Origin of the sequence: Roseovarius sp., assembly GCF_040219995.1 — a bacterium.
Lineage (GTDB): Bacteria > Pseudomonadota > Alphaproteobacteria > Rhodobacterales > Rhodobacteraceae > Roseovarius.
In genome coordinates this window covers 1-55,323 of the sequence record NZ_JAVJUC010000013.1, presented here as the reverse complement: position 1 = coordinate 55,323, position 55,323 = coordinate 1, and the positions used below count along the sequence as shown (strand labels likewise).

63 protein-coding genes and 1 pseudogene (1 of these 64 only partly in view) are annotated in these 55,323 nt (G+C 64.7%); 23 read left to right on the top strand and 41 right to left on the bottom strand.

The window, feature by feature from the left end:
• Positions 1-1,212: the 5' portion of an acetate--CoA ligase gene (gene acs / locus RID11_RS03745; RefSeq protein ID WP_350136095.1), read on the bottom strand. Its footprint begins 729 nt before the window's first position; 1,212 of the gene's 1,941 nt are visible here — the first part of the coding sequence; it begins with the start codon at positions 1,210-1,212; its stop codon lies off the left edge, out of view.
• A gap of 414 nt (positions 1,213-1,626) precedes the next feature.
• Between acs and uvrB the strand changes: the two genes are divergently transcribed.
• The 3 genes from uvrB to RID11_RS03730 all read left to right on the top strand — a co-directional run bounded on the left by uvrB (position 1,627) and on the right by RID11_RS03730 (position 4,789).
• The gene (gene uvrB, locus RID11_RS03740) at positions 1,627-3,825 is read left to right on the top strand and encodes an excinuclease ABC subunit UvrB (protein WP_350136094.1); all 2,199 of its coding nucleotides are present in this window, start codon (positions 1,627-1,629) and stop codon (positions 3,823-3,825) included.
• A gap of 3 nt (positions 3,826-3,828) precedes the next feature.
• Positions 3,829-4,377, top strand: coding sequence for a hypothetical protein (locus RID11_RS03735; protein ID WP_350136093.1), 549 nt, complete (start codon positions 3,829-3,831; stop codon positions 4,375-4,377).
• Positions 4,378-4,570: 193 nt separating this feature from the next.
• The gene (locus RID11_RS03730; protein ID WP_350136092.1) at positions 4,571-4,789 is read left to right on the top strand and encodes an aspartate aminotransferase; all 219 of its coding nucleotides are present in this window, start codon (positions 4,571-4,573) and stop codon (positions 4,787-4,789) included.
• A 3-nt stretch (positions 4,790-4,792) separates the two neighbouring features.
• Here RID11_RS03730 and RID11_RS03725 read toward each other — a convergent pair whose 3' ends face one another.
• The 5 genes from RID11_RS03725 to RID11_RS03705 all read right to left on the bottom strand — a co-directional run bounded on the left by RID11_RS03725 (position 4,793) and on the right by RID11_RS03705 (position 7,270).
• Positions 4,793-5,119: a VanZ family protein gene (locus RID11_RS03725; RefSeq protein ID WP_350136091.1), complete on the bottom strand. Its 327-nt coding sequence runs from the start codon at positions 5,117-5,119 to the stop codon at positions 4,793-4,795.
• A 42-nt stretch (positions 5,120-5,161) separates the two neighbouring features.
• The gene (locus RID11_RS03720; protein WP_350136090.1) at positions 5,162-5,395 is read right to left on the bottom strand and encodes a TFIIB-type zinc ribbon-containing protein; all 234 of its coding nucleotides are present in this window, start codon (positions 5,393-5,395) and stop codon (positions 5,162-5,164) included.
• Between the two features lie 88 nt (positions 5,396-5,483).
• Positions 5,484-5,891, bottom strand: a complete 408-nt coding sequence (locus tag RID11_RS03715) for a universal stress protein (protein WP_350136089.1) — start codon at positions 5,889-5,891, stop codon at positions 5,484-5,486.
• Positions 5,892-5,996: 105 nt separating this feature from the next.
• Positions 5,997-6,797 (bottom strand): hypothetical protein, encoded by an 801-nt coding sequence (locus RID11_RS03710; protein ID WP_350136088.1) that lies wholly within the window; start codon positions 6,795-6,797, stop codon positions 5,997-5,999.
• Positions 6,798-6,865: 68 nt separating this feature from the next.
• Positions 6,866-7,270: a DUF2515 family protein gene (locus RID11_RS03705; protein WP_502949335.1), complete on the bottom strand. Its 405-nt coding sequence runs from the start codon at positions 7,268-7,270 to the stop codon at positions 6,866-6,868.
• Positions 7,271-7,610: 340 nt separating this feature from the next.
• Here RID11_RS03705 and RID11_RS03700 point away from each other — a divergent pair, with 340 nt between their 5' ends.
• Together RID11_RS03700 and RID11_RS03695 are read left to right on the top strand one after the other, a co-directional pair.
• On the top strand, positions 7,611-8,198 hold the full coding sequence (locus RID11_RS03700; RefSeq protein WP_350136086.1) for a cytochrome P460 family protein: 588 nt from the start codon (positions 7,611-7,613) through the stop codon (positions 8,196-8,198).
• Positions 8,199-8,288: 90 nt separating this feature from the next.
• Positions 8,289-8,996, top strand: coding sequence for a CDP-alcohol phosphatidyltransferase family protein (locus tag RID11_RS03695; RefSeq protein WP_350136085.1), 708 nt, complete (start codon positions 8,289-8,291; stop codon positions 8,994-8,996).
• A gap of 48 nt (positions 8,997-9,044) precedes the next feature.
• Here the strand turns inward: RID11_RS03695 and bfr are convergent, their stop codons facing one another.
• The 4 genes from bfr to RID11_RS03675 are packed head-to-tail and all read right to left on the bottom strand — an operon-like array spanning position 9,045 to position 10,422.
• Positions 9,045-9,530 (bottom strand): bacterioferritin, encoded by a 486-nt coding sequence (gene bfr, locus RID11_RS03690; protein ID WP_350136084.1) that lies wholly within the window; start codon positions 9,528-9,530, stop codon positions 9,045-9,047.
• The gene (locus RID11_RS03685) at positions 9,478-9,771 is read right to left on the bottom strand and encodes a (2Fe-2S)-binding protein (RefSeq protein ID WP_350136083.1); all 294 of its coding nucleotides are present in this window, start codon (positions 9,769-9,771) and stop codon (positions 9,478-9,480) included. The genes bfr and RID11_RS03685 overlap by 53 nt, the downstream gene beginning before the upstream one ends.
• 19 nt (positions 9,772-9,790) lie before the next feature.
• Positions 9,791-10,261, bottom strand: a complete 471-nt coding sequence (locus RID11_RS03680; RefSeq protein ID WP_350136082.1) for a hypothetical protein — start codon at positions 10,259-10,261, stop codon at positions 9,791-9,793.
• Positions 10,258-10,422: a hemin uptake protein HemP gene (locus RID11_RS03675; protein ID WP_350136081.1), complete on the bottom strand. Its 165-nt coding sequence runs from the start codon at positions 10,420-10,422 to the stop codon at positions 10,258-10,260. Before RID11_RS03675 ends, RID11_RS03680 begins: the two co-directional genes overlap by 4 nt.
• Before the next feature lie 255 nt (positions 10,423-10,677).
• Between RID11_RS03675 and RID11_RS03670 the strand changes: the two genes are divergently transcribed.
• The 3 genes from RID11_RS03670 (at position 10,678) to RID11_RS03660 (ending at position 12,315) form a co-directional block, all read left to right on the top strand.
• Positions 10,678-11,154: an NUDIX hydrolase gene (locus RID11_RS03670; protein ID WP_350136080.1), complete on the top strand. Its 477-nt coding sequence runs from the start codon at positions 10,678-10,680 to the stop codon at positions 11,152-11,154.
• Positions 11,155-11,225: 71 nt separating this feature from the next.
• Positions 11,226-11,648 (top strand): DUF1178 family protein, encoded by a 423-nt coding sequence (locus tag RID11_RS03665; protein ID WP_350136079.1) that lies wholly within the window; start codon positions 11,226-11,228, stop codon positions 11,646-11,648.
• Positions 11,649-11,667: 19 nt separating this feature from the next.
• Entirely contained in the window at positions 11,668-12,315 is a 648-nt protein-coding gene (locus tag RID11_RS03660) for an SDR family NAD(P)-dependent oxidoreductase (protein ID WP_350136078.1), read from the top strand.
• 26 nt (positions 12,316-12,341) lie between these two features.
• Here the strand turns inward: RID11_RS03660 and RID11_RS03655 are convergent, their stop codons facing one another.
• The 24 genes from RID11_RS03655 to RID11_RS03540 form a co-directional block, all read right to left on the bottom strand.
• Positions 12,342-12,716, bottom strand: coding sequence for a hypothetical protein (locus RID11_RS03655; RefSeq protein WP_350136077.1), 375 nt, complete (start codon positions 12,714-12,716; stop codon positions 12,342-12,344).
• Positions 12,717-12,744: 28 nt separating this feature from the next.
• Positions 12,745-13,752 carry an endonuclease/exonuclease/phosphatase family protein gene (locus RID11_RS03650; RefSeq protein WP_350136076.1) on the bottom strand — a complete coding sequence of 336 codons (1,008 nt, stop codon included), beginning with the start codon at positions 13,750-13,752 and terminating at the stop codon, positions 12,745-12,747.
• Positions 13,733-14,431 (bottom strand): TerB family tellurite resistance protein, encoded by a 699-nt coding sequence (locus RID11_RS03645; RefSeq protein WP_350136075.1) that lies wholly within the window; start codon positions 14,429-14,431, stop codon positions 13,733-13,735. The genes RID11_RS03650 and RID11_RS03645 overlap by 20 nt, the downstream gene beginning before the upstream one ends.
• Before the next feature lie 45 nt (positions 14,432-14,476).
• Complete coding sequence (locus RID11_RS03640; protein WP_350136074.1) at positions 14,477-14,956, bottom strand: GNAT family N-acetyltransferase; 480 nt, start codon at positions 14,954-14,956, stop codon at positions 14,477-14,479.
• The gene (locus RID11_RS03635) at positions 14,953-15,558 is read right to left on the bottom strand and encodes a VOC family protein (RefSeq protein WP_350136073.1); all 606 of its coding nucleotides are present in this window, start codon (positions 15,556-15,558) and stop codon (positions 14,953-14,955) included. The genes RID11_RS03640 and RID11_RS03635 overlap by 4 nt, the downstream gene beginning before the upstream one ends.
• 69 nt (positions 15,559-15,627) lie before the next feature.
• Positions 15,628-16,770 (bottom strand): hydrogenase formation protein HypD, encoded by a 1,143-nt coding sequence (gene hypD / locus RID11_RS03630; protein ID WP_350136072.1) that lies wholly within the window; start codon positions 16,768-16,770, stop codon positions 15,628-15,630.
• On the bottom strand, positions 16,767-17,057 hold the full coding sequence (hypC, locus tag RID11_RS03625) for a HypC/HybG/HupF family hydrogenase formation chaperone (protein ID WP_350136071.1): 291 nt from the start codon (positions 17,055-17,057) through the stop codon (positions 16,767-16,769). Before hypC ends, hypD begins: the two co-directional genes overlap by 4 nt.
• 3 nt (positions 17,058-17,060) lie before the next feature.
• Positions 17,061-18,533: a sigma-54-dependent transcriptional regulator gene (locus tag RID11_RS03620; protein ID WP_350136070.1), complete on the bottom strand. Its 1,473-nt coding sequence runs from the start codon at positions 18,531-18,533 to the stop codon at positions 17,061-17,063.
• A gap of 3 nt (positions 18,534-18,536) precedes the next feature.
• Positions 18,537-19,358: a hydrogenase nickel incorporation protein HypB gene (gene hypB, locus RID11_RS03615; protein ID WP_350136069.1), complete on the bottom strand. Its 822-nt coding sequence runs from the start codon at positions 19,356-19,358 to the stop codon at positions 18,537-18,539.
• The gene (gene hypA / locus RID11_RS03610; protein ID WP_350136068.1) at positions 19,358-19,699 is read right to left on the bottom strand and encodes a hydrogenase maturation nickel metallochaperone HypA; all 342 of its coding nucleotides are present in this window, start codon (positions 19,697-19,699) and stop codon (positions 19,358-19,360) included. The genes hypB and hypA overlap by 1 nt, the downstream gene beginning before the upstream one ends.
• Entirely contained in the window at positions 19,692-20,549 is an 858-nt protein-coding gene (locus tag RID11_RS03605; protein ID WP_350136067.1) for a hydrogenase expression/formation protein HupK, read from the bottom strand. The genes hypA and RID11_RS03605 overlap by 8 nt, the downstream gene beginning before the upstream one ends.
• 4 nt (positions 20,550-20,553) lie before the next feature.
• Entirely contained in the window at positions 20,554-21,330 is a 777-nt protein-coding gene (gene hybE / locus RID11_RS03600) for a [NiFe]-hydrogenase assembly chaperone HybE (protein WP_350136066.1), read from the bottom strand.
• Positions 21,327-22,160: a hydrogenase expression/formation protein gene (locus tag RID11_RS03595; RefSeq protein WP_350136065.1), complete on the bottom strand. Its 834-nt coding sequence runs from the start codon at positions 22,158-22,160 to the stop codon at positions 21,327-21,329. Before RID11_RS03595 ends, hybE begins: the two co-directional genes overlap by 4 nt.
• A gap of 11 nt (positions 22,161-22,171) precedes the next feature.
• On the bottom strand, positions 22,172-22,552 hold the full coding sequence (locus RID11_RS03590; RefSeq protein ID WP_350136064.1) for a thioredoxin domain-containing protein: 381 nt from the start codon (positions 22,550-22,552) through the stop codon (positions 22,172-22,174).
• Positions 22,553-22,566: 14 nt separating this feature from the next.
• The gene (locus tag RID11_RS03585; RefSeq protein WP_350136063.1) at positions 22,567-22,887 is read right to left on the bottom strand and encodes a HypC/HybG/HupF family hydrogenase formation chaperone; all 321 of its coding nucleotides are present in this window, start codon (positions 22,885-22,887) and stop codon (positions 22,567-22,569) included.
• Between the two features lie 3 nt (positions 22,888-22,890).
• Complete coding sequence (locus RID11_RS03580) at positions 22,891-23,499, bottom strand: HyaD/HybD family hydrogenase maturation endopeptidase (protein WP_350136062.1); 609 nt, start codon at positions 23,497-23,499, stop codon at positions 22,891-22,893.
• Between the two features lie 260 nt (positions 23,500-23,759).
• Complete coding sequence (gene cybH / locus RID11_RS03575) at positions 23,760-24,497, bottom strand: Ni/Fe-hydrogenase, b-type cytochrome subunit (protein WP_350136061.1); 738 nt, start codon at positions 24,495-24,497, stop codon at positions 23,760-23,762.
• Between the two features lie 13 nt (positions 24,498-24,510).
• A complete protein-coding gene (locus RID11_RS03570; protein WP_350136060.1) occupies positions 24,511-24,702 on the bottom strand; it encodes a hypothetical protein in 192 nt (63 codons plus the stop codon).
• A gap of 19 nt (positions 24,703-24,721) precedes the next feature.
• Complete coding sequence (locus RID11_RS03565) at positions 24,722-26,512, bottom strand: nickel-dependent hydrogenase large subunit (RefSeq protein WP_350136059.1); 1,791 nt, start codon at positions 26,510-26,512, stop codon at positions 24,722-24,724.
• 5 nt (positions 26,513-26,517) lie between these two features.
• Positions 26,518-27,624, bottom strand: a complete 1,107-nt coding sequence (locus RID11_RS03560) for a hydrogenase small subunit (protein ID WP_350136058.1) — start codon at positions 27,622-27,624, stop codon at positions 26,518-26,520.
• Between the two features lie 211 nt (positions 27,625-27,835).
• Positions 27,836-30,049: a carbamoyltransferase HypF gene (gene hypF, locus RID11_RS03555; protein WP_350136057.1), complete on the bottom strand. Its 2,214-nt coding sequence runs from the start codon at positions 30,047-30,049 to the stop codon at positions 27,836-27,838.
• 81 nt (positions 30,050-30,130) lie between these two features.
• On the bottom strand, positions 30,131-31,561 hold the full coding sequence (locus tag RID11_RS03550; protein WP_350136056.1) for a nickel-dependent hydrogenase large subunit: 1,431 nt from the start codon (positions 31,559-31,561) through the stop codon (positions 30,131-30,133).
• Positions 31,558-32,550, bottom strand: coding sequence for an NADH-quinone oxidoreductase subunit B family protein (locus RID11_RS03545; protein WP_350136055.1), 993 nt, complete (start codon positions 32,548-32,550; stop codon positions 31,558-31,560). Before RID11_RS03545 ends, RID11_RS03550 begins: the two co-directional genes overlap by 4 nt.
• Positions 32,547-33,860, bottom strand: coding sequence for a PAS domain-containing sensor histidine kinase (locus tag RID11_RS03540; protein ID WP_350136054.1), 1,314 nt, complete (start codon positions 33,858-33,860; stop codon positions 32,547-32,549). The genes RID11_RS03545 and RID11_RS03540 overlap by 4 nt, the downstream gene beginning before the upstream one ends.
• 422 nt (positions 33,861-34,282) lie before the next feature.
• On the opposite strand from RID11_RS03540, the gene urtA reads away from it, so the two are divergent.
• From urtA to RID11_RS03465, 15 genes and pseudogenes are all read left to right on the top strand, one after another.
• A complete protein-coding gene (gene urtA / locus RID11_RS03535) occupies positions 34,283-35,563 on the top strand; it encodes an urea ABC transporter substrate-binding protein (protein ID WP_350136053.1) in 1,281 nt (426 codons plus the stop codon).
• Positions 35,564-35,635: 72 nt separating this feature from the next.
• On the top strand, positions 35,636-37,609 hold the full coding sequence (gene urtB / locus RID11_RS03530) for an urea ABC transporter permease subunit UrtB (RefSeq protein ID WP_350136052.1): 1,974 nt from the start codon (positions 35,636-35,638) through the stop codon (positions 37,607-37,609).
• Between the two features lie 3 nt (positions 37,610-37,612).
• Positions 37,613-38,797 (top strand): urea ABC transporter permease subunit UrtC, encoded by a 1,185-nt coding sequence (gene urtC / locus RID11_RS03525; RefSeq protein WP_350136051.1) that lies wholly within the window; start codon positions 37,613-37,615, stop codon positions 38,795-38,797.
• Positions 38,794-39,534, top strand: a pseudogene (gene urtD, locus RID11_RS03520) (urea ABC transporter ATP-binding protein UrtD). The gene urtC and the pseudogene urtD overlap by 4 nt, the downstream one beginning before the upstream one ends.
• A gap of 3 nt (positions 39,535-39,537) precedes the next feature.
• The gene (gene urtE / locus RID11_RS03515; protein WP_350136050.1) at positions 39,538-40,233 is read left to right on the top strand and encodes an urea ABC transporter ATP-binding subunit UrtE; all 696 of its coding nucleotides are present in this window, start codon (positions 39,538-39,540) and stop codon (positions 40,231-40,233) included.
• 129 nt (positions 40,234-40,362) lie between these two features.
• Complete coding sequence (locus RID11_RS03510; protein ID WP_350136049.1) at positions 40,363-41,181, top strand: urease accessory protein UreD; 819 nt, start codon at positions 40,363-40,365, stop codon at positions 41,179-41,181.
• 10 nt (positions 41,182-41,191) lie between these two features.
• Complete coding sequence (locus RID11_RS03505; RefSeq protein WP_350136048.1) at positions 41,192-41,494, top strand: urease subunit gamma; 303 nt, start codon at positions 41,192-41,194, stop codon at positions 41,492-41,494.
• Positions 41,495-41,507: 13 nt separating this feature from the next.
• Entirely contained in the window at positions 41,508-42,074 is a 567-nt protein-coding gene (locus tag RID11_RS03500) for a HupE/UreJ family protein (RefSeq protein WP_350136047.1), read from the top strand.
• Between the two features lie 10 nt (positions 42,075-42,084).
• Positions 42,085-42,390: an urease subunit beta gene (locus RID11_RS03495; protein WP_350136046.1), complete on the top strand. Its 306-nt coding sequence runs from the start codon at positions 42,085-42,087 to the stop codon at positions 42,388-42,390.
• A gap of 265 nt (positions 42,391-42,655) precedes the next feature.
• A complete protein-coding gene (gene ureC / locus RID11_RS03490; protein ID WP_350136045.1) occupies positions 42,656-44,365 on the top strand; it encodes an urease subunit alpha in 1,710 nt (569 codons plus the stop codon).
• Between the two features lie 10 nt (positions 44,366-44,375).
• Positions 44,376-44,873, top strand: coding sequence for an urease accessory protein UreE (locus tag RID11_RS03485; RefSeq protein WP_350136044.1), 498 nt, complete (start codon positions 44,376-44,378; stop codon positions 44,871-44,873).
• Entirely contained in the window at positions 44,873-45,505 is a 633-nt protein-coding gene (locus tag RID11_RS03480; RefSeq protein WP_350136043.1) for an urease accessory protein UreF, read from the top strand. The genes RID11_RS03485 and RID11_RS03480 overlap by 1 nt, the downstream gene beginning before the upstream one ends.
• Positions 45,502-46,131, top strand: a complete 630-nt coding sequence (gene ureG, locus RID11_RS03475; protein WP_350136042.1) for an urease accessory protein UreG — start codon at positions 45,502-45,504, stop codon at positions 46,129-46,131. The genes RID11_RS03480 and ureG overlap by 4 nt, the downstream gene beginning before the upstream one ends.
• A gap of 84 nt (positions 46,132-46,215) precedes the next feature.
• The gene (locus RID11_RS03470; RefSeq protein WP_350136041.1) at positions 46,216-47,130 is read left to right on the top strand and encodes an MBL fold metallo-hydrolase; all 915 of its coding nucleotides are present in this window, start codon (positions 46,216-46,218) and stop codon (positions 47,128-47,130) included.
• 4 nt (positions 47,131-47,134) lie between these two features.
• Positions 47,135-48,079 (top strand): MBL fold metallo-hydrolase, encoded by a 945-nt coding sequence (locus RID11_RS03465; protein ID WP_350136040.1) that lies wholly within the window; start codon positions 47,135-47,137, stop codon positions 48,077-48,079.
• A 47-nt stretch (positions 48,080-48,126) separates the two neighbouring features.
• Here the strand turns inward: RID11_RS03465 and serS are convergent, their stop codons facing one another.
• From serS to soxC, 7 genes are all read right to left on the bottom strand, one after another.
• Entirely contained in the window at positions 48,127-49,419 is a 1,293-nt protein-coding gene (gene serS, locus RID11_RS03460; RefSeq protein ID WP_350136039.1) for a serine--tRNA ligase, read from the bottom strand.
• A 151-nt stretch (positions 49,420-49,570) separates the two neighbouring features.
• Positions 49,571-50,635, bottom strand: coding sequence for a YeeE/YedE family protein (locus RID11_RS03455; RefSeq protein WP_350136038.1), 1,065 nt, complete (start codon positions 50,633-50,635; stop codon positions 49,571-49,573).
• Between the two features lie 117 nt (positions 50,636-50,752).
• Positions 50,753-51,181: a DUF302 domain-containing protein gene (locus tag RID11_RS03450; RefSeq protein WP_350136037.1), complete on the bottom strand. Its 429-nt coding sequence runs from the start codon at positions 51,179-51,181 to the stop codon at positions 50,753-50,755.
• A 39-nt stretch (positions 51,182-51,220) separates the two neighbouring features.
• The gene (locus tag RID11_RS03445) at positions 51,221-52,489 is read right to left on the bottom strand and encodes an FCSD flavin-binding domain-containing protein (protein ID WP_350136036.1); all 1,269 of its coding nucleotides are present in this window, start codon (positions 52,487-52,489) and stop codon (positions 51,221-51,223) included.
• A gap of 28 nt (positions 52,490-52,517) precedes the next feature.
• A complete protein-coding gene (locus RID11_RS03440) occupies positions 52,518-53,219 on the bottom strand; it encodes a c-type cytochrome (RefSeq protein ID WP_350136035.1) in 702 nt (233 codons plus the stop codon).
• A gap of 4 nt (positions 53,220-53,223) precedes the next feature.
• Positions 53,224-54,276: a c-type cytochrome gene (locus RID11_RS03435; RefSeq protein WP_350136034.1), complete on the bottom strand. Its 1,053-nt coding sequence runs from the start codon at positions 54,274-54,276 to the stop codon at positions 53,224-53,226.
• Positions 54,260-55,323, bottom strand: a 1,064-nt coding sequence (gene soxC / locus RID11_RS03430) for a sulfite dehydrogenase (RefSeq protein WP_350136033.1), incomplete at its 5' end; no start/stop codon positions are given. The genes soxC and RID11_RS03435, both read right to left, overlap by 17 nt.

Here is a 55,323-nt window from a genome sequence, read left to right as displayed (position 1 = left end):
GCAACGGCCCTTGCCCACGTTCTCGTTATACCAGTTCCAGGCCTCAGGGTTGATCGGCTCACCGACCGACCCCAGCAGGCGCAGGCTGCTGAGGTCCGACCCCTCAACCGGCGCGGTGCCCTTGCCCATCAGCGCGCGGATGGCGGTGGGGGCGGTGTAGAACTGCGTGACCTTGTGGCGCTCGCAGACCTGCCAGAACCGGCCCGCATCGGGGTAGGTCGGCACGCCCTCGAACATCACGGTTGTCGCGCCATTGGCCAGCGGCCCGTAGACGATATAGCTGTGCCCGGTGACCCAGCCCACATCGGCGGTGCACCAGTAGATATCGCCCTCGTGATAATCGAAAATATACTCATGCGTCATCGACGCATAGGTCAGATAGCCGCCGGTTGTATGCACCACACCCTTGGGCATGCCGGTGGAGCCGGAGGTGTAGAGAATGAACAGCGGGTCTTCGGCGTTCATTTCCTCAGGGGCGCACTCGGCACTGACCTTCTCGGCCTCTTCATGCCACCAGAAATCAAGGCCCGCGCGCCACGCCACCTGATCGCCGGTGCGCTGCACCACGAGGCATTTCACATCATCCGTGTCATGCAGCAGCGCCTGATTGACGTTGTCCTTGAGCTTGGTCTTGCGCCCGCCGCGCGGCGCGTGATCGGCGGTGATGACAACCTTGGCGTCACACCCATTGATCCGCGCGCCCAGCGAATCGGGCGAAAAGCCTGCGAAAACGATGGAGTGAATGGCACCGATCCGGGCACAGGCCAGCATCGCATAGGCGGCCTCGGGGATCATCGGCAGGTAGATCACCACGCGGTCGCCCTTCTCGACACCCAGAGACTTGAGGACATTGGCCATCTTGCCGACCTGCGCGTGCAACTCAGCATAGGTGATATGCAGCGCCTCGTCGGTCGGCTCGTCCGGTTCCCAGATGATCGCGGTCTGATCGCCGCGTGTCGCCAGATGCCGGTCGACGCAATTGGCCGCAACGTTCAGCGTGCCATCCTCGAACCACTTGATCGACACGTCGTCATAGGCGAACGAGGTGTTCTTTACCTTGGTGTAGGGCTTGATCCAATCGAGCCGCTTGCCGTGCTCGCCCCAGAACCCCTGCGGATCCTGAATTGACTGCGCGTACATGCGGGCATACTCATCCGCGTCGATGTGATGACCGCGCGCACTCGCACCTGCAGCATTAATGACATCATCCATGGCTATAATTCCTCCATCCCTGACACCATATGACAGCCGGTCATGCGGTGTTGTGCTCCATGGAATACTATACCCAGAAATGCGTAAAAAATTAACAGTTCAGCCATAAACATGACAAATTGTGTGAAAATCTCTAACTTTTTCTCTGAATTTTTTGTAAATTCCTTTACTATTTGACTTTCCCTGAGGTTTTTCGCACCCGGCGTCGCAATTTATGCGCGTGACGTCCGTTGCGCTGCCGCATTACGGCAACAAAAGCCCGCCACCCGCGCGACTGCGGCACTCTGCCGCAAGGCGTTGAAGTGACGTGGCGTCACAACGCCAACCAACGATTCGCGCCGCAGGGCACCGGGCAGAGGATTGGGCTTGCACCCGCCGCGAGACACGCCATCTTTGGCACAAAGGAGACCCGCGATGCCCTATGCCCATTCCGACAGCTCCGAAGCGGTCCTTGCCCACCCCGCGCCGGACGTGAAAACCAGGCAAAAGCTGGAAGGCGGCAAACGCTTTACCATGGCGACCACGTTCGAACCCGCAGGCGACCAGCCCACCGCCATCGCGGAGCTGAGCGAGGGCGTGCGCGAGGGCGAGCGCGATCAGGTGCTCTTGGGCGCGACCGGCACCGGCAAGACCTTCACCATGGCCAAGATCATCGAGGAGACCCAGCGCCCCGCGATCATCCTCGCCCCCAACAAGACGCTGGCGGCCCAGCTCTACGGCGAGTTCAAGGGATTTTTCCCCGACAATGCGGTGGAATACTTCGTCAGCTACTACGACTATTACCAGCCCGAGGCCTATGTGCCGCGCTCGGACACCTATATCGAGAAGGAATCCCAGATCAACGAACAGATCGACCGGATGCGCCACTCGGCCACCCGCGCCCTTCTGGAACGCGACGACGTGATCATCGTGGCCTCGGTGTCGTGCATCTACGGCATCGGTTCGGTCGAGACCTACGGCGCGATGACGCAAGACCTGAAAACCGGCGAGAGCTATGACCAGCGCAAGATCATGGCCGATCTGGTGGCGCAGCAATACAAGCGCAACGATCAGGCCTTCCAGCGCGGCAGCTTTCGGGTACGCGGCGACAGCCTCGAAATCTTTCCCGCCCACCTCGAGGATCGCGCCTGGCGGCTCAGCTTCTTTGGCGAGGAGTTGGAGAGCATCACCGAATTCGACCCGCTCACCGGCGAAAAGACCGACACGTTCGACCAGATCCGCGTCTACGCCAACAGCCACTACGTGACCCCCAAGCCGACGATGCAGCAGGCCATCATCGGCATCAAGAAAGAGCTGCGCACCCGCCTCGACCAGCTGGTCGGCGACGGTAAGCTCCTGGAGGCGCAGCGGCTGGAACAGCGCACCCAGTTCGATCTGGAGATGCTGGAGGCCACCGGGGTGTGCAACGGCATCGAGAACTATTCACGCTACCTCACCGGCCGCGCCCCCGGCGAGCCGCCCCCCACCCTCTTTGAATTCATCCCGGACAGCGCCATCGTCTTCGCCGACGAGAGCCACGTCTCGGTCCCGCAGATCGGCGGCATGTATAAAGGCGACTACCGGCGCAAGTTCACCCTGGCCGAACACGGCTTTCGCCTGCCCTCCTGCATGGACAACCGCCCCCTCAAGTTCGAGGAATGGGACGCGATGCGCCCGCAATCGGTCTTCGTCTCCGCCACCCCCGCCAAATGGGAGATCGAGCAGACCGGCGGCGTCTTTACCGAACAGGTGATCCGCCCCACCGGGCTCTTGGATCCGCAGGTCGAGATCCGCCCCGTCGAGACACAGGTCGATGACCTGCTCGACGAGGTGCGCCGGGTCAGCGAGGCAGGCTATCGCACGCTCTGCACCACGCTGACCAAGCGCATGGCCGAGGACCTGACCGAATACCTGCACGAACAGGGCATCCGCGTGCGCTACATGCATTCCGACATCGACACGATCGAGCGCATCGAGATCCTGCGCGACCTGCGCCTTGGCGCCTTCGACGTGCTCATTGGCATCAACCTCCTGCGCGAGGGGCTGGATATCCCCGAATGCGGGCTGGTGGCCATTCTGGACGCCGACAAGGAGGGCTTTCTGCGCTCGGAAACCTCGCTCATTCAGACCATCGGCCGCGCCGCGCGCAACGCCGACGGGCGCGTAATCATGTATGCCGACCGCATCACCGGCTCGATGCAGCGCGCGATGGACGAAACCGACCGCCGCCGCGCCAAGCAGATCGCCTATAACGAGGAACACGGCATCACCCCCGCCACGATCCGCAAGAATGTCGATGACATCCTGCAGGGGCTCTACAAGGGCGACGTGGACATGAACCGCGTCACCGCCAAGGTCGACAAGCCGATGGCCGGGGCCAACCTGCAAGCGGTGCTGGAAGGGCTGCGCACCGACATGCGCAAGGCCGCCGAGAATTTGGAATTCGAAGAGGCCGCCCGCCTGCGCGACGAGGTCAAGCGGCTGGAAGCGGTGGATCTGGCCGTGGCGGACGATCCTCTGGCGCGGCAGCAGGCCGTTGAGAAGGCAAGCGACGCCGCCGTCGGCTCGCGCGGGCGGTCAACGGCGGGGAGGCCGGGGCAGCGCGGGGGGAATGTGAAGCGGCGGGGGCGGTGAGTCATGGATAGCTTCGAAGGACTTATAAGACTTCTTCTAGAACAAGACGGTTATTGGACCCGACAATCCCACAAGGTGAATTTATCCAAAGAAGAGAAAGTTCAAATTGGTAAACCAAGTATTCCTAGGCCAGAGATAGACGTTATTGGCTATAAGCAATCCTCGAACTCGATCATTGCAATGGAAGTCAAGTCTTACCTGGATTCGCCCGGAGTGCCTTGCTCATCACTTCAAGAAACCCACTTAATTCCAACAGGGAAATACAAACTGTTTACGTGTGAAAATTACAGAAGAATTGTTTTTTCAAGACTTAAGATTGATTTAATCGAAAGAGGATTGGCTGATCAACGTACTGAGATCAAACTCGGACTAGCTGCCGGACGAGTGATGAAAGACCGCCAAATAGCCTTGGAACAAATCTGCAGTGACAAAGGATGGGTCGTTTGGACCCCTAGAACTATTGCCAAGAAAACTAGGGCATTATCGAAGTTGGGTTATGAAAACGACTCTTATGTTGTTACCGCCAAACTCCTTGCACGTAATAAGGAATAAGGTGCTCTCGGGCAGATGCCGCCCCGCCATGTCCTGCGTCGTCGCGATTCTGGCTGGCATCGCTACTCACCCCTTAACCTCCCCTTAACCAACCGTCCCGCATCCTCACGTCATGCAAAACCGCAACTCTCCCCTCACGCCCGAGGTCTGGCTGCATGACCTCTTCACCTCGAAGGCTGTCCAACAAGGCACCGTGATCCGGCGCAAGGCGCGTGACATTGAGCGCTTCGCGGGGATGGACCTGTTCCTGCGTGAAATCCACCGGCGCGGCTATCAGGCGATTGAAAACTCCAGCCAGATCATCATCTTCTGCAACCGCGCGCCGGTGCGCTGGCTCACGCCGCCCCCGATTTCTTCAAAAGAAATCGGACCGAAATCTTTTCAAGATTTCGGCGCACGGCAGTCCCAGTAAACCTCACGCCAGCCGTCGCCTGCGCCCGAGCCGCGCGGCCCCCCACGCGCCAAGGAACGCGCCCAGACCATCGGCCAGCAGATCCGCCCATTCGGCGCTGCGCCCCGTGAAAGGCTGCACGATCTCGATCATGCCGCCATAGGCCAGAACAACAAGCGCCACCGCGCGCCAATGCCGGGGATAGGCAAAGGCCAGCGGCGCGGCCAGCGCGCCAAAGGCCAGAAAATGCGCCAGCTTGTCCAAACCGGGAACACCTCCCTGGACTGACGACGGGGTCAGGGTCAGCACGGCGATGATCAGGGCAAGGGCAAGCGTCAGGTACCGGGTCATGCCAGCGCCATACGCCGACCATCCGCCCCGATCAAGCGATGATCAGAAGTCGAACAGATCTTCGAGGAAGCCACCCCGCTTCTTGCGCGGTTTGCCGCCGGAATAGCCACGATCATCACCGCGCGGCGGCGGGGTCGCCTCCGACGCCGACCGGTCGATGATCTTGTCAAGCTCGCCCCGGTCCAGCCAGACCCCCCTGCATTGCGGGCAATAGTCGATTTCCACCCCGGCACGTTCGGCGATCACAAGCGCGGTTCCATCGATCGGGCATTGCATGGGCGGTCTCCTGTCGGCTGTTGAATCCTCGGGGTTCAGGTGGGGTCGCGCGCGCGCCACCGCAAGGGCGCGCGCGATCTGCCGCAGCTCAGCGGATCACATGCACCGCGCAGGTCGCATGACGCACCACCTTGGCCGCGGTGGAGCCCAGCAGCAGGTCCTGCATGCCCGGACGATGGCTCGCGATCACGATGCAATCGGGCCCCTGCGCCTCGGCCCAGTCGAGAATGGTGCGCCCCGAATGCCCCTCGACCACGAAGGAGTCGGCCTTGGGCAGGGCAGCGGCCATCGCCGACAGCTCCGCCTCGATCGCCTTGCGCGCCTCGGACTGGTAGCCCGACGGCAGGTAGGAAATGGCATAGCTCGGCACCTGCTCGATCACATGCAGCAGGCTGATCTTGCCGCTGTCACCCGCGAGCAGCTTTGCCGCCGCGAGGGCCCCTGCCCCGTCGCGCTCGTTGTCGAATGAAACCGGAACCAGAACATGCTTATACATCGGATTTCCTTTCGCGTTGTCGATGGGCCATAGTCGCGCAGACCGCGCCCGCGCGCCTTGATCCAGATCACCACGCATGCAACACTCACAGCAACCCCGTGCGGCTCAGTCGATCCATTCCCCGTCCCAGCCCTCGGGGCGCCAGCCGGGATCGTCCAGCCAGACACTGGCCGGAAGGCGGTGATCCGCATCGCCATGCACGGCAAGGCGGCGGGCCTCGGTCAACTGCCTGATTTCCCCGGTCAGGACATCGTTGTCGATCCAGAACTTCACCAGCATCACGAACCGGTCGGGCGCGTCCGGATCGCGCGGCGACGTCGCCGCAGCGGGCGGAATCGACGGTCCGCTCGGGGCCGAGTTCAGGTGCCTCACCTCGGCAGATGCCTCGATATGGGGCGCGTCACACGGGCTCCAACGCCCGATATTCACATATTTCGTGCCATAGGTTTTCTTGTTCAACTGCTCCACGGTGATCTCGCGGCGAAGCACCGAGGGCGGTCCGGCTTTAGCCTTGGGCTTGAACGGCCATCCCGCCGCCTCGAAGAGATCCACCGTGTGGGAGACCATCGCCTGCATCTCGTTCCAGGTCATCGTTTCCATCGGATAGATCAGATAGGAGTCGACGATCACGGGCCCTTCGAATGAGATTTGCATTTGCCGCCCCGCAGGCAGGGTCAACGGACAGCCCGGTGCGTCATAGGTCAGCACCAACTCCGACGGATCCTCAGGATAACGCTCGGAGGCGCGCGCCACAGGAAGCAACAGGCTGCTGTCTGGCGCGTCCGAGCGACGCGCCTGCGACCACATAAGCGAGGAGTCATTCCGCGCCAGCATGTCTGGCAATGGCTCAAGAATCCGCAATTTGGCGTGCAAGGGCAGGCGCGTGTCGGGGGTGGTATCGGCCATGAAAACTCTCCAGATCAACAGGGCAGCCGCACAGACGGCTATGGAAATCAGAACACCTCCGCGCCGGGTCATGGCAGCCCCTCTATCGTCATCATGCGGTCCATCAGTCTGCCGTAATACTTCACACGATCCCGAGCCTTCGCGATATCCAGATCCCCGAGCGGCACAAGATCGTGACGGGTGCAATCATAGGACACCGGAATGCTGGTCTGATCGCCCGGCACCCAGCTTTCCGCCGTCGCGAGGTCCTCGAACGTCTCCTTGTGCCGCTCGTAAACCGGCTGCACCACGTCCACCTGTTCGTGCTCAGCGAGCAGATCTGCCCCGGCCCGCAGGTTGCCCGCGTCGATCTCTCCCAGCGCAGTCATTATATTTCGATCGACATCAATTTCACCGTTTTCCACGCACTCCTTCAGCTTTTCATAGCCGCAGGTCTGCATGAACTTGTTAGGGGGGTAGACGCTTTCGAAAATGGTGAGGTTGGCATCTCAAAGAGCATCTCTATAAAACGCTCGTGCATCTGTCGCGCCGACAATCTTAACATGAAAATACTCACCACCCGTGACCTGCACACAACTCAAGATAGCGCCGCGCCGGCCCCAGGGCAACGCGAATGTGGGCCGCGGCAGGGCGGTAGAACCACAGGCTGCGGCGATGATGCCCGCCCTGCGCACCCGTTGGGCGCACGCCCCGCCGCCCCACACAAGGGCACTGTTTCCTCACGTAATAGTTAGGTTCAATTACAATCGAATTATGCGACGCTCCGCCTCGGGTGACCTTTGCGTCCAATGACCGACATGGAGAATGAACATTATGAAACGCCAGCTTTTCGCCGCCGCCGCGACCTTTGCCGCCAGCCTCACGATCGCCCCGCTCGCGCATGCGGCCTGTGCCGTCGACGTGACCGACCCGTTCGAGCTTGACGCCGCCGCGATCGACGAAATCTACACCTGCCTCAAGGATGAGATGGCCGAGAAATACGCCAAGGAAGGCAACGAGGTGGCCGCCGCCTATCGCGACTGGACCGTGACCTCGACCCGCCCCGCCGTTGCGGGCGCGCATGGCAATCGCCTGTTGCAGACCTTCGCCAATGACACCGCTGCCGAGCAATACCTGAAATTCGCCGAAGAGGGCGTGGACATGCCCGCAGGCTCGGTCCTCGCCAAGGAAAGCATCTCGATCAGCGCCAAGCAGAAAGAGGCCCGCACCGGCCCGCTCTTCATCATGACCAAGGGCGAAGAGGGCAGCGCCCCCGACACCGCCAACTGGGTCTATGCGGGCGTGCAGCCCAACGGCAAGCCGATGAAATTCAAGCAGAGCTTCTGCCACGACTGCCACGTCTCCTGGGAGGCGCAGGACATGCTCGCCTACCCGCTCGAAGAGGTCCGCGTCTCGAACTGAGGCATTCCACTCACGGCAACCGCCCGGTCCCCTGCGAGGGGGGCCGGGTTTTTCTTTGCAAATCCCGGATAGCTGCGCCATTAAACCAAAATGACACCACAGTTGCGCGCGCTTTTCGTTCACCTTCTGACAGCCACCGGCGCGGTTTTCGCGATGCTTGCCATGCTCGCCGCGATCGACCGCGAGTGGGAGCTGATGTTCCTGTGGCTGGTCGTGGCCTTTGCCGTTGACGGCATCGACGGGCCGCTGGCGCGCAAATATCACGTGCAAAAATACGCCCCCGAATTCGATGGCGTGCTGCTCGACCTGATCATCGACTACCTGACCTATGTCTTCATTCCCGCCTTCGCGCTCTTCAGTTCAGATCTGCTGCCGGGCTGGACGGGGTGGGTGGCGATCATCGTGATCACCTATGCCAGCGCGATGTATTTCGCCGACACGCGGATGAAGACCACGGACAACTCTTTTCAGGGCTTTCCCGGCTGCTGGAACATGATGGTGATCGTGATGTTCGCGATCAAACCGCCGTTCTGGATTATCCTCGCGCTTGTGGTGATCCTGTCGGTCGCGATTTTCCTGCCGCTCAAGTTCGTGCACCCGGTGCGCACGCAGCGCTGGCGCTGGCTGACCCTGCCGATGGCGCTGGCCTGGACGTTCTTCGCGGGCTGGGCCGCCTGGGTGCATTTCGACCCGCAAAGCTGGGCGCATTGGGGGCTGGTCGTCACCAGCGTCTACCTGGTCTTTGCAGGCATCATTCAGCAACTCATCCCCGAGACCGGGGCCACCAGAGACGACTAACGCCGCAGCGGATCATCGCGACGGCCCCGATTTGCTGGCAGGTTCGGCTTACTCGCCGGTATCCGCCGGGCTCGCGTTGAGCAGCCCGTAGCGTTCGGCACCCAGATCGTCGAAGAGGTCGATCTGCGTCTCAAGAAAGTCGATATGGCCTTCCTCGTCGGCGATCAGCGCCTCGAAAAGGTTCTTCGAGACATAGTCGCTCACGCTGTCGCAATGGTCGCGCGCCTCGATATAGAGGGTGCGCGCGTCATGCTCTGCTGCGAGGTCCGACTCGAGCGTTTCGCGCAGGGTCTGACCGATGCGCAGCGGGTCGAGTTTCTGCAGGTTCGGATGCCCGCCGAGAAAGATGATCCGCTCGATCAGCTTGTCGGCGTGGTGCATCTCCTCGATGCTTTCCTCGCGCGACTTGGCGGCGATGCGGCCATAGCCCCAGTCCTCCTGCAGGCGGTAATGCAGCCAGTACTGGCTGACGGCGGTCAGTTCACTCCTGAGCGCCTGATTGAGATAGTCGATTACCTTGGCGTCGCCCTTCATATGCGTCTCCCTGTGTGGTGGCGCGGCGAAGTCCGCGCAATTGCATAGGTATACCAAGGCTATCTGCCTTGCGCATGGTGTCAACAAAGAGCGGCAGACACCCGCCGCAATCGGCGCGCTTGCCCAGCGCGCGGTAAATCTTGCCGGGGGTAATCAGCGTGTCGGGGTCCGACGCGCGCATCCAGTCCATGGCGCGGTGAATGTCACCATCGGTGATGGCCATGCAGTGACAGATCATCATCGGGGGGTGCTCCTGTGCCTCAATGTCGTGTCGTGTTTGCCGGGTCAGGAAACCCCTGCTTGCGCTGGTGCAATACAGCACGATGCAGGGTCAGGCCAAGCCGATGCGCGGCATCGGCCAGCGGCATGATGCCGCGCGGTGCGACCAGCAGGCTCGCCAGCATCAGCGCCTCTTCCCGCTCGCCCAGCGCCGCCTCTTCGACGAACCGGGCAAAGGCCGCCTCGTCCAGCCCCACGCATTGGCACTGCGGCGCGTGGCAACGCAGCGGGCGGCGGATATGCGGGCCCAGCACATCGGTCAGGTCCTGCAACGCCTCGAAACTGGCGCAGGCCGTCGCCTCGGACATATGCGCGCGCAGCAGGCCAAGGGCTGCCGCGGCACCGCCGCGGTTCCAGTGGCGCAGACAGGCGATGACCATGCCGGGCAGGCCTGTCATGTCGTCCATCTGCGCCACCGGCGCGTCGGGAGTGATGGTGCGGGCGTGCTTCATTTCGTGAGGATCAGCTTGCCCGCGCGGGTGATGCGCAGCGTGTAGACCTGCCCATCCAGGACGATGAGCGCGGTATTGGCCCCCTCGGTCAGGGCGCGGGCGTCGTGACAGGCGGCCTCGGCCACCAGATCGGGTTCGGTTCTGGTTTGCGCGCGGATCATGCCCCCGCCCTCGCACGTTCGGTCATCGGATTTGCCATGCCGGTTATTCCCTTTGGTTAATGTTACGCCGGGCTGGCCTCGGGTCTGGACTGGCTTGGCCTCTCAATTCTGATCATTCTTGTAGGGAATGTCAATTCTGATATTTTCAGTCAGAATTAAAAAGATAAATTCCCGCTGGCCTGATACAGGGTTCACGCGTTATCGTTTTCGTGTACCCCTCGGGGTTCGAGCAGCGATAACGGGCCGAATCCGCAGATGACGCTTCAAACGATCAAGCAGATGCCGCTCAGCCTTCCAGCGGCCCCCAAATCCGAAGTGCGCACGCAGTTCGGCGGGCTGTGCTATCGGATGCGGGACGGCGAGCCGGATATCTTGCTGGTGACCAGCCGCGGATCGGGGCGCTGGATCATTCCCAAGGGCTGGCCGATGCCGGGCCGCACCCCCACCGCGATGGTTCTGCAAGAAGCCTGGGAAGAGGCAGGCGTGCGCGGCACCGCGCATGGCATGGCCCTCGGCCTCTATTCCTACACCAAGGAGGTGGAGTCGGATCGCGGCCTGCCCTGCCTGGTGATGATCTATCCGGTGCTGGTCAAATCTCTGGCCAATGACTTCCCCGAGGCCGGACAGCGCCGCAGCAAGTGGATGCGCCGCAAGAAGGCCGCCAAGAAGGTGGAAGAGTCCGAACTGGCACATATCATCCGCAGCTTCGACCCCCGCAAGCTGGGGCTCTGAACCACGCCGAACAGGCTTGATCTTACCCCGGCGCGACGTAATTATGCGTGGATGATCAAACGGATCGGAACATGATTCACTTCACCCTCAAATGCGAGGCCGACCATCACTTTGACAGTTGGTTTCAATCGGCCGCGGCCTTCGACAAGCTGCTCGGCGCCGGCATGGTAAGCTGCGCCGTCTGCGGCTCGACCCATGTCGAAAAGGCACTGATGGCCCCGCGCCTGCAATCCGGCGGGTCCGCTCCGAGCACCCCCGCCGAACCAGATGTCACCCCGCGCGAGAAGGCATTGGCCGCGCTGCGCCAAAAGGTCGAGGACACCGCCGATTACGTCGGCGTGCACTTCGCCCGCGAGGCGCGCGACATGCATGACGGCCTCACGCCTGAGCGCAGCATCTACGGCGAGGCCAAACCCGAAGAGGCGCGCAAGCTGATCGAAGACGGCGTGCCGGTGGCCCCCCTGCCCTTCGTGCCGCGCCGCAAGTCGAACTGACCCAGAGGAGCCTGCCAGCATGCATATCGTCATCACAGGTGCCAATCGCGGCATCGGCCATGCCATGGCAGACCGCTACCGCGCCGCCGGGCATCAGGTCACCGGCACCGCGCGCGTGCCCGTGGACGATCTGCTGGCCCTCGACGTGACCGACCCGGTGTCCTGCGCGACCCTCGCCGAACATCTGGCCGACAGCCCGGTCGATCTGCTGATCTGCAACGCGGGCATCTATCCCGACAAGGGCCAGCCGCTCGATACCGGCTATCCAGCCGCGATGTGGGCCGAGGCCTTCGCCACCAACGTCACCGGCGTGTTCCTCAGCATCCAGAGCCTGCTGCCCAACCTGCGCGCCGCGCAGGGTGCCAAGATCGCCATCATCTCCAGCCAGATGGCCAGCCACACCCGCGCGCCCGGCGGCAGCTATATCTACCGCGCCTCCAAGGCCGCGGCCCTCAATCTCGGGCGCAACCTCGCCACCGATCTGGCCCCCGAGGGGATCGCCATGGGCATCTATCACCCCGGCTGGGTGCGTACCGACATGGGCGGCGACGCGGCCGAGATTTCGGTGGATCAGGCGGCTGACGGGCTGCTTGAGCGCTTCGCCGCGCTCGACATGGCGACGACAGGCTGTTTCCAGACATGGGACGGGCACGACCACGCCTATTGACCGCGAGGCTTGCCCGTCTGCCGCCTTTACAATTCTATTTCGCCATCCGGCGCGGGCGCGTCCTGCAATTCCTGCGGGGTCTTGCGGCGGATGATGATATCGCCGTTGGGCAGCACTTCGGGCGCGTGATAGGCGCTCAGATCGCCCACCTGATCCATCAGATCACTCAGCGCCGGGCCCATCTCCTCGACGAACTGGCGCAGCGCCGGTTCCATCTCTTCGGCGCGGTCCTGAAACTCTTCCAGCGCCGGTCCCATCTCGCGGCGGATGCCTTCCCAGAACAGACGCGCCCCCTCTTCCATGAGCGAGCGCCCCTCCTCCTCGGTCTCCTGCGCGAGCGCGGGACCGGAAAGGGCAAGGGCGAGAACAAGGATCAGTGGCCGACATTTCATGAACTTCATATAACATCTCCCGGTGACGATTTTAAGATCACAACTCGATATCCAGTGTAAGCGGAAAATGATCCGACGCGGTCAGCAGCGCATCGCGCATCAGCGGCGTGCCCCAGCAGTCCGGGTCGTCGAACGGATGCCAGATACGCCAGACCGGACGCCGCGCCATCAGGTCTGGCGAAATCAGGATATAGTCCAGCAGCGCCTGCATATAGCGTTTCTGATCGCGCAGGTAGAACCGCGAGGTGCTATGCCCTGCCCCGATCCTCTGCGTCAGCGCCGCGCGCGCGTGCGGATCATAGAGGCTCAGCGCCGCGTCACTCCCCTCGCCCGCGATGATCTCGACCGAGGAGCGGCCGAAGAGATGCTCGTATTCATCGAGCCCCGGACCGTCGTTGAGATCGCCCATCACCATCAGCGCATCGCCCGCCGCCAGATGCGCCTCGACCCGCTGCCGCAGCCAGACCGCCTGCGCCAGTTGCTTGCGACGGTTGGCGATACCGATGCGCATCGCCTCGTCGCGGCTCTTGGCCCCGTGCGGCGCCTTGGATTTGAGATGGGTGCCAATGAGCCGCAACACGCGCCCCGACGCCATGCTCACCGCCACCTCCAGCGGCGGCTTGGAAAAGCTGACCCGGTCGGCACGGTCGTCGATATCGAGGTCGATCCGGAACTGCCCGTCAAAGCGCGGCACGTCATCCTCCTGCGGGTCGTGCGCGGCGCTCATCACGTCCGGATCATAAAGCAGCGCGATCTCCTGCTGCGTATCGTTGGCAAAACCGATCAGCGCCCGCCGCGCCCGCAGCCCGGCCCAGCCTGCAAACGTCTCCAGCGCCGTCACGGTGCTGCGCCGCCCGTTATGATCCGGGGCCTCGATCACCATCACCGCATCGGCATCGAGCGTCGAGAACACCACCCGCAGCGCGGCCAGCTGATCGGCCCGCGTCACGTCGTGGCGCGCCGACCACTCCCCGTCATCCAGCATCCGCCCGGCATCGTCAAAGAGCGCGTTGAACCATTCGACGTTATAGGTGGCGATCCGCATCAGCCCGCGCCTCGCTGATCTCTTCCCAGGCGCGATTGATATCCACGAGCCGCTTCTCAGCCAGCTTCACCGCCTCTTTCGGCACGCCGCGCGCCTGCATCCGGTCGGGATGGCAATCGCGCACCATCTGCCGCCAGACCTTGCGGATCTCGCTCAGCGGCATGTCCGCCGTCACCCCCAGAACCGACCACGGATCGGGATGCTCACCTTCGACAAAGCGCGACCGCAACCGGCGAAAGCGCGCCTCCTCCAGCCCGAAAATATCGGCCACGCGCGCAAGAAACGCATCTTCCTTGGGGTGATAGATCCCGTCGGCCAGCGCGATGTGAAACAGCCCCTCCAGCAGGTCGCTCAGCGTATCAGGGGCCTCCTGAAACATCCGCGCGATGCGGCGCGCATAATCCTCGTATCCCGCCACGTCCTGCCGCGCGAGATTGAAGACCCGCGCCGCATTGTCCTCTTCCTCCTGCGCGATCTGGAACACCTCGCGAAACGCCGTCACCTCGTCGCGCGTCACAAGGCCATCGGCCTTGGCCATCTTCGCCGAGAGCGCGATCACCGCAATGGTAAAGGCCACGCTGCGCTCGGGCGGGCTGCGCAGGCGGTCGAAAACAGCCGTCAGGCTCTCGCCATTGGCCAGCGCCTGCAACGCCTCGGATATGCGGGTCCAGATCGACATGGCCCGGAGCCTACCGCCAATCGCGCGGTCTGTCAGCGCAAACCGTCACAGCCGCTTGTGCAAAAGCACCAGATCCATCCAGCGCCCGAATTTTCGCCCCACCTCGGGCAGGTGGGCACCTTGGGTGAAACCGATGGCGCGGTGAAAGGCGATCGCCCCTGCGTTTTCGCTGCTCACTCCGGCGATCAGCACATGTATCCCTTGAGCTTGGGCCTGATCCCCCAGCCGCGCCATCAGCGCGCGGCCCACGCCCCGCCCGCGCGCATCGCCTGCGAGGATCACGCTATGCTCGGCGGTATGGGCGTAACCCGGCCCGGCGCGAAACGGGCCATATGTGGCAAAGCCGAGGAGTTGGCCCGCGGTCTCGGCCACCAAAAACGCACCACCCCGCGCCGCTATGTCATCCGCCAGCCCCTCCGCCGTCTTTTCCACCGTGGTGAAGGTCACGGCGGTGTCGCGAATGAGCGGGTTCCATATGTCGAGGATCGCGGGAGTATCCCCCACCTCCGCCCGGCGGATGATCATTCCAGCACCCTCACCCCATGCGGCGTGGAGATCTCGGCGCGCAGGCCCGGTGCGCCCGGCTCCAACACCACGCGCGGATCTCTCAGATCGCTCAACTCCGCGCGCAACGCGCCCGCCTCGGGATGCGCCACGACCAGCCGCTCCAGCCGCGCCCCCGAAGAGGCCAGCCGCGCCGACGGATGCCCGCCTGCCTGCCACTCGATCAGCGCCGGAAAGCGGTTGTCGAAGGGCAGCACGCCATCCCCCGGCACCGCCATCCGCCAGCGCAAATCGCCGCGCGCCAGATCAACCGCCGCGCCCGCTTGGCGATGACGCGCGATCGCGGCCTCCAGATCATCGACGGCACAGATCCAGTTCGACAGGCGCGGCGCACCATGGAACCGGTCCAGATCGAACCAGCGCGGCCACTCCGGCGCGGGTGCCTCGGGATCGACCGCGATCACCTCCAGATAAAGACCATCCGCCAGCCCCATCAGCAGGTTATGCGTGCCGAAATGCGCGTGCTGTCCGCCCGGCTGCAAGGCCAGCCCCAACGTCTCCTCGACCAAGGCGCGGCCTTCGCCCAGGTTTTCTGCCGCCACTGCCAGATGATCCAGCCGCATGCCCTGTCCTTCATCTTGCTGCAAATATCCCGGGGGAGTCGCGCGTCGGCGCGACGGGGGCAGCGCCCCCTAATCCACCACATCCACGGCGCGCGCGCCACCATATTGATAATAGGCGGCACAGGCCCCTTCGGAACTGACCATCAGCGCGCCCAACGGCATCTCCGGCGTGCAGCCGCGGCCGAATTGCGGGCAGGCCACCGGCTTGATCCGCCCGGTCATCACCGCCCCGCAGGCACAGCCCTCGGGTTCCGGCACATTGCGGCTTTCTGCGCCGTAACCCACGCCGAATTTCGCTTCCGCGTCATAGGCGGCATATTCGGCGCGGATGCGCAGCCCGCTCGCGTCGATCTCGCCCAAGCCCCGCCATTCGAACGAGGGGCGCGGCTCGTAGACCTCGGCGATGGCGGCGATGCTCACCGGGTTGCCATGCTCGGGCACCACGCGGGCATATTGGTTTTCCACCTCCGCCCGCCCGTCGCGAATCTGTTCCAGCACCATCAGCACCGATTGCAGCAGGTCGAGCGGCTCGAACCCCGCAACCACGATGGGCTTGCCATAGTCTTGGGCGATGAAATCATAGGGGTGGATGCCGATCACCATCGACACATGGCCGGGTCCGACAAAGCCGTCGAGCCGCATATAGGGATCGTCCAGCAACACCTTGATCGGCGGCGGCACGGTGATGTGGTTGCAAAAGACGGTGAAATTGCCAAGCCCCTCGGCCGCCGCCGCCTGTATCGACAGCGCGGTCGAGGGTGTCGTCGTCTCGAACCCCAGACCAAAGAACACCACCTCGCGCGCCGGGTTGCGACGCGCGATTTCCAACGCATCCAGCGGCGAATAGACCATGCGGATATCCGCGCCATCGGCCTTGGCCTGCAACAGGCTCTTGCGGCTGCCCGGCACCCGCATCGCATCGCCGAAGGTGGTAAAGATCACCTCCGGCCGCTCGGCCAGTTCGACGCATTCATCGACCCGCGCCATCGGCAGCACGCAGACCGGGCAGCCGGGACCGTGGATGAAATCCAGCCCCGCAGGCGTCAGCTTGTCCAGCCCGTAGCGAAAGATCGCATGGGTATGCCCGCCGCAGACCTCCATGATCCGCACCGGGTTTTCCGCCGTGGCACCAATTTCATCGGTCACGGCGGCAATCCGTTCCAGAACCGCGCGCGCGGCCTTGGGATCGCGGAATTCGTCAGCGTATTTCATCGCTGCCCCTCCAGTGCCGCATCCCCCGCCGCCATCGCCTCCAGCGCCTCCTGGGCCTCGCCCAGACCGCGCAGCGCCTCAAGCGTCTTGGCCGCCTCCTCCTCGTCGATCAGCGCCATGGCAAAGCCGACATGAATGAGCGCCCATTTGCCCAACAGCCCCTCGGCGGGGCCTTGTGCGATACAGGCCACGTTGACCTCGCGGCGCACGCCCGACACCTCGGCCATCGCCATCATCCGGGCGCTATCGGTTATCGCGACGATCTGGCCGGGAATACCCAGACACATGGCTCACTCCTCCTCTGCTTGGCTTTGCCTGTCCGGCGCCGTGATGCCGTACCGTTCGATCTTGGCGCGCAGGCCGACGCGGCTCAGGCCCAGCTCCTCCGCCGCGCGGCTCTTGTTCCATTTCAGCCGGGTCAGCGTCTCGCGCAGGATGCGCGCCTCGACCTCCTCGACCCGCTCCTTGAGCGTGCCATGCCCGGTCAGCACGGCCTCGAGCGCACAATCGCGCCGCGCCCCCGGGGCCGCCTGCAGGATGTGCCGCGAGATCAGTTCCGGCCCCAGCAGGCTGTCCTGCGAAAAGATCAGCATCCGGATCACCTCGTTCTCCAACTCGCGCAGGTTGCCGGGCCAGTCGTGATTTTCCAGAAACCGGATCGCATCATCCGACAGACCATGCACCGGCTTGCCATGGGCCGCGGCCGCGTCAAACAGCAGGGTCTGCGCCAACAGGCCCAGATCCCCCCGCCGGTCGCGCAGCGGCGGCACCTCAAGCACCGTCCGCGCCAGCGCAAAGTAGAGATCAGCGCGAAACCGGCCCTCGGCCACCTCGCTGCGCAGATCACGATCCGCCCCGGTCAGCAGCCGCAGATCGACACGGCTCATCTCGTGCCCGCCGAGCGGGCGAAACACGCCCTCGCGCGCCACCCGCAACAGCGCCAGCTGCATGCGCGGGCTCAGCCCCGCCAGACCGTTGAGGAACAGCGTTCCCCGATCCGCCTTTTGCACCAGCCCGACCTTGCCGGTCTGCAGGCCGGGAATGGCCCCGCGCCGCGCCCCGAACAGCTCGATTTCAAGGATGTCGTCATCGACCCCGGTACAGTCGATCTCGTGAAATCCCCGGTCAGAGCGCAACGATGCATAATGCATCGCCCGCGCCAGCGCCGCCTTGCCGGTGCCCGCCTCTCCGGTCAGCAATACCGGCACGTCGAAACTCGCATATTGCCGGGCCTGCGCGATCACCGCGTTCAGCGGTGAGTTGGGCGCGCGCAGCACGGTCTCGAAACCCAGACCCTCGCGCAGCGCCCGGCGCTGATCCTCCAGCTTGCTCTCGACGCTGCGCGCAAGATAGCGCATTTCCAGCGACATCCGCGCATGATCGCGGTTGAGCCGAAACAGATCCGTCGCGTTCTTGGCGGTCATCAGCAGATGATCGGGGTGCCACGGCTTGGTCAGGAACTGATAGATCCCGGCCTCGTTGATCGCCGCGATCATGTCGCCGGTCTCGGTGAACCCGGTGATGATGATCCGCACCACCTCGGGCCAGCGATCCCGCACCTCGGTCAGGAACACCACCCCGGTACGCCCCGGCATCCGCTGATCGCAAAAGATCACCTGAACGTCATGCTCTTCCATCAGCCGCGCGGCCTCGTCGGCATCCGACGCGGTCAGGCAGTCGAACTCATCCTCCAGCGCCATGCGCATGGCATTGAGCGAATGCGCCTCGTCATCGACCAGCAGAAGGGTGGGCAGCGCGGCCATGTCCTACTCCGCCGCAGTCCGGGCGGATTTGCGCAGCAGCGCGCCCTCCAGCCAGTTCAGCCAGCTTTGCATCCCCTCGCCGGTGCGCGCCGAGACGCGGATCACCTCCAGCCCCGGATTGACGCGGCGCAGATTGGCCTCGTAAAGGTCCAGATCGACATCGCAATAGGGTGCCAGATCGACCTTGTTCAAGAGTGCCAGCCGTGAGGCGGTGAACATGTCGGGATATTTCAGCGGCTTGTCCTCGCCCTCGGTCACGCTCAGGATCGCCACCTTGCAATCCTCGCCCAGATCGAACGCGGCCGGACAGACCAGATTGCCGACATTCTCGATGAACAATAGCGAGGCGGGCGCGATCTCCAGATGTTCCATCGCGTGTCCCACCATATGCCCGTCCAGATGACAGCCCTTGCCGGTATTGACCTGCACCGCCTGCGCGCCGGTGGCGCGGATGCGGTCGGCATCGTTGGCAGTCTGCTGATCGCCCTCGATCACCGCCAGCGGCTGCGCGCCCAGCGCCTCGATGGTCCGGCACAAGAGCGTGGTCTTGCCCGATCCCGGGGACGACACGAGGTTGATCGCAAAGGCCCCAAGTGCTGCCAGCCGCGCGCGGTTGGCAGCGGCGTAGCGGTCGTTCTTCGACAGGATATCGGTCTCGATCTCGATCAGCCGCTCCTGGCTCATCCCCGCCACCTCGACGCCCGCCGGGCCATGCCCGAAATGCAGGTCGCCATGTGCATGATCATGGTCGTGATGATGATGGTGGGAGTGGTCGTGATCCTGACCCTCGACCGTTCCCGTTCCGCAGCCACACACATTGCACATCAGATCACCTCCATATCCTTGATCCGCATTTCATCTCCCGCGACCGGCATCAGCCGCCCGCCGCCGCAATCCGGACAGGGCGACAGCCGCTCGGCGATCTCGACTTCGGCCACGCAGTCGTAGCACATGGCGCGCCCGGCCAGGTCGATCATCTCCAGCGTTGCGCCCTCGGCCACACTGCCCCGCATCACCACGTCAAAGGCAAACTCCAGCGCCGGTTTCTCGACGCAGGCAAAGCGCCCGATTTCCACCCGCAGCACCTTGACCCGCGTAAACTCATGCGCGCGTGCCTGATCCTCGATCACCCGGCGGATGCCCTCGACCAGCGACATCTCATGCATGCGTGCCCCCTTTCAGCGTGACCGGCGTGCAGGGATCGAGCAGATCGACCAGCAGCCCGGCCTCACAATGCTTGGACCGTGGCAGGCTGGCAAGCGCACACTCCATGATCCCGCCGGGGGCAAGCAGATGATCGGTCGGCGTCACCCGGCGCAGCCGCATCACATGCCCCTCCCAGACCTCGGCCTGCACGGCATAAAGGCCGCGCGCGGCAGGCACCACCGCCGCGCCCTCGCCGATCAGGCGCGGCGCAGGCAGATCGCCCCGCTCCGCCGCCTCCAGATCAAGCGCGCGCGCCACCACCCGCCACAGCGGCCCACGCCCATGGCCCGCCTCGACATGCCGCATCACCGGATGCGCCAGATGCCGCGCGGCAACCGAATTTTCCTGCGCCGTCTCGGCCAGAACGCTCTCGGGCGACACCTCGGGCAAGGCCAGGCAGACCCCGTCCTGCGGCCCGAACCGCGCCACCACAGCCCGCAGCAGCGGCGCGATGCCGGCATTCCCCTGCAGATAGGTCTCGAACGCGCCCGCCTCCTGCGGAAACGGCCCGCCCAGCACCCCGCCGCGCGGGTCGGCACAGGCCGCAAGACCCAGCCGCGCAGGCCAGATAACGCCCAGTTTCAACGCATGGTCGCGCGCGATCTCGACCGCCAGCGCGCGCATGTCCCCGACCGGCAGACCCAGTGCAAGGCGCAGCGCCACCGATTGCGCCACCCGGCACAGGTTGAAGAGGCGCGGCAGCAACTCCGCCACCTCCTCGACGCCGCGCCCCTCGACCAGACGCGCCAGCGGCAGGGGGGGGGCCGCCACCACCCGCATGCCGCTCACAGTCCGGTCAAGCGTGCCCATCCGATCAGCCCTCGCCCGCCAGCCCGCCCGAAATCACCTGTCGGCGGGTAGGGTCCACGGGCAGGGTCTCGGGTGGCTCATTCGCGGCAATCTCCGCCTCGCGTGCCGCGCGGATATCGGCGGCGCGGTCGGTTTCGGCCCGATGCTCGTCCTGAAACAGCGCCACCATCACCGCCTCGGCCACCTCGACCGCCTGCGCCTGCGTGCGGAAATCTGCCATCGGCGAGAACAGCGAACAGGCCTTGTAGCCACCCACCATCTCGCGGGTGTTGTGGATGAACTCATAGTCCCCCGAGGCAAAGCCGATGACCTCCTTTGCCCCCGGCACAAGGGCCGACCAATCCTCGCCCTCGGCGGGCAGCTGCACAAGGTTCATGAACCACGGGCTGATCAGCACGCCCAGGGGCCGCCCCTCATGCAATTGAAACCCCACCGCCTGCACATGCAGCATCTTGTTGACCATCGGCAGATCGCGCATCCTGCCGTGCCAGACTTCGGTGAAATCGGTGACCAGCGCATGGGTCTTCGCCCCGATCATCGCCGCCTCGGCCATCGCCCCGCTGCCGGGGTCCTCGCCCACCAGAAACTGTTCCTTGGGCGCATCGCAATTGGGGCATTTCCAGTCCTCTGGCAGCGCTATGAAGGGCGTGCCGGCGTCGATCTGCCGTGTATCGTCGCCCTCGGCCGGGTCATAGGGCGTCCAGCAGATCTTGCATTCCATGATCGCCTGCGGGCTGATCTTGTCATTGGCTCCCAGATACGAGCCCTCGAACCCGCTCATCGGATCGCCTCCAGCACTTCGAGGATACGCTCGCCACTATCCACCAGATCCTCGGAGGCCGCCAGCGCCACCTCGGGCATCTCCGTCACCTCGAACGTGTCGAGGATCAGCACATCCATCGAATTGTAGAACCGCACCCGCCAGACATGGCGAAGCGCGGTCGCGGTGATCCGGCAATTGCCATAGCCGCGCGACAGGATATCAACCGATCCCTGCCCCAGCTGTGCCTCCAGCCACTCCAGATCCGCCTCGGTATGCGGCAGAAGCGTCAGGTTGATCACATGCACCTCGGTCCCCGCTGCGAACTGCGCCGACTTGTCCTGCAACTCGACCAGCAGCGGCGGCGCGTTCACCACCTGCGGCCCCTTCGGCACCTGCTGCCCGGCCCGGCGCGGCGCAAAGGCCCGGGTCAGCGCCTGATCCGGCACCGGCCCCACCTCAATGGCATCGACGCCCGCGCCCTTCAGCCCCCAGACCCCGGCAAACACGCTTTCCTGAACGGCAATCGCCGGGATGTCGTGGATCTTCACCGCCACCTCGCCCGCGCACATCGTCTCGGCGATCAGCGCGCGATTGGCCGGGTCCAGCCCGGACAGATCGAACCGCCGGTTGCCCCCACCCCGACCGCAGGCATCCGCGGCAAGCGCGATCTCGCGCAAAAGATCAAGCGCCGGGGTCAGGTGATCGTCCACCTCGACCTCGGGCAGATGCGGGGAATAGGCCCGCATGTCCTGCGGCATCGGCAGATATTCGAGCGCCTCGCCCTCCTCGCCCAACGGCTGCGATCCGGGCCCGTACCCCGTCGGCGGCAGATGAAAATTGCTGACCATGTGCTGTCTCCTCAGGCGGCTTGGCTGCGGGTCAGGATCTGCGTGATCCGGGCCATGTATTCGTCCCAGTCGCGCACCTTGGGGATCGCCCCGATCACCTCGCCCGCGCGGTAAAAGATCAGGCTCGGCGTCTTGAACACCTTGGTCGCCTCGCGCAGCTCGGTCTCGATGGCATCGCCCACCACGGCACAATCGAAGCGGCCCTGAAAGGCCATCCGCAACTCGGGCAGGATCACCGCCACATCGGCGCTCTCCAGATTGCGCGCCGGGTCGCCGGGCACAAAGAGCACATGCACCCCCTCGGGCGTGGTGAACGCGGCCAGACCCTCGGCGCTGTCCAGATAGGGCCAGCCCAGTTCGGTGCTCAGCCGGTCGATCAACGGATGTGTCATGTGCGTTCCCTCTTTCATGCGGTGGTCTTGCCCGCAGCGCGGGCGGCGTGCAGATGCGGCGGCAGGGTGGGCGCGCGCGCCTCCAGATCGGCAAAGGCATCGCCCATCCCGCCCCCCGCCATGATGGATTTGAGCGCGCGCACGGCGGCGGCGATCTTGTGCGCCTCGGCCTCGTCCAGAACCTCGCGCGCCGCGCCCAGGTGGGTCAGCACCCAGGTGCCGGGCGCCACCGCACCGGTCAGCGTCAGGTCAATCAACGCCTCATCCTCGCCATCCGTGGCGCGCGCGGCGATCCCGTCGACCGAGATGACGCGCATGGGAATGCCCACGCACATCGCTCAGCCCTCACCGGGAAAAAACCGCGCGTCGCCGACGCGACAGGCGGTATCGGCACTCGGGCGGCCGGTCTCATAGGCATCCTGCCGGATCGACGGGTCAGCCAGCAGCGTGGCGTCGCTCATGCCGGGGCGCATCTCGACACCCCAGTCGCGCAGCCGCGCCAGCGCCACCTCGATGGCAGGGTCGATCTGCGCGGCCACGACATCGCGCAGGCCACCGCCGTAATCCTCCAGCTCCTCGGGCTGACAGCCGATCAGCAACAGGCGCTCGGGGCAGTAGCCCATCAATTGCGCCGTGGCGATCACGTCCTGAAACCCGGTCTGATGCAGGCTCATCTTTTTCGCGCCCATGAAGGCGGGCACGGCTTCGTCCTCGACGATTTTCATCGTGCCGGGGGGCAGGCCGTAATCGACCGCATCGAACACGATCAGCCGGTCGGCGCCCTCCATGAACGGCAGCAGGTATAACCCCTGCGTGCCGCCATCCAGCACCGTGACCCCGGCCCCGAACGACCAGCGTGCCGCCAGCCGCTCGACACAGCGCACGCCAAACCCCTCATCCGCCCAGAGCACGTTTCCAATGCCCAGTATCAGCACGCTTGGCTGCATGTCTCCTCCTCCATGCGCGATTGCGATCCTCGCCCCGAGACTGACCGCCCGGCATGCCGATGGACACCAAAAACCGGCCTGCGCACAGGGATAAAAAATCAATTCAAAACAGATGTTTACACGGCACTCCTGCACCAATCAAGGCAATTAATGGAATCTTAATATCCATCATTCAGGTATATTGGAAACAAACCATCCAAAAGGAAAAGGCGGGTCGCATACCCGCCTTTCCACCTCTTGTTCGAACGGATGCCCTGCGATCAGTCGGGCCGGTCGTCCTTGAATGTCCGCGTGCCGGAAATCATCGTCGAGACGATGGATTGACGGCTCATGATATCCTCGCGGATGGCCACGTAGATATGGATGATCATGAAGATCACGATCCACCACATCCCAAGGTGATGATAGGTATGCACGATATGCGGGTTGTTGCCGAACAGCGTGAACACCCAGCCGAACATGGCGTACAGACCGCTTTCCTTGCCCAGCCCCTCGGAATAGAGCGCAAGGCCGGTCACGATCATGAAGGACCCCCCCAGCGTGATGAAACAGAACATCGCCAGTTGCGCCAGCGGGTTATGGCCCACGTATTTCTTGGGCTCGCGTTCCAGAAACAGATACCAGCGCAATTCAAAGAACACCTCGCGCCACCACGCCCCGCGCCATAGCGGCACAAAGAACAATTGCCGGGCATGGTGATTGCCGAAGATCGCCCAGTAGATCCGCCCCAGAAACCCGATGGCAAGGATCCAGCCCGCCGCGAAATGCGCGAACCGGATATAGCCAAAGACGAACTGATGCGTTGCCTCGGCGATCTGCATCGAGGGCGGCGGCGCGCCGATGAAATATCCCGTCACGCACAGCACGAGGATCGCGAGCGCATTGATCCAGTGCCAGAGCCGCACCGGCACCTCGTAAACATAGACGCTCGTCTGCCGCGCCACGGTGGCTAGATCGCCCTCGTCGGCGTCATGCAACCCGCTATCGCTGCTGCTCATGACATGGCCTCCCTCAATCCCTGCGGCGTGTGGCGCGCCAGACCGCCAGCCCGCCCAGAACCACCGCCAGCAGGATCAGCCCCGGCGCATGCACCGGTGCGGCCAGCCAATGCAGCAGCCCCTCTTGCGGCAGCGCCGCATCGTGCCCGCCATGCGCCAAGGCAGCACCCGTGCCCGCCAGATAGATCGTGATTGCGTGTTTCATGGTCTCTTCCTCCCTTGGATCAGCGCACCTTGACCGTGGTCAATGCGTCGCCCTCTTCCGACATCACATGCGTGGAACAGGCCAGACACGGATCGAAACTGTGCAGCGTGCGCAGGATCTCGACCGGCTCTTCGGGCCGTTCCATCGGCGTGTTCATCAGCGACGCCTCGAACGCCCCGATATTGCCTGCGGTGTCGCGCGGGCTGCCGTTCCATGTCGTCGGCACCACGCATTGGTAATTCTCGATGCGTCCGTCCTTGATCTTGATCCAATGCCCCAGCGCGCCGCGCGGGGCCTCGGTCATGCCCACGCCCTTGGCCTCCTTGGGCCATGTCGAGGGGTCCCATTTGGCGATATTGGCGGTGCTCTCATCGCCGTTCTTGATGTTCTGCACCAGCTTGTCGAAGAAATGCTTTTGCAGCCGCCCGCAATATTCCGATTCCAGCGCCCGCGCAGCGGTGCGCCCGAGGGTCGAGAAAATCGCATCGAACGGCACATCGAGCGCGCGCAACAGGCCATCCACCTGATTGCGGATATCCTCGTGCCCCTGCGCATAGCCCACGACATAGCGCGCCAGCGGCCCCACCTCCATCGCATGACCGCGCCAGCGCGGTGCCTTGATCCAGCTGTATTTCGCCGCCTCGTCGATCTGCTCGATATTGGTGCGCGTGCCCTTGGCATTGGGGCCAAGCTCGTAATTGGCCTCGGTTTCTCCATCCCAGGGGTGCAGCCCCTTGCCCGCCTCGCCATATCGATACCAGCTGTGATCGACAAATTCCTGTATCTGCTCGGGGTCGCGCACATCGACCTCATGCACCTCGTTGAGGTTGCCGTTGATGATCGCGCCCCTCGGCAGATGCAGGTTGGCGGGCGAGAAGTCATTGGGGTTCTCGGGAAAATCCCCATAGGCCATGACCGATTTGCCCGACAGCCCGCCACCATGCAGCCATTGCTTGTAGAACCCACCAATGGCGATCACATCCGGCAGATAAACGTTGCGGTTGAACTCGTCACACAGATCAATGATGGAACTGACCATGTTCAGCCGCTCCATGTTGATTGCGCCCACCGCCCCTGTGGAATGCACGTTGATCGGGCAGGGCACGCCCCCCACCAGCCAGTTGGGATGCGGGTTCTTGCCGCCAAAGATGGTGTGAATCTTGACGATCTCCTTCTGCAGATCCAGTGCCTCGAGGTAATGCGTCGTGGCCATCAGATCCGCCTCGGGCGGCAACAGATAGGCGGGATTGTCCCAATAGCCGTTCTTGAACAGCCCCAGCTGCCCGCTTTCCACGAATTTCTTGAGCCGGTTCTGCACATCGCGGAAATAGCCGGGCGAGGACAGCGGATGCGACGGGCTCACCGCCTGCTGCAACTCGCTCGTCGCCTTGGGATCGGCGCGCAGCGCGTTGATCGGATTCACCCAATCCAGCGCATGCAGGTGATAGAAATGCACGACATGATCGTGAATTTCCAGGTTCAGCTGCATGATGTTGCGAATGGAATTGGCGTTGTCGGGGATCGTGATGCCCAGCGCGTCCTCCACCGCCCGCACGCTCGTCAGCGCATGCGTGCCGGTGCAGACGCCACAGATGCGCTCGGTAAAGGCCCAGGCGTCGCGCGGATCGCGGCCCTTGAGGATCACCTCGAGCCCGCGCCACATGGTGCCCGTAGAGACCGCGTTGCGAATGACACCCTGATCATCCACATTCACTTCGCAGCGCATATGCCCTTCGATCCGCGTCACCGGGTCCACCACGATGCGGCGGCCCGTATTGTCGAGGTCAAAGCCGTTCGGCGTCACAGTCATGGGCTTCAAGCCTCCTCTTTGCTGGGTTGTTTGGTGACTTGGGTCTGTGTTTTCTTCTGCGCCGCCTTCAGCGCCGATATGGCGGCGTGAACGGCCACACCGGCCCCCACCACGCCAGCGGCAGCCATGCCGACCTTGTCGGCATTGGCCTCGACCCCGAACTGCGTCAGATCCGTCACCCGGTCATAGAAACTGCCCTGATCCCAGAACCCGTCCTCGGAACAGCCGATACAGCCATGACCCGACTGAATCGGAAAACTCACCCCCTCGTTCCAGCGCACGGTGGAGCAGGCGTTATAGGTCGTCGGCCCCTTGCACCCCATCTTGTAGAGGCAATAGCCCTTGCGCGCGTTCTCGTCGTCCCATTGCTCGACGAACTGGCCCGCGTCGAAATGCGGCCGACGATAGCACTTGTCATGGATACGCTGACCGTAAAACATCGTCGGCCGCCCCTGCCGGTCCAGCTCCGGCAGACGGTCAAAGGTGAGCATGTAGGTGATCACCCCGGTCATCACCTCCGCAATCGGCGGGCAGCCCGGCACCTTGATGATCGGCTTGTCGGTGATGACCTTGTGCACCGGCGTCGCCTGCGTCGGATTGGGCTTGGCGGCCTGCACACAGCCATAGGACGCGCACGCCCCCCAACTGATGATCGCCTTGGCATCCTTGGCGGCATAGCGCAGCTTCTCGACAAACGGCTTGCCGCCCGAGATGCAGAACATGCCATCCTCGTTGAGCGGCGGATTGCCCTCGACCGCAAGGATGTAGTTGCCCTTGTACTTCTCGATCGTGTCCCGCATCGCCGCTTCGGCCTGATGCCCGGCGGCGGCCATCAACGTGTCGTCATAGTCGAGACTGATCATCGACAGCACCACATCCTTGGCCAAAGGGTGGGCCGAACGTATGAAACTCTCCGAACAGCAGGTGCATTCCAGCCCGTGCACCCAGATCACCGGGGTGCGCGGCTTGGTCTCCATCGCATGCGCGATGCGCGGCACCATCGCCGGGCTCAGCCCCAATGCGGCCGCCGTAAGCGAGCAGTATTTCATGAAACTGCGCCGGGTGATCCCCTGCCTGCGCATCACATCATAAAAGGTTTCGATCTGGCTCAAGGCTGGTCCTCCCTCGGTCTTCCCCTCGGGATGCACGCGTATACATCCCCCTGAGTGTCATCAAACCAAGCGCTGTCGTGCCTGTCCAAGAAAAGACGACCTCACCGCCCCTATTGGTAATGATATATAAATCAGATGGTTAAGGCGACTTTGGCCAAACCGTCCCCCGGCTCCACCGGCCATCTGCTGACCGGCTGACCACGCCTGCCGGTCAGCGGCTTACCGCCCGCGCCGCCGCCACAACCGCCTGCCCCAGCGCCAGACCACCATCATTGGCAGGCACAAGGCGATGGATCAGCACCGGCAGATCGCCCAGCGCCGCGACAGTCATCTCCAGCAACAGTGCATTCTGGAAACACCCGCCCGAAAGCGCCACCGCCGCCGTCTCGCCGCTCTCGACCAGCGCCCGCGCGCGGGCGGCAAACCCTCGCGCCAACCCGGCATGAAACCGCGCCGCCATCAGCTCGGGCGCGACCCCCGCCGCGCGGTCCCGCGCCCAGGCCTGCCACAGCGGTTCCGCCTCGATCACCCCGTCGACGCCCCCCAGAGGATAGGCCCCGACATCGCCCGGCACCGCCCGGGCCTCCAGCGTCATCGCCGCCTCACCCTCATAGGATTGCGCCGCCTCGAACCCCAGCACGGCGGCAAAGGCATCGAAGAGCCGCCCCGCCGACGACGTCAGCGGCGCATTCACCCCCGCCCGCACCGCCTGCCGCAGCAGGCCAAGCGGGTGCGCACCGAAGATCTCATCGGCCACGTGCCCCAGCCCCGCCGCATCAAGCTGCGCCAGCGCGTTGCGCCACGGCTCGCGGCTCGCCATGTCGCCGCCCGGCATCGCCACCGGGCTCAGCCATCCGCGCCGCTCAAAGCCACAGTAATCCCCCAGCAACACCTCACCGCCCCAGATCGTGCCATCGGCCCCCAGCCCCAAACCATCCAACACGATCCCCGCCACACGCCCGCCCGAAAGCGGCCAGCCATTCTCGGCCATGCAGGCGGCCAAATGCGCGTGGTGATGCTGCACCTCTTCCACCGGCAGGCCACAGGCATGGGCATGCTGCGTCGCGCGGTATCCGGGATGCGGATCGCAGGCCACGATCTCCGGGTGATGATCGAAGAGCGCCCCGTAATCCGCATCCGCCGCCAGAAACGCATCATGGGTCAGCGCCTCGTCCAACTCGCCCAGATGATGCCCCAGCAGCGCCTGACCGTTCTTCACCAGGCAAATCGCCGCCTTCATCTGCCCGCCATAGGCCACGACCTGCGGCGCATCCTCAAAACCTTCAGGCAGGGGCAGCGTACCCGGCACCCGGCCCCGCGCGCGGCGCAGCACCATCGGCGGATGCGCGCGCTCCACGCTGTCATCCAGCCGCCGGGCGATGTCGCGATCATGCATCAGAAAGGCATCCGCGAAGCCGCCCAGTTTCTCGCGTGCCTCCGCGTTGCCGATCACCTGCGGCTCACCGGACAGATTGCCGCTCGTCATTACCAGCGGCCCGCCGAAGGCATCGATCAGCAGGTGATGCAGCGGGGTATAGGGCAGCATCCACCCCAGCACCGCTTGCCCCGGCGCCACTGCCTCGGGCAGCGCGTCCCCCGCCTTGCGCAGCAGCACGATCGGGGCCGCCGGATCGCGCAGCAGCGCCGCTTCCTCCTCCGACACGGCGCAATACGCGCGGATCATCTCCAGCGTGCCCATCAGCGCAAAGGGCTTGGTCGGACGCCGCTTGCGCGCCCGCAAGAGCGCCACCGCCGCAGGCGCGCGCGCGTCACAAGCAAGGTGGAAACCGCCCAATCCCTTTACCGACAGAATACCGACGCTTTGCAGACACGATACAGCCCCCGCAATCGGGTCCCCGTCCTTCGGCTCCAACCAGATACGCGGGCCGCAGTCAGGGCAGGCCACGGGCTGCGCGTGAAAGCGCCGGTCGCCGGGATTTTCGTACTCGGCCCGACAGGCATCGCATATCGGAAACGCCGCCATCGTGGTCCGCGCCCGGTCATAGGGCAAGCCCTGCAGAATGGTGAATCGCGGCCCGCAATGGGTGCAATTGGTGAAGGCATAGCCCTGCCTGCGCCCCGGCGCGTTGATCTCCGCCACGCAATCCGGGCAAGTCGCCGCATCCGGCGTCACCCGCGTCTCGGCCCCCGCCGCCCCGCTCGCCGCGATCTCGAACGCGGCACCAGAATCGATCTCAACCTCTTGATATTCAATGGAATCAATCCGCGCCAAAAGCGGCGCACGGTCACGGATCGCCGCCACGAACACCGCCAATCCCGGCCCCGCCGCCTCGATCAGCACCCCCTCGGCATCGTTCAGGACACGGCCCCGCAGCCCCATCTCGCGCGCCAGTTGCCAGATGAAGGGACGAAACCCCACCCCCTGCACCTGCCCCCGCACCCGGATGCGCCAGCCCTCAGCCATCGCCCTGCTCTTCATCTTGCCTCAAATATTCCGGGGGAGTCGCCGATACGGCGACGGGGGCAGAGCCCCCAAAATTTCCCATCAATGCACCGTGCAGACCATGCAAGGATCGAAACTGCGCACGATATGCTGCACCGCAAGCGGCGTATCCTCCCCCGGCTGCACCTCCGCCCCGACCAGCGCCGCCTCGAGCGGCCCCGGCACGCCCCCCGCGTCGCGCGGGCTGAAATTCCACGTCGTCGGCGCGATGATCTGCCAGGAGGCAATGCGCCCGTTCTCGATCATGCACCAGTGGCCCAAGGCACCGCGCGCGGCCTCCACCAGGCCCTCGCCCGCCCCGTCCCGTGGCGGCGACCATTCGGCCATGAACCGTTCGGCAGGGTCGATCGCGGCCAACATCTCCTCCATCACCACCTGCGTACGCGCGATTTCCAGCAGCCGCCCGACAATGCGCGCCCGCACGCCGCCCTCGCGGGCCAGCGCCCGCGCCAGGGCGTGCCCATCCACCACCTGCCGCGCCAAGGCACCGGTCTCATAGCCCAACCCGTCCAGGCGCGGGGCCTTGCACCAGCTATATCCCGGATCGCGCATCGCCTCGTCGGGCAGGGTCTGCCCGGCCTCGGGATGCGCCGCCTCGCCCAGCATCCAGGCATGGCTCAGATCCTCGCGGATCAGCGCAGGATCGAACAGCCCCGCCGCACCTCCGGTCCAGATGCCGCGCGCAAAGACAGGACCAGTCGCTGTCGGATAGGCCCCGTAGGACAGATACCGCCCGGCGCCGCACCCCATGCGCGCCAGATCGAGATCGTCGGCAATTTCCAGAAACAACCCGACATCGCCCGTTTGCCACGCTTCCATAGCCGCGATGCCGTCGAGCGCGATGAAGTCCTCCAGCGGCGCACCGAACATCTCCGCCTCCAGATACGCACGAAAGGCGCGCAAACTGGCCTGCATCCGCAGCTTGTCGCGCAGGCTTGGCGCGCGTGTCACGCCACCGGGTTGAATGGCCATCGTATGCGGCCACTTGCCGCCCAAGAGGCCCACGATATGCAACAGCCGCGCCCGCGCCTCCATTGCGGCATGCAGGGCAGAGCCCTTCATCGCCGTAAACCGTGCCACGGTGCGGTCATGCCAGTCATGCCCCGCATAGTCCGGCCGCGCGAAATCAGGCATGAAGAACAGGTTGAAATGCGTCATGTGATCGGCCTGATTTTCAACCGCATGCAAGAGTGCCGCGACCTTCTCGCCCTCGGGTGCCGGCACCACCCCCGCCGCCTGCGCCAGCGCCCGGGCCGCCGCCGCCGACTGGCTGATCGAGCAAATCCCGCAAATGCGCGGCGTGATGGTCAGGGCATCCATCGCCCCCTTGCCCAATAGCATCCGCTCGAACCCGCGAAAGAGCGGCGAATTGACGTAAGCCGCGCGCACACGCCCCGCCTCCACGTCGAGACGGATTTCCAGATCGCCCTCGACGCGATTGAACGGCCCGACCAGAAGCTGCGCCTCGCTCATGGTTTGGGTTTCTTGAGGCTGGGGGGCACGGTGATCCGGTCGGCCACGGCATTGCGCGCGATGCGCGGCGGCGTTGCTGCTTTCGACAGGCTTGCCAGTGCCATGAACCACGCCTTTGGCATGTCCGACGGCAGCCCGACCGGGATGCCCGCAAATTTCGGCGTTTCGGCAAAGCCGTGGCCGGGCTCCTCGAATTCGGGCGCAGTACAGTTGATACAGGGGTACCCCGCGCGCGTGCAACTGCCCTCGCCGTTCCAGCCGCGGATATTGCAATCCCCGACCGCCTGCGTGCCCACGCAACCCAGATGTTCCATCATGCAGCCCATCTCCGACAGATGCGTGGCGCTCGCCTTGTATTCATAGAACTCGTTCTTGGGGCAGGCGTGATGCACCAGATGATCGGCATAGAACCTTGGCCGCGCATAACCGTCCAGCATGTCTTCGCGCAGCTCACCGGCAGCCAGCATCAATAACGTCTCCGTCACCCAGTCGGGATGCGTGGGGCAGCCTGCCACATTGATCACCGGCATGCCTGCACGCGACCGGAAACCGGCGGGCAGCGCCCCGCCGGGATGCGCCCCGTCATATTGCACACCCACCGCATCGGCGGGGTTCTCTCCGGCCGAGGTCACGCCGCCATAGGTGGCGCAGGTGCCCACCGCCACCACATGCGCGGCCCTTGGTGCCAGATCACGCAACCAGTCGAGCATCGAACGCCCCGTGCCCGCCAGCATGTGATAGCGCCCGGTACCATTCGGCCCACGCAGGATCGAACCTTCGACACAGAGAATATCCAGCGACCGCCGCCCCGCGCGAATGTCTTCCAACATCGCTCGCACCGGCGCACCCGTGGCCTCGCTCAGCGTCGGATGCCAGAGAAACTCCAGCCCTGCGCCATCCAACAGCGCCAGCACATTGGGGTCCTCGGCACAGAGCAGCGACATTGTGCAGCCGCCGCAGCCCCCCGATTGCAGCCACAGGATGTTCATGCGCGTTCTCCCGCAGGCAGGCGCAACCGGAAACAGGCGCCGGGATCAGCCCCCTCGACCAGTTCCAGCGTGCCGCCATGTTCCTCGACGATCTTGTGCGAGATCGACAGGCCCAGCCCCGTGCCCTTGCCCACCTCCTTGGTGGTGAAGAACGGATCGAAAATCGCCTGCGCCTGCGCCGAGGGGATGCCCGGGCCGGTATCGCAGATATCCAGCACCGCGAACGCGCCTTCATAGCGCATATCCAGCCGCAGCGCAGGGTCCTCGACGCCGTCCATCGCATCAAAGGCGTTCTGTACGAGGTTCATCAAGACCTGCTGGATATGGCCCGGCCGCCCCCGCACCCGGCAGGGTTCCTCACCGGTGAAGCTGATGCGCATCTCGGATTTACTGCCCCGCTCGATCCAGTTGACGGCGACGCGTGCGGTCTCTGCCAGATCGAAATCCGACATCTCTCCCGCGCCATCCGCCGAAAGACGGCGCAAGTCCTCGACAATGTCGCGCACCCGTTCGGCCCCGTCGCGCGCCCCCTGCACCACCTGGGCCAGGTTCTTGAGATTGCGATCCAGCTTCAACTCTTCGCGCAGCGCCACCAGGTCCTCGCGGCTTGCCCCCGCCTGCACCCGCTCGAAATAGGTCTCGAACCGCGCCAGGTATTTCTCCAGCGTGTGGGTGTTGGCGTATACAAAGCTGATCGGGTTGTTCAACTCATGCGCCACCCCAGCCAGCAAACGGCCCAGTGAGGCCATCTTTTCGTTGCGCACCAACTGCCCCTGCGTCTGCTTGAGCGCCTCGTGGCTGCGCTCCAGTTCGGCATAGGCGCGCTTGAGCGCCCCCAATGGCCGCCCGGTCAGCACCACGCCGGTGCTCTTGCGGCGGCGGTCCAGCTGCGGCGCGATGCTGAATTCCACCGGCTCCAGCCCGTCGGGCGTAACCAGATCAGCGCTCCGCGTGTGGGTGCGGCGCAGCGCGACGGTTTCGGACATCGCCTCGCCCAGCCCGCCGGTATCGGCCTCAGCGACGAAATCGCGCAAGGGTCGACCGGCAAGATCCGCGACCTCGATTCCCACGAGATTGCAGAACGACGCGCTCGCATCGGCGATGGTGCCATGCTTGTCGGCGACGACCAGATAGTCGCTGATCGAGACCATGATCGAGGACAGAAAATGCCGCAGATTGGTCAGTTCTGCATTACGGCTTTCAAGCTGCTCCTGGTAATCGACCAGTTCGGCATAGGTGCGGTCCATCGCCCGAAGCACATCCGCCCAGGTCTGATCCCCCAGATCGCCGTTGATGTCGCCGATGCTCATGACTGCCGCTTACCCTGTCGCCCGGGCACCATCGCCCGGTCCCTTGGGCAGAATCCTACGGGCAATGCCCGCGAAAAGAAAGAGCGCCGCAGCCACGCGAAAATGCTGCAGCGCAGCGAACCCGCCGTGAGGCACTGCCGAACAAATAGGCAAGTCGCGTCAAAGCCGCCCAAATAATTGGCTAAGCTCTGCATAAAATGCACCGTCAAGCGCCAATCATTGGCGCAGCCGCATCTTGCAATGTTGGATGACGCTGCCTGAGAGGGCGAAAATACCGACCAGCGGCCCCGGTCCGGGCAGACTAGAAACCGCTGGACGGCAACAACACACAAGATGCTGCCGCGCAAGCCTAGCAGTGGGAATTTGGCTTGGAAAGCCACCCCTTGCCGCCCGCGCAGCCCTGACATGGGAGTTTCCGAGAGATGACAACCAAGACCATGCTGGCGAGCCTCGCCACGACAACCGCACTTTTGAGCGCCCCCGCTTGGGCACAGGACTGCCCCGTAAAAGTGGGTGTCCTGCATTCGCTGTCGGGCACGATGGCGATTTCTGAAACCACGCTCAAGGACACAGTCCTGATGCTGGTCGAACAACAGAACGCCAAGGGCGGCCTTCTGGGCTGCGAGATCGAGGCTGTGGTGGTCGATCCCGCCTCCGACTGGCCGCTCTTTGCGGAAAAAGCGCGCGAATTGCTGACCGTGAGCGAGGTCGACGTGATCTTCGGCTCCTGGACATCCGTGAGCCGCAAATCGGCGCTGCCGGTGCTGGAGGAACTCAACGGGCTGATGTTCTACCCTGTGCAATACGAGGGCGAGGAAAGCTCGAAGAACGTCTTCTACACCGGTGCCGCGCCCAATCAGCAGGCGATCCCGGCGGTGGATTACTTCCTCGAAGAGCTTGGCGTCGAGAGCTTCGCGCTCCTGGGCACCGATTATGTCTATCCCCGCACCACCAACAACATCCTCGATTCCTACCTGAAATCCAAGGGCATCGCGGATGAGGACATCTTCGTCAACTACACCCCCTTCGGCCATTCCGACTGGGCCACCATCGTCTCGGACGTGGTGGCGCTCGGGGCCTCGGGCAAGCAGGTGGGCGTGATCTCAACCATCAACGGCGATGCCAATGTGGGCTTCTACAAGGAATTGGCCGCACAAGGCGTGGACGCTGCCGATATCCCCGTCGTCGCCTTCTCGGTGGGCGAGGAAGAACTTTCGGGCCTCGATACAGCGCCGCTCGTCGGCCATCTCGCGGCGTGGAATTACTTCCAATCCGCAGATACCGAGATCAACGCCGAGTTCGTCGAGGCATGGAAGGCCTATGCCGGCGAAGAGCGCGTCACCAACGACCCGATGGAGGCGCATTACATCGGCTTCAACATGTGGGTGAATGCCGTGACCGAGGCGGGCACCACCGATGTGGACGCGGTGCGCGCGGCGATGTGGGGGCAGGAATATCCCAACCTCACCGGCGGCACGGCGGTGATGAACGCCAATCACCACCTCTCCAAGCCGGTGCTGATCGGCGAGATCCGCGATGATGGTCAGTTCGACATCATCAGCCAGACCGCGGAAGTGCCCGGCGATGCCTGGACCGACCACTTGCCCGAGAGCGCGCCGCTCAAGAGCGACTGGAAGGATCTCGGCTGCGGCATGTACAATACTGAGACTGGCACCTGCGTGCAGATGACCTCGAACTACTGAGGCAACAGGGCCGCGCGGGACCTCCCCGCGCGGTTCCTCACACCGAATTCCCCGCTCAGGACCGGACAGACCATGCGTTTCACCGCCCTCCTTGCCCGCGCCGTGGCGCTGCTGATGATCCTCGCCTGCGCCATGGTCCTGCGCCCCGGCGTGGCGACGGCGCAGGATGCGCTTCAACCGCTCCTGCAAGAGCACCAGGCCGATCTCGCCAAGCCATCGCGCCAGACCATCGGCCCGGTGATCGCTGACCTTCTGGCCTCGGATCACCCCGGAATGGCCGATTTCCTGCGCAAATGGGAGGCACGTGAGGTTTATCTGCGCCCTGAGGACGGGCTCTTCTTCTACGCCGAGGAGGCGGGCGACACCCTGCGCCTCATCGACATCGACAGCGGCGCGGCGGTGGCCGAAGTGGGCAGCCGCGAGGTGGACCAAATCCGTCCCAATGCTGGCGTGCGCCGCGAACTCGCCGCAGCCCTCGTGCCATTCGAATTGAACGCCGCCGACCCCGCCCGCCGCGCAGAGGCACTGGAGGCGATCACACGCAGCGCAGATGAAAGCCAGATCGCGCCCTTGCGCGACAGCATCGAGGGCGAGACCGACCCCGCCCTGAAGACCCGCAAGGAGCGCCTGCTCACCCTGCTCGTCGCACAGTTCGGGGCCACGAAATCCGAGCGTCTCGACGCCATTGCCGGGCTTGGCGGCGATACAAGCATTGAGGCGCGCAGCGTTCTCAACCAACTCACCGCCACCCGCGACGGCGTGGCCGAAACCCTGCCGGACGATATCAACCTCGCCCGCGTGCTGGAGGTCGGCACCGATCTCACCGAGGCCGAGGCCCATGACCGCCTGGTCGAAGCCGACCTCGCCCCGCCGCGCCAGACCGCAACGGATCTGCGCGACGTGCTGGCACAGCATATCGTGGACGGCACCGTCGGCGGCGTGCCGCTGCACCAGCTTGATACCACCGCCGCCCGCGCCCGTGCCTACGAGGCGCTTGAACAGGCGGGCACCGTGCCGCCCCGCGCCGCCCCCGACGAAGTGGCGCAGGCCGTTGCCGCCCATGTCTTCTACGCCGAATACCTGCAACCCGACCCGCAGATCACGCAGGCCGCCGAGGACGCGCTCACCGCCACCTCGCGCACCCTCGGCCTCTACCAGACCGCCGATCTTGTGCTTGACGGGCTGTCGCTCGCCTCAATCTTCTTTCTCGCGGCCATCGGCCTCGCCATCACCTTCGGCGTGATGGGCGTGATCAACATGGCGCATGGCGAGTTCATCATGATGGGGGCCTATACCGGCTATGTGGTGCAGCTTTTCATCCCCGATTACACCGTCAGCCTGCTCATCGCCCTGCCGCTCGCCTTTGCCGTCACCTTCGGCGCGGGCGTCGCGATGGAGCGGCTGGTGATCCGCCATCTCTATACAAGGCCGCTGGAGACGCTTCTGGCCACTTTCGGCATCTCCATCGCCCTGCAACAACTGGCCAAGAACATTTTCGGCACGCAGGCGCGGCCCCTCACCGCCCCCGACTGGCTAGGCGGCGCGATCACCCTCAACGACATCGTCAGCATCTCGACCATCCGCGTGGCGATCTTCGTCCTCGCCCTCATCTTCCTCGCGCTGCTGCTCTACATTCTCAAACGCACCCGTCTGGGGCTGGAGGTGCGGGCGGTCACGCAAAACCCAGGCATGGCCGCCTCGATGGGGATCAATCCCGACCGTATCAACATGCTGACCTTCGGCCTCGGCTCCGGCATCGCAGGGATCGCGGGGGTGGCCATCGGGCTCTATGCGCAGGTCACCTCCGAGATGGGGGCCAATTACATCGTGCAAAGCTTCATGACCGTGGTGGTGGGCGGCGTCGGCAATGTCTGGGGCACGCTCGCGGGAGCCTCGCTGATCGGCTTTCTGCAAAAGGGGATCGAGTGGTTCAACCCCTCCAACACGCTGGCGGCGCAGACCTACATGGTGCTCTTCGTGATCCTCTTCATCCAGTTCCGCCCCAAGGGCATCGTCGCCCTCAAGGGCCGCGCGGCGGGGGACTGAGCCATGAGCAAACCTGACATCACCCCGCGCCGCAGCTTTCTGGCCGAAAACCCCTCGGTGATGTGGTTCCTGGGCTGTCTCGGCCTCTTCACCCTCGGCGTCACCGTGCTGGCCGAAGGGTTCGGGGTGGCGCTCCTCTCGACCTCGATGGTCAAGATTCTCGGCATGACGCTCTGCCTGTGCCTCATTGCCGTGGCGATGGACGTGGTCTGGGGCTATTGCGGCATTCTCAGCCTCGGACATTTCGCCTTTTTCGGCCTCGGCGGCTACGCCATCGGCATGTGGCTAATGTATGCCCGCACCGAGAGCATCGTGGTGGAGTCGCTCGCAAACGCCCCCATCCCGCCCACGCAGGAAGAAATCAACGACGCCATCGCCACCCAGATTTTCGGCGTGGTGGGTTCCAACGAGTTGCCGCTGATCTGGGCCTTCGCCGACAGCCTTTTCATGCAGCTTCTATTCGTGGTGCTGGTGCCGGGGCTGCTGGCGCTGGTCTTCGGCTGGCTCGCCTTCCGCAGCCGCGTGACCGGCGTCTATCTCTCGATCCTGACGCAGGCGATGACGCTGGCTCTGTCGCTCTACCTCTTCCAGAATGACACCGGGCTGCGTGGAAACAATGGCCTCTCGGGCCTGCAGAACATCCCCGGCCTGCTGCACCTGCCGCAATCCACTATCGCGCTATGGTTCTTCTGGGCCTCCGCCGCCGCTCTCGGCCTGGGCTATCTCTTCTTCGCCTGGCTCATATCGGGCAAGTTCGGTTCGGTCATTCGCGGCATCCGCGACAATGAAAACCGCGTGCGCTTTCTCGGCTACCATGTCGAAAGCTACAAGCTGGTGATCTTCACGCTCACCGCCGTTGTCTCGGGCCTTGCAGGCGCGCTCTATTACCCGCAGGCGGGTATCATCAACCCGGCCGAAATCGCCCCGATCGCGTCCATTTACCTCGCCGTCTGGGTCGCCATCGGCGGGCGCGGGAGACTTTACGGCGCGGTGATCGGGGCGGCGGTCGTCTCGCTCGCGTCAAGCTGGTTCACCGGCGGCGGCGCGCCCGATATCGACCTCGGCTTCTACACGATCAACTGGACCGACTGGTGGCTGGTGCTTCTGGGTCTCGGCTTCGTCGCCGTCACGCTGTTCTTCCCGCGCGGCATCGGCGGGCTCTTCGACATGCTGGTGAGGAAATCATGAGCACCCTTCTCGAAGTCTCCGGCGTCTCCGTCAGCTTCGACGGCTTCCGCGCCATCAACAACCTCTCGATCCAGATCGCCGAGCCGGAATTGCGCGCCGTGATCGGCCCCAACGGCGCGGGCTAGTCAACCTTCATGGATATCGTCACCGGCAAGACGCGGCCCGACGAGGGCCGGGTGATCTGGGGCGAGAAAAACATCTCGCTCCTGGGGAAGAGCGAAAGCGCCATCGCGCGGGCGGGCATTGGCCGCAAGTTTCAGAAACCCACCGTATTCGAGGAACAGACCGTGCGCGAAAACCTCTCCATGGCGCTCAAGAACAAGCGCGGGCCATTTGACGTGCTGCTCTATCGTCGTTCGTCAAAGGGGGCCGCACGCATCGCGGAATTGGCCCAGGAAATCGGCCTCGCAGACGACCTGCCCCGCCGCGCGGGAGACCTCAGCCACGGGCAAAAACAATGGCTGGAGATCGGCATGTTGCTGGCGCAGGACCCGCGCCTTTTGCTGGTGGATGAGCCCGCCGCCGGGATGACCCCCGCCGAGCGCGAGCACACCACCGACATCCTCAAACGCGCGGCGCAGACCCGCGCCGTGGTGGTGATCGAGCATGACATGGAATTCGTGCGCCGCCTTGGCTGCAAGGTAACGGTGCTGCACGAAGGGTCGGTGCTGGCCGAAGGCAGCCTCGATCACGTTACGAAGAACAAAGAGGTGATCGATGTCTATCTCGGGAGATAAGCGATGCTGAGCGTGGACGGCCTCACCCTGCATTACGGCGCCTCGCAGATTCTGCACGGCGTCAGCCTCACCGCCCGCCCCGGTGCGGTGACGGCGGTGATGGGCACCAATGGCGTCGGCAAGACCAGCCTGTTGAAGGCCATCGCCGGGCGGCATCCTTACTCAGGTGGGAGGATCAGTCTCGACGGGCGCGAATTGCCCCTCCTCTCCGCCGCGCTGGCCGCGCAATCGGGCATCGCCTACGTCCCGCAGGGGCGCGAGATCTTCCCGCTGCTCACCGTCACCGAGAACCTGCAAACCGGCTTTGCCTGCCTGCCCAAATCCGATCACACCATCCCGCCCCGCATCTACGACCTCTTCCCGGTGCTGGCACAGATGCGCGACCGGCGCGGCGGTGACCTCTCGGGCGGGCAGCAGCAGCAGCTCGCCATTGCCCGCGCCCTCATCGCCCGCCCCCGGGTACTGTTGCTCGATGAGCCGACCGAGGGCATCCAGCCCAATATCATCAAGCAGATCGGCGCGGTGATCGGTCTTTTGCGCGACGAAGGCGAGATCGCCATCGTGCTGGTCGAGCAGTTCTTCGATTTCGCCTATGATCTGGCCGACGATCTGGTCGTGCTCAATCGCGGCGAGGTGCGGCTGTCCGAGCCTGCGGCGACCGTGGAGCGCGAGCGGCTCTTGCGCGAAGTGTCCATCTAATGGGCGGCTTGCCTGCTATTTGGGCATTTGAGAGCGCAGGCGCACGCAGCGCGCACGTGGCGATGTCCCGCAACTGGCAGTCCCGCGCAACGGCGGTAGCCTCAGGCTGAACGTAGCAAGAGACCCCGCATGCCCGCCTGCCCCGCCCCCTCCCCGTCTCAGGAACGCAGCTTTGGTGCCGCGCATGTGACGTTGTTGCCGGGGCCAAATGGCGGGCGGCTGGATCGGTTGCACCAGCAGGGATCGGCCAAGGCATTTCTGCATCCCGGGCCCTCCGGCCCCGAAATCGTATTGCTCAACACCTCCGGCGGGCTGACCGGTGGAGACCGCCTGTCCTACCGGCTTGATCTGGCGGCGGGGTGTCGCGCCACCGGCACCACTCAGACCGCCGAGCGCGCCTATCGCAGCACCGGCGCGGCAGCGCGGGTCACCGTGCATCACCGAGTCGCGTCCGGCGCGCATCTCGACTGGCTGCCGCAGGAGACGATCCTTTTCGACGGCAGCAACTTGGATCGCGAAACCACCATCGACCTCGCGCAGGATGCCTCCTGCCTGATACTGGAAGCGGTCGTCCTTGGCCGCGCCGCCATGGGCGAGACCGTCACGCGCACCACCCTGCGCGACACCCGCCGCATCACCCGCGAGGGCAGGCCTGTGCTGGTGGAACCGCTTCATCTCACCACCGATGCCCTGACCGCTGGCCCCGCCATCCTGAACGGCGCCCGCGCCTTCGCCACGCTGGCGCTGGTGGCGCGGGGGGCCGAGGATGCCGCACCCCGTATGCAGGATCTGCTTGATGAGCCGGGCGTCACAGGGGGTGCCTCGGGCTTTGACGGCAAGCTGGTGATCCGCCTGATGGCCGGTGACGGCTGGCCCTTGCGCCGTCAGATCATGCGGCTGGTCAGTGTGCTGCGCCCCGGCCCCCTGCCCCGCGTCTGGCAGAATTAGGAGACACGCGATGAACCTCACCCCCCGCGAAAAGGACAAGCTCTTGATCAGCCTCGCCGCCATGGTGGCGCGCGGCAGGCTCGCCCGCGGTGTTCGGCTCAACCACCCCGAGGCGGTGGCGCTGATCACCGATTTCGTGGTCGAGGGCGCGCGAGAGGGCCGCTCAGTGGCCGACCTGATGGAGGCGGGCGCACATGTCATCACGTCTGACCAATGCATGGAGGGCATCGCGCAGATGCTCCATTCCGTGCAGGTCGAGGCGACATTCCCAGACGGCACCAAGCTGGTGACCGTCCATAACCCACTACGCTGAAAGGATATTTCCAATGCGCTACATCCTCGCCGTTTTGCTGCTGACACCGTCGCTGGCCTTTGCGCACCTCGATCCTGCGGCGCATGGCTCTTTTGCTGCCGGGGCGACGCATCCGCTCTTCGGGGCTGATCATGTGCTTGCCATGCTGGCTGTCGGGCTATGGGCCGCAGTGCTTTCAGGGCGCGCGATCTGGCTGTTGCCGGTGGGTTTCGTCGCGGCGATGGCGGTTGGATTTGGCGGCGCGCTGCTCGGGCTGACCCTTCCGGCGGTGGAGCCGCTGATCCTTGCCTCGGTGCTGATCCTGGGGCTGCTGGTGGCTCTCGCCGTGCGGCTGCCCGCGATTTGGGCTGTCGGTATCGTGTCGGTATTCGGTCTGTTTCACGGCGGTGCCCACGGGGCCGAAATCGGGGCGGCAACGGCCTTGGACTATTTCGCGGGGTTTGCCGTCGCGACGATGGGTCTGCATCTTGCGGGCCTTGCTCTGGGGGTGCTTGTCATGCGGCTTGGCTCGCAAAGCGTGGTGCGCGGGGGCGGTGGGCTGGTCGCGGCGCTCGGCGCGTGGCTTGTGGCCGCAGGGTGAGGCATAGATCATGATCCCCGGAGAACTCTTTCCCGCCGATGGCGAGATCATCCTGAACGAAGGCGCGGAGGTCACCGTGCTGGAGGTCGCCAATACCGGCGACCGGCCGGTGCAGGTGGGCAGCCATTACCATTTCGCCGAGGCCAATGCCGGGCTGTCCTTTGACCGCGCCGCTGCACGCGGGCACCGGCTGGACATTCCCGCCGGCACCGCCGTCCGCTTCGAGCCGGGGCAGAGACGCGAGGTGCGGCTCATCCCCTATGGCGGCGCGCGGCGGGTGTTCGGCTTCAATCAGCAGGTGATGGGGGAGTTGTGATGCGCGGGATCAGTCCCAAGTGCCCCTTGCGCGGAATCGAAGCGCGAAGCGCCGCCGGGCAGCGCCCGACCGCCCCGTCGCACCAGAGGTGCGCCGACAACACTGGCACGCCTTCGGCGTGGCGGGCGGGCGCTTTTGCAACCTCGAGCAACCGCGCGGCCGTTGCAGTATTTGACCGCCATAAAGCGCATTCCACAGAGGTTGCAGCGCGCCCCCGCGGTCGGGCCCTGCCCGGCGGCGCGCCTTTGGCCAAGGGAGGTCTTTAATGCCCCACAACATCCCCCGCGCCGACTATGCCGCCATGTACGGCCCCACCACGGGCGACCGGCTGCGGCTTGGCGATACCGATCTGATCATCGAGGTGGAGCGCGACCTGACCACCTATGGCGAAGAGGTGAAATTCGGCGGCGGCAAGGTCATTCGCGACGGTATGGGCCAGAGCCAGATCCCCCGCGCGGGCGGGGCGGTGGATACCGTCATCACCAACGCGCTGATCGTCGATCATCAGGGCATCACCAAGGCCGATGTCGGCCTGCGCGATGGCCTCATTGCCGCCATCGGCAAGGCGGGCAACCCCGATACCCAATCCGGCGTCGATATCGTCATCGGACCCGGCACCGAGGTGATCGCCGGAGAGGGCCGCATCCTCACCCCCGGCGGCTTTGACGCGCATATCCATTTCATCTGTCCGCAGCAGATCGACGACGCGCTGCATTCCGGCATCACCACCATGCTGGGCGGCGGCACCGGCCCCGCGCATGGCACACTCGCCACCACCTGCACGCCGGGGGCGTGGCATATCGGGCGCATGCTGCAATCGCTGGATGCCTTTCCGATGAACGTGGGGCTTTCCTGCAAGGGCAATGCAAGCCAGCCCGAGGCACTGGTCGAAATGGTCCGCGCCGGGGCCTGCGCGATGAAGCTGCACGAGGACTGGGGCACCACGCCGGGGGCAATTGATTGCTGCCTGAGTGTCGCCGACGACATGGACGTGCAGGTGATGATCCACACCGACACGCTGAACGAGAGCGGCTTTGTCGAGAACACCCTCGCCGCCATGAAGGGCCGCACGATCCACGCCTTTCACACCGAGGGGGCGGGCGGCGGCCATGCCCCCGACATCATGAAGGTCGTGGGCTTTGAGCATGTCCTGCCCTCCTCGACCAACCCCACCATGCCCTACACCGTCAACACGATCGAGGAACATCTCGACATGCTGATGGTCTGTCACCACCTCGACAAGGCAATCCCCGAGGACGTGGCCTTTGCCGAGAGCCGTATCAGGCGCGAGACCATCGCCGCCGAGGATATCCTGCACGACATGGGCGCGTTTTCCGTCATGGCCTCGGACAGTCAGGCGATGGGGCGCGTGGGCGAGGTGATCATCCGCACCTGGCAGACGGCCTCCAAGATGCGCAAGCAGCGCGGGCGGCTGGCGGAAGAGGCCGGCGACAACGACAATGCCCGCGTCAAACGCTATATCGCGAAATACACCATAAACCCCGCCATCGTGCACGGGATGAGCGCCCATATCGGCAGTGTCACCCCCGGCAAGCGGGCCGATCTGGTGCTGTGGAACCCGGCGTTTTTCGGCGCGAAACCCGAGATGGTGCTGATGGGCGGCAGCATCGTGCTGGCGCAGATGGGCGACCCCAATGCCTCGATCCCGACGCCGCAGCCGGTCTATTCGCGGCCGATGTTCGGCGCCTACGGGCGGTCGCTCGAACGGTCCTCGGTGCTCTTCGTCAGCGCGGCGGCGCAGGCGGACGGGATCGGGGCGGCACTGGGGCTGGCCAAGGAGACGCTGGCGGTCGCAGGCACCCGCGCTATCACCAAGCGCGACATGATCCACAACAGCCTCACGCCCGAGGTCGAGGTCGATCCCGAAACCTACGAGGTGCGGGCGGATGGCGAATTGCTGACCTGCGAGCCAGCCTCGGAGTTGCCGCTGGCGCAACGCTATTTCCTGTTCTGAAGGGCCTGCCATGACCGATTTGCCGATCGCCCGCCAGTTACTCCCTAAAGCGCCCAAGACCGTCGCCGATACGGTCGTGCTCGACTATGACGCGCGGCTGATGCGGCGCAAGCGGCTGGTGGGCAAGGCCGGACTGACCTTTCTGGTCGATCTGGCGGAGGTGACCAATCTGGACGATCACTGGGGCTTCGCGCTTGACGATGGTCGGGCGGTGGCGGTGGAGGCAGCGCCGGAGGATCTCATTGAAATACGCGGTGATCTGGCGCGGCTGGCCTGGCATATCGGCAACCGGCACACGCCCTGCCAAATGGGCGCGGATCATCTGCGCATCCGCCGGGATCATGTGATCGAGGCGATGCTGGCGCATCTGGGCGCGGATATGACGCCGGTGACTGGCGCGTTTCGCCCCGAAGGCGGCGCCTATGGCAAGGGGCGCACGATGGGGCATGATCACGGGGGGCATGATCATGCGGGCCACGATCATGGCCATAGCCATCACCACGCCTGATGCTCACGGCCGCGCATCTCACGCTCACCCAATGGCTCTCTCCGGCCTTTCCGACCGGGGCCTTCGCCTATTCGCACGGGCTGGAGCATGAGATCGCGACGGGGGTTGTGAGGGACGCGGACACCCTCGCGGCATGGCTGGAGAATATCCTGCGCTATGGTGCGGGCTGGCAGGATGCGGTGCTGCTCAGTCAAGCGCTGGAGGGCGGGTGCGAGGCGCTTGACGATCTGGCCCGCGCGCTCGCGCCCTGCGCCGAGCGGCTGCAAGAGGGGTTGGAACAGGGTGCCGCGTTCGCCCGCACCGTCAATGGCCTCACCGGGCGCGCGCTGCCGCCCCGGATGCTGCCGGTGGCGGTGGGGGAGGCTGCTGCGCCGCTCGATCTGGCCCGCGAGGACGTGATCGCGCTCTACCTGCAAGGCTTTGCCGGGAACCTAGTCACCATCGGTATCCGCCACGTGCCGCTTGGTCAGACCGAGGGGCAGGCCATCCTCTCGGGCCTTGCGCCGCTGATTCACGATCTGGCACATCGCGCCGCCTGCGCGCCGCTCGACACGCTTGGCACATGCGCCCTTGCGGGCGACCTCGCGGCGCTGCAACATGAGGGGATGGATGTGAGGATTTTCAGGACATGAGCGGCACCCGTATGAACGGCCCGCTGCGGGTGGGCATTGGTGGCCCGGTCGGTGCCGGCAAGACCACGCTGACCGAGGGGTTGGCGCGGGCGCTGGCGCATCGCTGTTCGATGGCGGTGATCACCAACGACATCTATACGCGTGAGGATGCCGAGGCGCTGGTGCGCGCGCAGGTTCTGCCCGCCGACCGTATTCGCGGGGTGGAAACCGGGGGCTGTCCGCATACCGCGATCCGCGAGGATGCCTCGATCAATCTGGCCGCCGTGACCGACCTTAACACCGCCTTTCCCGATCTCGACCTGGTGCTGATCGAGTCGGGCGGTGACAACCTCGCCGCCACCTTCAGCCCGGAACTGGCGGATCTGACGATCTACGTGATCGACACCGCCGCCGGTCAGGATATCCCGCGCAAACGCGGGCCGGGGCTGACGAAATCCGATCTTCTGGTGGTCAACAAGACCGATCTTGCGCCGCATGTGGGCGTCGATCTGGTGCAGCTTGAGGCCGATACGGCGAGCGCGCGCGGATCGCGGCCCTATGTGCTGGCGCAGTTGCGCAATGGCGCAGGCCTTGATCAGGTGATCCGCTTCATCGAGGACGAAGGCGGCGTTCCGCTCGCCCCCTGATTTCGGCCCGCGCATTCTCGGACTTGTATTTACTTGCTGATCCGCCCATCATATTCATAAATTCGAATTTTAAGGGAGGATACCATGACATTCACCAGACGTCAGATGCTCGCGACCATGGGTGCGGGCGCGATTTGCGGGCTGCCGCGAGCGGGCTACGCCGCGACCGAAACCACCCTTGGGCAGGCGACGATCACCACGCTCAGCGACGGGCATCTGGTGCTGCCGCGCGATTTCCTGCTCGGTGATCTCGACCCGGCCAAGGCCGCGCCGGTGCTGGCTGAATTCGGCATCACCGGCGACACGATCGAGCCGCCCTGCAACCTCACCCTCTACCGCGACGGCACGCACACGGTGCTGTTCGACGCGGGCTCCGGGCATGCCTTCATGCCAAGTGCCGGGGAATTGCTCGACGCGTTCGACGCCGTGGACCTGACGCCGGATGACGTGACCCATGTCATTTTCACCCACGCCCATCCCGATCACCTCTGGGGCGTGCTTGACGATTTCGACGATCCTGTCTTTGCCAACGCCGCCCACATGATCGGACAGGCCGAATGGGACTACTGGACCGACCCCTCCACTGTGGACAGCATCGGCACCGCGCGCGCGAGCTTTGCCGTGGGCGCGGCACGCCGCCTGGCCGCGATAGAGGACCGGATCGAATTCATTACCGGCGGGCAAGAGGTGCTGCCCGGCATCATGGCGCATTATACGCCCGGCCACACGCCCGGCCATATGGCGTTTGAGCTGCGTCAGGGGTCAGAGGCCGTGATGGTGGTGGGCGATGCCATCGGCAACGGGCATCTTGCCCTTGCGCGCCCCGATTGGGCCAGCGGCTCTGATCAGGATGCCGATCAAGGGATCGCCACGCGCACCCGACTGCTCGACCAATTGGCCACCGACAAGATGGCGATGGTGGGCTTTCACCTGCCCGAAGGCGGGCTCGGCCGGGTGGAGCGGAGCGGCGACGCCTATCGCTTCGTGACGGAGGTGTGAGCCGATGCGCCCCCTCCTCATAGCCGCCCTTTTCGCCGCCGCCCCCGCACTCGCCAGCGAGGATATCGCCGATCAGTACCCCGGCTCGCTGCTCTATTCCAAACCGGTGGAGTTCATCCCCGGCGTCTGGTCCGCGATCGGGGCCACCGCGCCGCCGACCTATGAAAACGCGGGCCATAACAACAACCTCAGCTTCATCGTCACCGGCGCGGGCGTCGTGGTGATCAATGGCGGCGCCTCCTACGGGCTCGCCGAAGCGCTGCATGGCGAGATCAAGGCGATCACCGATCAGCCCGTGACCCATGTGTTCAACGAGAACGGTCAGGGCCATGCCATGCTGGGCAATTCCTATTGGGTAGCCCAAGGCGTGCCAGTGATCGCGCATGAGGACGCGCTGCACGAGATCGAGGAATATGGCGGAACGGACCTTGAGACCGCCCGCCGCGTCACCAAGGAGCGCGCCGAGGGCACCGAGGTGGTGCCGCCGACCGAGACCTTTTCGGACGACTACACGCTCGACATGGGCGATTTCCGCATCGAGGCGCGGCATCTGGGCCCCGCGCACAGCCCCGGCGATATCGTGATCTGGCTGCCCGAACAAAGCCTCGTGATTTCCGGGGACATGGCGTTTCACGAGCGCATGCTACCGATCTTTCCCGAGACGATCACCCGCGACTGGCTGGAGACATGGGATACCGAATTCGAGGCACTGGGCGCCACCTACGTGATCCCCGGTCATGGCCACCCGACCAACATGGATCAGGTGCGCCGTTATACCAAGGGGTACCTCGAATACCTGCGCGCACGCATCGGCGAGCATATCGACGCGGGCGGCGACCTTGCCGACGCCTATTACGTCGATCAGTCCCCCTACCGCCATCTCGACACGTTCGAGGAACTGGCCACCAAGAACGCGGGCCGGGTCTACGAGCAGATGGAGTGGGAGTGAGCGCACGCTGAGCGCACACCCTGCCGGGCTGACCTGACCCTTCCGGGTCAGCTCAGCACGCCATCGGCCCCCAGCACGCTCCGGCCGCGCAGGTAGGGGTGCAGCACCTCGGGCAGGCGCACAGACCCGTCCGCCTGCTGGCCGTTTTCGAGCACCGCGATCAGCGCGCGCCCGACGGCCAACCCCGAGCCATTCAGCGTATGCACGAATTCCGGCTTGCCGCCGCCTGCGGGCTTGAACCGCGCGTTCATCCGCCGGGCCTGAAAATCGCCGCAGACCGAGACCGAGGAAATCTCGCGATACATGTCCTGTCCGGGCAGCCAGACCTCGATGTCATGGGTGCGCCGCGCACCAAAGCCCATGTCGCCGGTGCACAGCACGACGGTGCGATAAGGCAGGCCAAGGCGTTCCAGAATACCCTCGGCGCATCCGGTCATCCGGTCCAACTCGTCGCGGCTGGCCTCGGGATGGGTGATCGACACCATCTCGACCTTTTCGAACTGATGCTGGCGCAGCATGCCTGCGGTATCGCGCCCCGCCGATCCCGCCTCGGAGCGGAAGCATTGCGTATGCGCCACCATCCGGCGCGGCAGGCTGGTCTCGTCCACCGTCTCGCCATGCACGAGGTTGGTCAGCGTCACCTCGGCGGTCGGCACCAGCCACCAGCCATTGGTGGTCTGATAGCTGTCCTCGCCGAATTTCGGCAGTTGCCCGGTGCCGCGCATCATCTCGTCGCGCACCAGCACCGGCGTCCATGTCTCGGTCAGGCTGTTCTCCTCGACATGCGTGTCGATCATGAACTGTGCGAGCGCGCGGTGAATGCGCGCCACCGATCCCGAGAGCACGACAAAGCGGCTGCCCGAGAGCTTGGCCGCGCTTTCGAAATCCATGCCGGGTTTGACGCCCTCGATCTCGTAATGCTCGCGCGCCGTGAAGTCGAGCACCGGCGGCGTGCCCCAGCGGCGCAACTCGACATTGTCGGCCTCGTCCGCGCCATCGGGCACATCGTCCTGCGGCAGGTTGGGCATCCCCATCAGCATCTCGGTCAGTTGCGCGTCAAGGTCCTTGGCCTCAGCCTGCATCGCCGCCACCTCGGCCTTCTTCTCGCCCACGAGCACGCGCAGCCGGGCAAACTCGGCCTCGTCGCCGCGCGCCTTGGCGGCGCCCACTTCCTTGGAGGCGCGGTTCTGATCGGCCTGCGCGGTCTCGGCCGCAAGGATCTTGGCGCGCCGCGCCTCGTCCAGGGCCAGAACGGGGCCTGACGCGTTCTGCGCACCCCGCCGCGCCATGGCGGCGTCAAATGCTGCGGGGTTCTCACGGATCGCGCGGATATCGTGCATCGGTCTGTCCTCGAACTGCCTGAGTCGTTAGAGCGCGTGATAAACCGGTTTTGCGGCCATGTGTAGGGCGGGTTGACGCGACAGGGCGGTGCGTTGTGGGTTTGAGTGTCGCCGCAGGATGAAAAGTGCCATGCGGCACCGCCCGATATGGTCAGGTCGTCGGCACCAGAGCCGCGTTGCGGCCCAACATCAGATGCGTTGTCATGGCACCGATCCACATCGCAGTGACCGCAACCCAGGCCGTCAGCGCAAAGATCGCGCCGCCCGACATGCCCGCGCCCACGGCGCAGCCCCCGGCCAGCATCGAGCCAAAGCCCATGAGGGCCGCGCCCAGCAGGTAGCGTTCCATCGGCGTGTCGGGGCCGAAGCGTTCGATCTTCCATTCGCGGGTGGCGAGCGCCATCGCCGCCGCGCCCGCGAACACCCCCGGCACAAGACCCACGCCGAAACTCAGCGGCAGCGAGGTGCTGTTGACCAGCCCCATCAGCGTGTCGGTCGAGGGGCCGGTGAAGGTGACCGAGGAAATCGGGATCACCTCGAAGGAGGTCTGCGCGATCATGTAGGTCACCAGCCAGCCAAGCCCGACGGCAAGCCCGACAGCCATTCCGGCAATCGCATGGCTCAGCCGCACGTTCCGCGCCAGAGCCAGTGCAAAGCCTGCGATGAGAACCAGCGCGGCGATGCAAGCCGCGACCAGAGGGCTCATGCCAAGCTGCGACAGGATGCTGCGCGCCTCGCCGCCCGGCACCAGCCAGAGCGTTGCAAGCCCCTCGCGCGCGGGCGACAGCGCCCCGCGCAGTGCCGATTGCGCCACGATGGTCAGCACCAGCCCCGTGACCAGCGCGCGCAGGTTGCCGGTGGCCGAAAGGACCAGCAAACGGCTCGCGCAGCCGCGCGCGAGGATCATGCCTGCGCCGAAGATCAGCCCGCCGATGATCGCGCCCGACATGCTGCCGGTGGCCGCCAGTGGCCGCGCCTCGCTTACGTCAAGAACACCCGTCGCGATGGCCCCCTGCACCGCCAGAACCCCGGCGGAAAACGCGATGATCCAGATCGACAGGCGGGGGCCCAGCCCGCGCTCGGCCACTTCGATGGTCGCGGCCCGCAGGCAAAACCGAGAATGCTGCGCCGCCGCACCGAAGATCACGCCAACGAGCGCGCCCGCCATGGCAAGAACGGCCCCGTCGCCGTAGGTGTCGATGAGTGTTTCCAGCATGGCAGGGTTCCATCGTGACGTTATGCTGTCAGCATACACATTCACGGGCGCGCATGTCTTGACTTGGGTCAATCAGGGGGTCAACCGGGCCGCGCGGATGCGGCCCGGTCAGGCTGATCATTCCAGCGCGTCCTGCACGATCTCATCCAGAAACGCCTGCACCTTCTGCATCTCCCCCTCTGGGTAGGTGCGATAGCCCACCATCACCTCGCCCTCACGCTCGGCCACAAAGACGCCGTAGGGGCAATGCGCGATGTTCATCGGGTTGGCCTCCATCACCTCGCGCGAGAGGGTGGCGGAGCAAAAGAGAAAGATATCCGCCTCTTCGAATATCTTGACGTCGCTGCCCACATCCGCGCCGGTGCGGTTGAGCATCTCGCCCACATGGCTGGTGAGGTCGATCACCAGCCCCCGGTCTAGGATGGCACTTTCGACCGCGAATGTCGCATCGCCGAAGGTGCCGTTGAACGGGTAGGTCACCGCCTCCTGCGCCATAGCGGGCAGCGCCATGAGGCCGAAAACTCCGGCCAGGATTGTCCGTTTCATTGCCTTTACTCCTTTGTCAGACAGGCGTTCGCGCGCCGATCAATCGAACATGTCCGTGGTGATGCCCGCATACCAACCGACCGATTCCTCGTAGGTGGCCTTGCGGGTCGCCGCATCTTCGCCGGTCTGCGAGATGAAGCCGTCGACCTTGGCGATCTTTTCCTCGGTCGCCTCGTAGGTGGCCCCCACCTTGACGCCGTCATCCTCGGCGATCAGCGACCAGCAGGTATTGGTGAACTTCGCCGGGAACACCTTGGACCCGGTCAGCGCGCCGCGCACCGCCATGGCGCAGACCTTGGCCTGCGAATTGGCGGCAAAGCCGGATTTCGGCATGTCGCCCTGCGCGGCGGCATCGCCCAGCACATGCACATCCGGGTCCATCTTTGACGACATGTCGGCGGCATTCACCGGGGCCCAGTTGCCCTCGGTCACGCCCGCCATGTCGGCGATGCGGCCTGCCTTTTGCGCCGGGATCACGTTGCAGACATCCACGTTCTCGACAATGCCATCGATGTCGATGGTCATCGCCTCGGTGTCGACGCTCACATTCTCGCCGCCGAAATCGGGGCCGATGCGCTCTACCATGCCGCCGTAATGGCGTTGCCAGCCTTCCTCGAACAGTGCCTGCTTGGAGAATTTCGGCTTGGGATCGGCGATGAGGATCTTGGCGGTCGGGTTCATCTGGCTCAGCACATGCGCCACCATCGAGATCCGCTCATAGGGGCCGGGGGGGCAGCGATAGGGGTTGGGCGGGGCCACCATGGCAAAGCGTCCACCCTCGGGCATCGCCATGATCTGCGCCTTCAAGAGCTCGCTCTGCGATCCGGCCTTGTAGGCGTGGGGCATCTTGTTTTGTGCGGCCACCGACCAGCCAGGCACGGCATCCTCGACGAAGTCGATGCCGGGGCTGAGGATCAGCTTGTCATAAGGCAGCACCGCGCCACCAGCGAGGCTGACGGTCTTGGCATCGCGGTCCACGTCCACCGCCCAGTCATGCACCACGTTGATCCCGTATTTCGCGGCCAGCGTGCCGTAGGTGTGGCTGATATCCTCCAGATCGGTGAAGCCGCCGATGTAGAGGTTGGAGAAATAGCAGGTGAAATAGCTGCGCGACGGCTCGACCAGCGTGACATCGATCGCGCCCTTGCTGTCCTTGGCGAGATAGCGCGCGGCGGTGGCCCCGCCCGATCCGCCGCCGATCACGACAACGCGCGGCTTGCCAGAGCCCTGTGCCAACACCGCAGGCGCCGAGAGCGTGGCAGCCGCAGCCGTTCCCACGGCAATGAATTTGCGTCGGTTGAAAGTCATGGTGTCTCCTCCCAGAAACGGACCGCGTTTAGTCGAGGTCCTTGAAATAGGCCGCCAGCGCTGCGATCTCCTCGTTCGACAGGCGTCCGGCCATCATCTGCATCACCGGATGGGGACGCAGTTTATCCTTGTAAGCGTGCATTGCGATCACGAAATCCTCTTCCGGCCAGCGGGTGATCGATGGGATACCCTCGGCACTGCCATCGGCCTGATGACAGCTTACACATTCGCTGCTGAGGTATTCGCCGTATTCCGGGTCGCCTTGAATGGCGAGAATATCGGGATCGACCGAATGATCGGTGCCGATGGCCGTCGGCGCGGCCTCGGGGATGTTCGCGGGATTGTCCGAAAAGGTCCGCAGATAGGCCAAAAGGTCAGCGCGCGCCTGTTCGTCCTTCATGCCGCGATAGCTCATCCGCGTCTTGGAGACGAGCGCGCGCGGGTTCTCGATATAGGCGTCGAGCGTTTCCAGCGTCCAGGTCAGGCCATCGACGCCCGCCCGCTCCATCGAGGCGGAATAGGCGTAGCCCTCATGCGCCGCCGCGCGCCGCCCGAAAATACCATTGAGATGGGGGCCGATCCGGTCTTCGGCCCCCTTGCCCACCTGATGACAGCCCTTGCAGGCGTTGAAGGCCTGCGCGCCTTTTTCGGCGTCGCCGATAAGCTCTGCCCGCGCGCCGCCCGCCGCCAAAAGCGCGGCAAACGTCAGCGCGGGCAGGAGCGGGCGCACCTTGTTATTCTCCGAAGGTCGAGAGATAGGCGGTGATCGCCGCAATATCCTCGTCCGATCTGAGCCCGGCAAAGGCCATGCGCGTTCCCTTCATGAAGCCGCGCGGATCAGCCAGGAACGCGGCGAGGCTTTCATTGTCCCAGACAAGCCCGTCACCAGCCATGCCTTCGAGGGCCGAGGAATACTTGAACCCGTCCACGGCACCGGCAGCACGGCCCATCACACCGTTGAGTTGGGGGCCCACACGATTTTTGGCACCCTCGCCCACCTGATGGCAAGCCTTACATTTGCGGAACACCTTTTCCCCGGCGGCGACAAGCTCCGGGTCCGGCGCGGATGCGGGTTCCGGTGCGGCCTCGGTGGCGGCCATCTCGACCGGCTCTGCCTCGGCGGCGGGCGCCGCGGCCTCGGTCTCGGCGCCTTCCTCATCCGGGGTCACGTCGAGCACGGCGGCGCGCATGGTGATCTCGACGTTTTCCTTGCAGTTCTCCATGCAGGGCTCGCCATGCCAGATCGCGTATTCCGTCTCGGCCCGGTTATCGACGATAAAGCCGTCGGCATTGGGCATCTCGAACTCGGCGAAATTCTCGTGGCTGAGGGTGAAGTCATCCTCAACCAGATTGTTGGAGTAGAGAATATAGGCGGTGATCGCATAGACATCATCGGGCGTCAGGCTCTGTGCGTTGCCGAAGGGCATGGAGCGGTTGACGTAGTCCCACACCGTCGACAGGTGCGGCCAGTAAGATCCAACAGTCTTGAGCGGGTCCTTGCGGTCGAGCGTGCCCTGCCCGCCCGCCAGCTTGGGCCAGTTGCCGATACCCTCGGCAAAGTCACCGTGGCAGACGGCGCAATGTTCGGCAAAGACCTCGTCACCTGTCCACACGTCGCCCGACCCTTCCGGCAGGCCGCGCCCGTCGGGCATGATCTTGACGTCCCAGGCTGCGATCTCTTCGGGCAGCGCCTCGCGCCCCAGCCCGTATTCGCCGGACCAGACGGCGGTGGCGGTGGCGCTGACGGTGATGCCCGCGACCAGCGTGAATTTAAGAAACTTCGACATTCTCTGCCTCCCCGTTGGGCCGCACCCACCATGTCTGAATACAGTTGTTGTGATAGATCGAGTTTTCGCCGCGTACCTCGCGCAGCTGCGCCTTGGTGGGCTGGATATAGCCGGTGTCATCCATCGCGCGGCTTTGCAGCAGCATCTCCTCGCCGTCCCACTCGGTGTCGAGGTAGAAGCGGGTGAGCGCCTTAGCCTCGCCTTCCTTGGCGAGCCGTGCGGTTTCCCAGGTCTTGCCGCCATCCTTGGAGACATCGACGCGGGTAATCGCGCCGTGCCCGGACCATGCCAGCCCGGTGATCACCAGCGGCCCCTTGCCATGCGTGATCGGCGACTGCGGGCTGGGCGAGGTGACGACCGATTTCGCATCCATCACCCAGGTCCATTTGCGGCTGGTGCCATCGGCCAGCGTATCGGTGTATTTGCTGGTCTCCTCGCGGCTTTCCACGGGGCCGTCGGTCACCTCGATACGGCGGATCCACTTGACCCACATGTTGCCTTCCCAGCCGGGCACGACAAGGCGCACGGGGTATCCGTGTTCCTTGCGCAGCGCCTCGCCATTGGCCTTGAACGCCACCAGACAATCGCCAAGCGCCTTGCCCATCGGGATCGAGCGGCCGTTCGAGGACGCATCCGCCCCTTCGACATAGACCCACTTGTCCTGCAACTCGCCCGCCACGTCGAGCCCGGCCTCTTCCAGCAGGGTGCGCAGCGGCACGCCGGTGTATTCCATGTTGTGGATCATGCCATGGGTGAACTGCGCGCCGTTGAGTTGCGCGCCCGCCCATTCCATGCCCGTGTTGGCCGCGCATTCGCAGAAATAGACGTGGTTCTCACGCGGGAAGCGTTCGAGATCGGCATAGGTGAAGACCAGCGGCCGATCCACCAGCCCGTTGATCATCAGGCGGTAATCTTCCTTCTTGAGGTCAATCGCGCCGGAATGGTGCCGCTCGAAGGCGCAGCCCTGCGGCGTGATCGTCCCGTCAAGCGCGTGGATCGGCGTGAAGTTGATCGAGGAAATCGTATCGGCGGTCAGCCATTCGACAT

Coding starts and splice junctions, on each gene's coding strand:
- RID11_RS03640 (WP_350136074.1), bottom strand. CDS start 14,956: ATGATCATCCGCCGGGCGGAGGTGGGGGATACTCCCGCGATCCTCGAC.
- hybE (WP_350136066.1), bottom strand. CDS start 21,330: ATGAGCGGGTTCGAGGGCTCGTATCTGGGAGCCAATGACAAGATCAGC.
- RID11_RS03580 (WP_350136062.1), bottom strand. CDS start 23,499: ATGCAGCCAAGCGTGCTGATACTGGGCATTGGAAACGTGCTCTGGGCG.
- RID11_RS03595 (WP_350136065.1), bottom strand. CDS start 22,160: ATGGTCAGCAATTTTCATCTGCCGCCGACGGGGTACGGGCCCGGATCG.
- cybH (WP_350136061.1), bottom strand. CDS start 24,497: ATGAGCAGCAGCGATAGCGGGTTGCATGACGCCGACGAGGGCGATCTA.
- RID11_RS03655 (WP_350136077.1), bottom strand. CDS start 12,716: ATGAAGTTCATGAAATGTCGGCCACTGATCCTTGTTCTCGCCCTTGCC.
- RID11_RS03685 (WP_350136083.1), bottom strand. CDS start 9,771: ATGATGATCTGTCACTGCATGGCCATCACCGATGGTGACATTCACCGC.
- RID11_RS03735 (WP_350136093.1), top strand. CDS start 3,829: ATGGATAGCTTCGAAGGACTTATAAGACTTCTTCTAGAACAAGACGGT.
- hypF (WP_350136057.1), bottom strand. CDS start 30,049: ATGGCTGAGGGCTGGCGCATCCGGGTGCGGGGGCAGGTGCAGGGGGTG.
- RID11_RS03720 (WP_350136090.1), bottom strand. CDS start 5,395: ATGCAATGCCCGATCGATGGAACCGCGCTTGTGATCGCCGAACGTGCC.
- uvrB (WP_350136094.1), top strand. CDS start 1,627: ATGCCCTATGCCCATTCCGACAGCTCCGAAGCGGTCCTTGCCCACCCC.
- RID11_RS03455 (WP_350136038.1), bottom strand. CDS start 50,635: ATGCTGGAAACACTCATCGACACCTACGGCGACGGGGCCGTTCTTGCC.
- RID11_RS03620 (WP_350136070.1), bottom strand. CDS start 18,533: ATGGCCGCGCTGCCCACCCTTCTGCTGGTCGATGACGAGGCGCATTCG.
- RID11_RS03700 (WP_350136086.1), top strand. CDS start 7,611: ATGAAACGCCAGCTTTTCGCCGCCGCCGCGACCTTTGCCGCCAGCCTC.
- RID11_RS03435 (WP_350136034.1), bottom strand. CDS start 54,276: ATGTCGAAGTTTCTTAAATTCACGCTGGTCGCGGGCATCACCGTCAGC.
- bfr (WP_350136084.1), bottom strand. CDS start 9,530: ATGAAGGGCGACGCCAAGGTAATCGACTATCTCAATCAGGCGCTCAGG.
- RID11_RS03540 (WP_350136054.1), bottom strand. CDS start 33,860: ATGAGCATCGGCGACATCAACGGCGATCTGGGGGATCAGACCTGGGCG.
- RID11_RS03500 (WP_350136047.1), top strand. CDS start 41,508: ATGCGCTACATCCTCGCCGTTTTGCTGCTGACACCGTCGCTGGCCTTT.
- urtE (WP_350136050.1), top strand. CDS start 39,538: ATGCTGAGCGTGGACGGCCTCACCCTGCATTACGGCGCCTCGCAGATT.
- hypC (WP_350136071.1), bottom strand. CDS start 17,057: ATGTGTCTGGGTATTCCCGGCCAGATCGTCGCGATAACCGATAGCGCC.
- RID11_RS03570 (WP_350136060.1), bottom strand. CDS start 24,702: ATGAAACACGCAATCACGATCTATCTGGCGGGCACGGGTGCTGCCTTG.
- RID11_RS03645 (WP_350136075.1), bottom strand. CDS start 14,431: ATGTCGATCTGGACCCGCATATCCGAGGCGTTGCAGGCGCTGGCCAAT.
- hypD (WP_350136072.1), bottom strand. CDS start 16,770: ATGAAATACGCTGACGAATTCCGCGATCCCAAGGCCGCGCGCGCGGTT.
- RID11_RS03635 (WP_350136073.1), bottom strand. CDS start 15,558: ATGCGGCTGGATCATCTGGCAGTGGCGGCAGAAAACCTGGGCGAAGGC.
- hypA (WP_350136068.1), bottom strand. CDS start 19,699: ATGCATGAGATGTCGCTGGTCGAGGGCATCCGCCGGGTGATCGAGGAT.
- ureG (WP_350136042.1), top strand. CDS start 45,502: ATGAGCGGCACCCGTATGAACGGCCCGCTGCGGGTGGGCATTGGTGGC.
- RID11_RS03495 (WP_350136046.1), top strand. CDS start 42,085: ATGATCCCCGGAGAACTCTTTCCCGCCGATGGCGAGATCATCCTGAAC.
- RID11_RS03695 (WP_350136085.1), top strand. CDS start 8,289: ATGACACCACAGTTGCGCGCGCTTTTCGTTCACCTTCTGACAGCCACC.
- RID11_RS03485 (WP_350136044.1), top strand. CDS start 44,376: ATGACCGATTTGCCGATCGCCCGCCAGTTACTCCCTAAAGCGCCCAAG.
- RID11_RS03550 (WP_350136056.1), bottom strand. CDS start 31,561: ATGAGCGAGGCGCAGCTTCTGGTCGGGCCGTTCAATCGCGTCGAGGGC.
- RID11_RS03715 (WP_350136089.1), bottom strand. CDS start 5,891: ATGTATAAGCATGTTCTGGTTCCGGTTTCATTCGACAACGAGCGCGAC.
- RID11_RS03505 (WP_350136048.1), top strand. CDS start 41,192: ATGAACCTCACCCCCCGCGAAAAGGACAAGCTCTTGATCAGCCTCGCC.
- RID11_RS03565 (WP_350136059.1), bottom strand. CDS start 26,512: ATGACTGTGACGCCGAACGGCTTTGACCTCGACAATACGGGCCGCCGC.
- RID11_RS03650 (WP_350136076.1), bottom strand. CDS start 13,752: ATGCGGATCGCCACCTATAACGTCGAATGGTTCAACGCGCTCTTTGAC.
- RID11_RS03470 (WP_350136041.1), top strand. CDS start 46,216: ATGACATTCACCAGACGTCAGATGCTCGCGACCATGGGTGCGGGCGCG.
- RID11_RS03480 (WP_350136043.1), top strand. CDS start 44,873: ATGCTCACGGCCGCGCATCTCACGCTCACCCAATGGCTCTCTCCGGCC.
- serS (WP_350136039.1), bottom strand. CDS start 49,419: ATGCACGATATCCGCGCGATCCGTGAGAACCCCGCAGCATTTGACGCC.
- RID11_RS03670 (WP_350136080.1), top strand. CDS start 10,678: ATGACGCTTCAAACGATCAAGCAGATGCCGCTCAGCCTTCCAGCGGCC.
- urtC (WP_350136051.1), top strand. CDS start 37,613: ATGAGCAAACCTGACATCACCCCGCGCCGCAGCTTTCTGGCCGAAAAC.
- urtA (WP_350136053.1), top strand. CDS start 34,283: ATGACAACCAAGACCATGCTGGCGAGCCTCGCCACGACAACCGCACTT.
- RID11_RS03665 (WP_350136079.1), top strand. CDS start 11,226: ATGATTCACTTCACCCTCAAATGCGAGGCCGACCATCACTTTGACAGT.
- urtB (WP_350136052.1), top strand. CDS start 35,636: ATGCGTTTCACCGCCCTCCTTGCCCGCGCCGTGGCGCTGCTGATGATC.
- RID11_RS03445 (WP_350136036.1), bottom strand. CDS start 52,489: ATGACTTTCAACCGACGCAAATTCATTGCCGTGGGAACGGCTGCGGCT.
- RID11_RS03725 (WP_350136091.1), bottom strand. CDS start 5,119: ATGACCCGGTACCTGACGCTTGCCCTTGCCCTGATCATCGCCGTGCTG.
- RID11_RS03545 (WP_350136055.1), bottom strand. CDS start 32,550: ATGAACATCCTGTGGCTGCAATCGGGGGGCTGCGGCGGCTGCACAATG.
- RID11_RS03680 (WP_350136082.1), bottom strand. CDS start 10,261: ATGAAGCACGCCCGCACCATCACTCCCGACGCGCCGGTGGCGCAGATG.
- RID11_RS03465 (WP_350136040.1), top strand. CDS start 47,135: ATGCGCCCCCTCCTCATAGCCGCCCTTTTCGCCGCCGCCCCCGCACTC.
- RID11_RS03605 (WP_350136067.1), bottom strand. CDS start 20,549: ATGGGCACGCTTGACCGGACTGTGAGCGGCATGCGGGTGGTGGCGGCC.
- ureC (WP_350136045.1), top strand. CDS start 42,656: ATGCCCCACAACATCCCCCGCGCCGACTATGCCGCCATGTACGGCCCC.
- RID11_RS03585 (WP_350136063.1), bottom strand. CDS start 22,887: ATGTGCGTGGGCATTCCCATGCGCGTCATCTCGGTCGACGGGATCGCC.
- hypB (WP_350136069.1), bottom strand. CDS start 19,358: ATGTGCAATGTGTGTGGCTGCGGAACGGGAACGGTCGAGGGTCAGGAT.
- RID11_RS03675 (WP_350136081.1), bottom strand. CDS start 10,422: ATGATCCGCGCGCAAACCAGAACCGAACCCGATCTGGTGGCCGAGGCC.
- RID11_RS03510 (WP_350136049.1), top strand. CDS start 40,363: ATGCCCGCCTGCCCCGCCCCCTCCCCGTCTCAGGAACGCAGCTTTGGT.
- RID11_RS03660 (WP_350136078.1), top strand. CDS start 11,668: ATGCATATCGTCATCACAGGTGCCAATCGCGGCATCGGCCATGCCATG.
- RID11_RS03710 (WP_350136088.1), bottom strand. CDS start 6,797: ATGGCCGATACCACCCCCGACACGCGCCTGCCCTTGCACGCCAAATTG.
- RID11_RS03450 (WP_350136037.1), bottom strand. CDS start 51,181: ATGAAACGGACAATCCTGGCCGGAGTTTTCGGCCTCATGGCGCTGCCC.
- RID11_RS03590 (WP_350136064.1), bottom strand. CDS start 22,552: ATGACACATCCGTTGATCGACCGGCTGAGCACCGAACTGGGCTGGCCC.